The 57,671-nt window shown below is 43.8% G+C and carries 61 protein-coding genes and 7 pseudogenes (2 of these 68 running past the window's edge); 66 read left to right on the plus strand and 2 right to left on the minus strand.

Going from position 1 to position 57,671, the window contains the following annotated elements:
* The 45 genes and pseudogenes from FYJ34_RS09855 to FYJ34_RS10090 form a co-directional block, all read left to right on the plus strand.
* Positions 1–192, plus strand: partial view of a DUF4366 domain-containing protein gene (locus tag FYJ34_RS09855; RefSeq protein ID WP_154478281.1) — the 3' portion only. It extends 54 nt beyond the left edge of the window; 192 of the gene's 246 nt are visible here — the last part of the coding sequence; its start codon lies off the left edge, out of view; its stop codon occupies positions 190–192.
* A 236-nt stretch (positions 193–428) separates the two neighbouring features.
* On the plus strand, positions 429–1,361 hold the full coding sequence (locus tag FYJ34_RS09860; RefSeq protein WP_154478283.1) for an NYN domain-containing protein: 933 nt from the start codon (positions 429–431) through the stop codon (positions 1,359–1,361).
* 46 nt (positions 1,362–1,407) lie between these two features.
* On the plus strand, positions 1,408–3,048 hold the full coding sequence (gene rlmD / locus FYJ34_RS09865) for a 23S rRNA (uracil(1939)-C(5))-methyltransferase RlmD (RefSeq protein ID WP_154478285.1): 1,641 nt from the start codon (positions 1,408–1,410) through the stop codon (positions 3,046–3,048).
* Between the two features lie 18 nt (positions 3,049–3,066).
* Entirely contained in the window at positions 3,067–3,348 is a 282-nt protein-coding gene (locus FYJ34_RS09870) for a CD1845 family protein (protein ID WP_004804245.1), read from the plus strand.
* Between the two features lie 89 nt (positions 3,349–3,437).
* Positions 3,438–4,217, plus strand: a complete 780-nt coding sequence (locus FYJ34_RS09875) for a replication initiator protein A (protein WP_018365310.1) — start codon at positions 3,438–3,440, stop codon at positions 4,215–4,217.
* Positions 4,214–5,065, plus strand: a complete 852-nt coding sequence (locus FYJ34_RS09880; protein ID WP_018365309.1) for an ATP-binding protein — start codon at positions 4,214–4,216, stop codon at positions 5,063–5,065. The genes FYJ34_RS09875 and FYJ34_RS09880 overlap by 4 nt, the downstream gene beginning before the upstream one ends.
* Positions 5,062–5,547: a PcfB family protein gene (locus FYJ34_RS09885; RefSeq protein ID WP_012678216.1), complete on the plus strand. Its 486-nt coding sequence runs from the start codon at positions 5,062–5,064 to the stop codon at positions 5,545–5,547. Before FYJ34_RS09880 ends, FYJ34_RS09885 begins: the two co-directional genes overlap by 4 nt.
* Positions 5,544–5,873 (plus strand): annotated as a pseudogene (locus FYJ34_RS09890) (VirD4-like conjugal transfer protein, CD1115 family); the annotation flags it as partial. The gene FYJ34_RS09885 and the pseudogene FYJ34_RS09890, both read left to right, overlap by 4 nt.
* 59 nt (positions 5,874–5,932) lie before the next feature.
* The gene (locus FYJ34_RS09895; protein ID WP_154478287.1) at positions 5,933–7,771 is read left to right on the plus strand and encodes a recombinase family protein; all 1,839 of its coding nucleotides are present in this window, start codon (positions 5,933–5,935) and stop codon (positions 7,769–7,771) included.
* A 79-nt stretch (positions 7,772–7,850) separates the two neighbouring features.
* On the plus strand, positions 7,851–8,048 hold the full coding sequence (locus FYJ34_RS13215; protein WP_008800881.1) for a transposon-encoded TnpW family protein: 198 nt from the start codon (positions 7,851–7,853) through the stop codon (positions 8,046–8,048).
* 77 nt (positions 8,049–8,125) lie between these two features.
* Positions 8,126–8,446, plus strand: coding sequence for a DUF3847 domain-containing protein (locus FYJ34_RS09905; protein WP_154478289.1), 321 nt, complete (start codon positions 8,126–8,128; stop codon positions 8,444–8,446).
* A gap of 239 nt (positions 8,447–8,685) precedes the next feature.
* A complete protein-coding gene (gene mobQ, locus FYJ34_RS09910; protein ID WP_154478291.1) occupies positions 8,686–10,146 on the plus strand; it encodes a MobQ family relaxase in 1,461 nt (486 codons plus the stop codon).
* A gap of 72 nt (positions 10,147–10,218) precedes the next feature.
* Positions 10,219–10,815: a class I SAM-dependent methyltransferase gene (locus tag FYJ34_RS09915; protein ID WP_154478293.1), complete on the plus strand. Its 597-nt coding sequence runs from the start codon at positions 10,219–10,221 to the stop codon at positions 10,813–10,815.
* 32 nt (positions 10,816–10,847) lie between these two features.
* Positions 10,848–11,372, plus strand: a complete 525-nt coding sequence (locus tag FYJ34_RS09920) for a DUF4256 domain-containing protein (RefSeq protein ID WP_330582581.1) — start codon at positions 10,848–10,850, stop codon at positions 11,370–11,372.
* Positions 11,373–11,549: 177 nt separating this feature from the next.
* Positions 11,550–11,789, plus strand: a pseudogene (locus FYJ34_RS09925) (type IV secretory system conjugative DNA transfer family protein); the annotation flags it as partial.
* Between the two features lie 54 nt (positions 11,790–11,843).
* Complete coding sequence (locus FYJ34_RS09930) at positions 11,844–13,514, plus strand: recombinase family protein (RefSeq protein WP_154478295.1); 1,671 nt, start codon at positions 11,844–11,846, stop codon at positions 13,512–13,514.
* A gap of 60 nt (positions 13,515–13,574) precedes the next feature.
* A complete protein-coding gene (locus tag FYJ34_RS09935) occupies positions 13,575–14,264 on the plus strand; it encodes a flavodoxin family protein (RefSeq protein WP_154478297.1) in 690 nt (229 codons plus the stop codon).
* Positions 14,265–14,390: 126 nt separating this feature from the next.
* The gene (locus FYJ34_RS09940) at positions 14,391–14,711 is read left to right on the plus strand and encodes a DUF3847 domain-containing protein (protein WP_154478299.1); all 321 of its coding nucleotides are present in this window, start codon (positions 14,391–14,393) and stop codon (positions 14,709–14,711) included.
* Positions 14,712–14,951: 240 nt separating this feature from the next.
* Entirely contained in the window at positions 14,952–16,436 is a 1,485-nt protein-coding gene (gene mobQ / locus FYJ34_RS09945) for a MobQ family relaxase (RefSeq protein WP_154478301.1), read from the plus strand.
* A gap of 69 nt (positions 16,437–16,505) precedes the next feature.
* Positions 16,506–17,030: a flavodoxin domain-containing protein gene (locus tag FYJ34_RS09950; protein ID WP_154478303.1), complete on the plus strand. Its 525-nt coding sequence runs from the start codon at positions 16,506–16,508 to the stop codon at positions 17,028–17,030.
* A gap of 116 nt (positions 17,031–17,146) precedes the next feature.
* A complete protein-coding gene (locus tag FYJ34_RS09955; RefSeq protein ID WP_154478304.1) occupies positions 17,147–17,311 on the plus strand; it encodes a transposon-encoded TnpW family protein in 165 nt (54 codons plus the stop codon).
* Between the two features lie 41 nt (positions 17,312–17,352).
* Positions 17,353–19,764, plus strand: a pseudogene (locus FYJ34_RS09960) (DUF4368 domain-containing protein); the annotation flags it as partial.
* Positions 19,761–20,105, plus strand: a complete 345-nt coding sequence (locus FYJ34_RS09965) for a TnpV protein (RefSeq protein ID WP_002779680.1) — start codon at positions 19,761–19,763, stop codon at positions 20,103–20,105. The pseudogene FYJ34_RS09960 and the gene FYJ34_RS09965, both read left to right, overlap by 4 nt.
* A gap of 171 nt (positions 20,106–20,276) precedes the next feature.
* Positions 20,277–20,492 (plus strand): annotated as a pseudogene (locus FYJ34_RS12870) (aminoglycoside 6-adenylyltransferase); the annotation flags it as partial.
* A 29-nt stretch (positions 20,493–20,521) separates the two neighbouring features.
* Complete coding sequence (locus FYJ34_RS09975; protein ID WP_067423393.1) at positions 20,522–20,917, plus strand: pyridoxamine 5'-phosphate oxidase family protein; 396 nt, start codon at positions 20,522–20,524, stop codon at positions 20,915–20,917.
* A gap of 81 nt (positions 20,918–20,998) precedes the next feature.
* Positions 20,999–21,421: a phosphotransferase-like protein gene (locus tag FYJ34_RS09980; RefSeq protein ID WP_154478305.1), complete on the plus strand. Its 423-nt coding sequence runs from the start codon at positions 20,999–21,001 to the stop codon at positions 21,419–21,421.
* 352 nt (positions 21,422–21,773) lie between these two features.
* Positions 21,774–22,133, plus strand: coding sequence for a DUF3847 domain-containing protein (locus FYJ34_RS09985; protein WP_057039622.1), 360 nt, complete (start codon positions 21,774–21,776; stop codon positions 22,131–22,133).
* A complete protein-coding gene (mobQ, locus tag FYJ34_RS09990; protein WP_154478307.1) occupies positions 22,099–23,595 on the plus strand; it encodes a MobQ family relaxase in 1,497 nt (498 codons plus the stop codon). Before FYJ34_RS09985 ends, mobQ (FYJ34_RS09990) begins: the two co-directional genes overlap by 35 nt.
* Positions 23,592–23,894, plus strand: coding sequence for a hypothetical protein (locus FYJ34_RS09995; protein ID WP_079263842.1), 303 nt, complete (start codon positions 23,592–23,594; stop codon positions 23,892–23,894). Before mobQ (FYJ34_RS09990) ends, FYJ34_RS09995 begins: the two co-directional genes overlap by 4 nt.
* Positions 23,895–23,905: 11 nt before the next feature.
* Positions 23,906–25,777, plus strand: coding sequence for an AAA family ATPase (locus FYJ34_RS10000; RefSeq protein ID WP_002779583.1), 1,872 nt, complete (start codon positions 23,906–23,908; stop codon positions 25,775–25,777).
* 142 nt (positions 25,778–25,919) lie between these two features.
* The gene (locus tag FYJ34_RS10005) at positions 25,920–26,078 is read left to right on the plus strand and encodes a transposon-encoded TnpW family protein (RefSeq protein WP_009243220.1); all 159 of its coding nucleotides are present in this window, start codon (positions 25,920–25,922) and stop codon (positions 26,076–26,078) included.
* A gap of 41 nt (positions 26,079–26,119) precedes the next feature.
* Positions 26,120–26,920: pseudogene (locus tag FYJ34_RS10010) on the plus strand (VirD4-like conjugal transfer protein, CD1115 family); the annotation flags it as partial.
* 81 nt (positions 26,921–27,001) lie between these two features.
* Entirely contained in the window at positions 27,002–28,480 is a 1,479-nt protein-coding gene (locus tag FYJ34_RS10015; RefSeq protein WP_231147161.1) for an Lsa family ABC-F type ribosomal protection protein, read from the plus strand.
* Positions 28,481–28,827: 347 nt separating this feature from the next.
* Positions 28,828–29,139: a single-stranded DNA-binding protein gene (locus FYJ34_RS10025; RefSeq protein WP_047926369.1), complete on the plus strand. Its 312-nt coding sequence runs from the start codon at positions 28,828–28,830 to the stop codon at positions 29,137–29,139.
* Positions 29,140–29,142: 3 nt separating this feature from the next.
* A complete protein-coding gene (locus tag FYJ34_RS10030) occupies positions 29,143–29,283 on the plus strand; it encodes a Maff2 family mobile element protein (protein ID WP_151380237.1) in 141 nt (46 codons plus the stop codon).
* Positions 29,284–29,923: 640 nt separating this feature from the next.
* Complete coding sequence (tet(W), locus tag FYJ34_RS10040) at positions 29,924–31,843, plus strand: tetracycline resistance ribosomal protection protein Tet(W) (RefSeq protein WP_002586627.1); 1,920 nt, start codon at positions 29,924–29,926, stop codon at positions 31,841–31,843.
* Positions 31,844–31,893: 50 nt separating this feature from the next.
* Positions 31,894–32,661, plus strand: coding sequence for a class I SAM-dependent methyltransferase (locus FYJ34_RS10045; RefSeq protein ID WP_002586626.1), 768 nt, complete (start codon positions 31,894–31,896; stop codon positions 32,659–32,661).
* 171 nt (positions 32,662–32,832) lie between these two features.
* Positions 32,833–33,255, plus strand: coding sequence for a sigma-70 RNA polymerase sigma factor region 4 domain-containing protein (locus tag FYJ34_RS10050; RefSeq protein ID WP_002586616.1), 423 nt, complete (start codon positions 32,833–32,835; stop codon positions 33,253–33,255).
* The gene (locus tag FYJ34_RS10055; RefSeq protein WP_002586615.1) at positions 33,248–33,460 is read left to right on the plus strand and encodes a helix-turn-helix domain-containing protein; all 213 of its coding nucleotides are present in this window, start codon (positions 33,248–33,250) and stop codon (positions 33,458–33,460) included. Before FYJ34_RS10050 ends, FYJ34_RS10055 begins: the two co-directional genes overlap by 8 nt.
* Positions 33,461–33,957: 497 nt before the next feature.
* The gene (locus FYJ34_RS10065; protein WP_002596229.1) at positions 33,958–34,356 is read left to right on the plus strand and encodes a plasmid mobilization protein; all 399 of its coding nucleotides are present in this window, start codon (positions 33,958–33,960) and stop codon (positions 34,354–34,356) included.
* Complete coding sequence (locus FYJ34_RS10070) at positions 34,328–35,953, plus strand: relaxase/mobilization nuclease domain-containing protein (protein WP_002596230.1); 1,626 nt, start codon at positions 34,328–34,330, stop codon at positions 35,951–35,953. Before FYJ34_RS10065 ends, FYJ34_RS10070 begins: the two co-directional genes overlap by 29 nt.
* Positions 35,943–36,329, plus strand: a complete 387-nt coding sequence (locus tag FYJ34_RS10075; protein ID WP_002596231.1) for a cysteine-rich VLP domain-containing protein — start codon at positions 35,943–35,945, stop codon at positions 36,327–36,329. Before FYJ34_RS10070 ends, FYJ34_RS10075 begins: the two co-directional genes overlap by 11 nt.
* Before the next feature lie 132 nt (positions 36,330–36,461).
* Positions 36,462–37,196 (plus strand): replication initiator protein A, encoded by a 735-nt coding sequence (locus FYJ34_RS10080; protein WP_087325174.1) that lies wholly within the window; start codon positions 36,462–36,464, stop codon positions 37,194–37,196.
* Positions 37,193–38,035: an ATP-binding protein gene (locus tag FYJ34_RS10085; protein WP_002596233.1), complete on the plus strand. Its 843-nt coding sequence runs from the start codon at positions 37,193–37,195 to the stop codon at positions 38,033–38,035. The genes FYJ34_RS10080 and FYJ34_RS10085 overlap by 4 nt, the downstream gene beginning before the upstream one ends.
* Positions 38,036–38,049: 14 nt before the next feature.
* Positions 38,050–38,244, plus strand: a complete 195-nt coding sequence (locus tag FYJ34_RS10090) for a transposon-encoded TnpW family protein (protein ID WP_002596234.1) — start codon at positions 38,050–38,052, stop codon at positions 38,242–38,244.
* Between the two features lie 64 nt (positions 38,245–38,308).
* Here FYJ34_RS10090 and FYJ34_RS10095 read toward each other — a convergent pair whose 3' ends face one another.
* The gene (locus FYJ34_RS10095; protein WP_002596235.1) at positions 38,309–38,509 is read right to left on the minus strand and encodes a hypothetical protein; all 201 of its coding nucleotides are present in this window, start codon (positions 38,507–38,509) and stop codon (positions 38,309–38,311) included.
* A gap of 225 nt (positions 38,510–38,734) precedes the next feature.
* Between FYJ34_RS10095 and FYJ34_RS10100 the strand changes: the two genes are divergently transcribed.
* The 5 genes and pseudogenes from FYJ34_RS10100 (at position 38,735) to FYJ34_RS10115 (ending at position 41,784) form a co-directional block, all read left to right on the plus strand.
* The gene (locus FYJ34_RS10100; protein ID WP_002596236.1) at positions 38,735–40,351 is read left to right on the plus strand and encodes a recombinase family protein; all 1,617 of its coding nucleotides are present in this window, start codon (positions 38,735–38,737) and stop codon (positions 40,349–40,351) included.
* Positions 40,352–40,372: 21 nt separating this feature from the next.
* A pseudogene (locus FYJ34_RS15705) lies at positions 40,373–40,435 on the plus strand (Maff2 family mobile element protein); the annotation flags it as partial.
* Positions 40,436–40,631: 196 nt separating this feature from the next.
* Entirely contained in the window at positions 40,632–40,904 is a 273-nt protein-coding gene (locus FYJ34_RS10105) for a helix-turn-helix domain-containing protein (protein WP_002584334.1), read from the plus strand.
* Positions 40,864–41,241 (plus strand): TnpV protein, encoded by a 378-nt coding sequence (locus FYJ34_RS10110; RefSeq protein WP_002584333.1) that lies wholly within the window; start codon positions 40,864–40,866, stop codon positions 41,239–41,241. Before FYJ34_RS10105 ends, FYJ34_RS10110 begins: the two co-directional genes overlap by 41 nt.
* A gap of 51 nt (positions 41,242–41,292) precedes the next feature.
* Complete coding sequence (locus FYJ34_RS10115) at positions 41,293–41,784, plus strand: nucleotidyltransferase domain-containing protein (RefSeq protein WP_002584332.1); 492 nt, start codon at positions 41,293–41,295, stop codon at positions 41,782–41,784.
* A gap of 118 nt (positions 41,785–41,902) precedes the next feature.
* Here FYJ34_RS10115 and FYJ34_RS10120 read toward each other — a convergent pair whose 3' ends face one another.
* Positions 41,903–42,709: a helix-turn-helix domain-containing protein gene (locus tag FYJ34_RS10120; RefSeq protein WP_002584331.1), complete on the minus strand. Its 807-nt coding sequence runs from the start codon at positions 42,707–42,709 to the stop codon at positions 41,903–41,905.
* Between the two features lie 483 nt (positions 42,710–43,192).
* Here FYJ34_RS10120 and FYJ34_RS10125 point away from each other — a divergent pair, with 483 nt between their 5' ends.
* From FYJ34_RS10125 to FYJ34_RS10205, 16 genes and pseudogenes are all read left to right on the plus strand, one after another.
* Positions 43,193–43,381, plus strand: coding sequence for a hypothetical protein (locus tag FYJ34_RS10125; RefSeq protein ID WP_002584330.1), 189 nt, complete (start codon positions 43,193–43,195; stop codon positions 43,379–43,381).
* Complete coding sequence (locus FYJ34_RS10130; protein ID WP_002584329.1) at positions 43,378–43,719, plus strand: DeoR family transcriptional regulator; 342 nt, start codon at positions 43,378–43,380, stop codon at positions 43,717–43,719. Before FYJ34_RS10125 ends, FYJ34_RS10130 begins: the two co-directional genes overlap by 4 nt.
* Complete coding sequence (locus FYJ34_RS10135) at positions 43,712–44,008, plus strand: DUF3847 domain-containing protein (protein ID WP_002584328.1); 297 nt, start codon at positions 43,712–43,714, stop codon at positions 44,006–44,008. Before FYJ34_RS10130 ends, FYJ34_RS10135 begins: the two co-directional genes overlap by 8 nt.
* A 746-nt stretch (positions 44,009–44,754) precedes the next feature.
* The gene (locus FYJ34_RS10140) at positions 44,755–46,215 is read left to right on the plus strand and encodes an Lsa family ABC-F type ribosomal protection protein (RefSeq protein ID WP_002584327.1); all 1,461 of its coding nucleotides are present in this window, start codon (positions 44,755–44,757) and stop codon (positions 46,213–46,215) included.
* 214 nt (positions 46,216–46,429) lie between these two features.
* Entirely contained in the window at positions 46,430–46,975 is a 546-nt protein-coding gene (locus FYJ34_RS10145; protein WP_002584326.1) for a P-loop nucleotide/nucleoside kinase family protein, read from the plus strand.
* Positions 46,976–47,171: 196 nt separating this feature from the next.
* A complete protein-coding gene (gene mobQ / locus FYJ34_RS10150) occupies positions 47,172–48,752 on the plus strand; it encodes a MobQ family relaxase (protein ID WP_002584325.1) in 1,581 nt (526 codons plus the stop codon).
* A gap of 65 nt (positions 48,753–48,817) precedes the next feature.
* Positions 48,818–49,462 (plus strand): CHC2 zinc finger domain-containing protein, encoded by a 645-nt coding sequence (locus FYJ34_RS10155; protein WP_002584324.1) that lies wholly within the window; start codon positions 48,818–48,820, stop codon positions 49,460–49,462.
* Positions 49,431–50,768, plus strand: coding sequence for a virulence-associated E family protein (locus FYJ34_RS10160; protein WP_002584323.1), 1,338 nt, complete (start codon positions 49,431–49,433; stop codon positions 50,766–50,768). Before FYJ34_RS10155 ends, FYJ34_RS10160 begins: the two co-directional genes overlap by 32 nt.
* A gap of 241 nt (positions 50,769–51,009) precedes the next feature.
* On the plus strand, positions 51,010–51,207 hold the full coding sequence (locus tag FYJ34_RS10170; RefSeq protein WP_002592708.1) for a hypothetical protein: 198 nt from the start codon (positions 51,010–51,012) through the stop codon (positions 51,205–51,207).
* Positions 51,208–52,878 (plus strand): recombinase family protein, encoded by a 1,671-nt coding sequence (locus tag FYJ34_RS10175; RefSeq protein ID WP_002584321.1) that lies wholly within the window; start codon positions 51,208–51,210, stop codon positions 52,876–52,878.
* Positions 52,879–52,969: 91 nt separating this feature from the next.
* Positions 52,970–53,053 (plus strand): annotated as a pseudogene (locus FYJ34_RS10180) (Maff2 family mobile element protein); the annotation flags it as partial.
* Positions 53,054–53,072: 19 nt separating this feature from the next.
* Positions 53,073–53,936, plus strand: a complete 864-nt coding sequence (locus tag FYJ34_RS10185) for a VirB6/TrbL-like conjugal transfer protein, CD1112 family (RefSeq protein WP_154478309.1) — start codon at positions 53,073–53,075, stop codon at positions 53,934–53,936.
* A 17-nt stretch (positions 53,937–53,953) separates the two neighbouring features.
* The gene (locus FYJ34_RS10190) at positions 53,954–54,217 is read left to right on the plus strand and encodes a conjugal transfer protein (protein ID WP_154478311.1); all 264 of its coding nucleotides are present in this window, start codon (positions 53,954–53,956) and stop codon (positions 54,215–54,217) included.
* Positions 54,218–54,220: 3 nt separating this feature from the next.
* Entirely contained in the window at positions 54,221–54,610 is a 390-nt protein-coding gene (locus tag FYJ34_RS10195; RefSeq protein WP_154478313.1) for a PrgI family protein, read from the plus strand.
* On the plus strand, positions 54,522–56,951 hold the full coding sequence (locus tag FYJ34_RS10200; RefSeq protein WP_154478314.1) for a VirB4-like conjugal transfer ATPase, CD1110 family: 2,430 nt from the start codon (positions 54,522–54,524) through the stop codon (positions 56,949–56,951). The genes FYJ34_RS10195 and FYJ34_RS10200 overlap by 89 nt, the downstream gene beginning before the upstream one ends.
* A gap of 3 nt (positions 56,952–56,954) precedes the next feature.
* A protein-coding gene (locus tag FYJ34_RS10205) for a CD1108 family mobile element protein (protein ID WP_154478316.1) crosses the window boundary here: on the plus strand, positions 56,955–57,671 show its beginning. It continues 1,416 nt past the right edge of the window; 717 of the gene's 2,133 nt are visible here — the first part of the coding sequence; it begins with the start codon at positions 56,955–56,957; its stop codon lies off the right edge, out of view.

The raw sequence follows: 57,671 nt of genomic DNA on the forward strand, positions 1-57,671 counted from the left end.
AAAAAAGAGGATGAGGGAAGACATGGCAGGACGATTCTTTGGGTGCTGGCTATCGTGGGAGCCGTAGCGGCTGTAGCTGCGATCGCTTACGCAGTGTACCGTTTCTTCCTGCCGGATTATCTGGAAGATTTCGATGAAGAGTTTGAAGATGATTTTGATGACGACTTCTTCAACGAGGAGACGCCGGAATAGACAGTCGGATGTGAGGATCTGTTGTATGGCAGATTCCAAGGAGGCAGAGATATGTTTTCCGGCAGTGAACGGGGCGTATCGGCAGGCTGTATGTTCCTGCAGAAGGATGATAAGGAATACTAGGTTTCGCTCATAGGACGAAATGTGAATGGAGACAAAAACAGGTGGAGGCCGTTTGGGTAGGGCATTCTGCCTGTTTTTTTCAGGTGGCATACCGGAAAGAAAGAGGAGAATTTATGAAAGAAGAACAGTGCTATGCACTTTTGATCGATGCAGATAATGTTTCTGCAAAATACATCAAGCATATTTTGACGGAGCTGTCAAAATATGGAATTATCACTTACAAAAGAATTTATGGAGACTGGACGAATACACAGCATTCCAGCTGGAAGGAGGAGCTTTTGACAAACTCCATTACGCCGATCCAGCAGTTCAGCTATACGCAGGGAAAGAATGCGACAGACTCTGCCATGATCATTGATGCAATGGACATTTTATACACTAATGACGTGGACGGCTTCTGCATCGTATCCAGCGACAGTGATTTTACCAGACTGGTGAGCAGGATCCGTGAAAGCGGGAAAAAAGTGATCGGAATGGGAGAAAACAAGACGCCGGAGCCTTTCCGGAAAGCCTGTGACAAGTTTACCATCCTGGAAAACCTGCTGAGTGAGGCAGATCCGGGGCAGGCCAAATCAGAGAAGACGCCCAGCATCCTGAGCAAGGAGCAGATAGAAGATGCGATTATCAAGATGATCATTGAAAATCAGGACAGTAACAGAGCGACCAGTCTGGGAGAGATCGGAAACCGTCTGGTAAGCCTGTATCCGGATTTCGACGTCCGAAGCTATGGCTATAATATGCTGTCCAAGTTTCTGGAAGAGTTTACCAGAGTGCAACTGATCAAGGACAGAAATGTTGTGTCGGTGGCGCTGAAGGAAAATCTGTACCTGAAGGAAAATATTGACGCTTATGTGACCTACCTGGTGAAAAAAACGGGGAAAAACGGTCTGGAGCTGAGTACGCTGGGAAATAAGATCTATGAGAAGTACAGAGAGTTTAAGATCAATGACTATGGTTATGCACAGCTGAATCAATATGTGAAAAGCGTAGAAGGGATAGAAGTCCGTCAGGATGGAACAATTCTCAAGGCATTTTGTGAAAAATAGCGGGAAGGCCGGGAAGAATAAGGAAATGTATTTGAAGGAGCAATAGATGAAGAAGGGAACAGTCGTAGAAGGAATCGTGGAAACCGTTGAATTTCCAAACAAAGGGAAACTGATCATAGATGGAAAGCAGGTAGAAGTGAAAGGGGGAATTGCCGGACAGAAGGTACGGGTTGCCCTGAATAAAGTAAAGAAGGACAGCGCCAAAGGACGGATCCTGGAGGTGCTGGAGCCTGCGCCGGAGGAGATCAGCCCAAGGTGTCCCCACTTTGGACAGTGTGGAGGATGCGCCTATCAAAACCTTCCTTATCAGGAGCAGCTACACTTGAAAGAGAGACAGCTCAGGAAAATGATGGATCAGGCGGTAAACAGGGAGTACGTGTGGGAAGGCATTTCTCCCAGCCCCAAAGAGGACGGCTACCGAAACAAGATGGAATTTTCTTTCGGGGATGCGTACAAGGACGGACCTTTGACGTTGGGAATGCACAAAAAAGGCAGTTTTCACGACATTGTCTGTGTGGAGGATTGCAGGATCGTTGATGAGGATTTCCGCAGGATCTTAAAAGAAACGCTGTCTTTTGCAGAAGAAACGGGACTTCCTTATTATCACAGAATGCGGCATGAAGGAATCTGGCGTCATCTTCTGATCCGGAGGGGAGAAAAGACGAAAGAGATCCTGGTGGACCTGGTAACAGCCTCTTCGCCTCTTTTGACGGAGCCTCTTTTAAAAAAGTGGGTGGACAGGTTGCTTGAACTGGAACTGTCAGGAACCATTGTTGGGATCCTGCACACAAAAAATGACAGTCTGGCAGACGCTGTCATAGATGAAGGCACAGACACTCTGTACGGAAGAGCCTATTTTTATGAAGAACTTTTGGGATTGAAGTTTCAGATCACCCCCTTTTCCTTTTTTCAGACGAACTCTCTGGGAGCAGAGGTGCTCTATGAAAAGGTGAGGGAATATATTGGAGAAACGAAGGATAAGGTGATCTTTGATCTGTACAGTGGAACGGGAACCATAGCCCAGATGCTAGCAGAGGTGGCAAAACAGGTGGTGGGCGTGGAGATCGTGGAGGAGGCTGTAGCTGCTGCCGGCGAAAACGCCCGGTCAAACGGACTGAAGAACTGTACCTTCTGGGCAGGAGATGTACTGAAGGTGATAGAAGACCTGCCGGAGCTGCCGGATCTGATCGTACTGGACCCGCCCAGGGACGGGGTACACCCCAAGGCTTTGGAAAAGATCATCAGTTTTGGTGTGGAAAAGATTGTCTACATTGCCTGCAAACCGACCAGCCTGGCCAGAGACCTGGAGATGCTGCAAGGCAGAGGATATCAGGTGGAGAAGATGGCCGGGGTGGATTTATTTCCCGGAACGGTGCATGTCGAGACGGTGGCATTATTGTCCAAACTTAATGTCGATAAGCATATAAGTGTTGAAGTAGAGCTGGATGAACTTGATTTGACAAGTGCTGAAAGTAAAGCGACTTATGCACAAATCAAGAAATATATATTGGAAAAGTTTGATTTAAAGGTTTCGACACTCTATATTGCACAGATTAAAAAGAAATGTGGAATTGCACTGAGGGAGCATTATAATAAATCAAAAAAAGAGAAACAGGTTATTCCACAATGCACACCGGAAAAAGAGGAAGCTATCATGGATGCGTTAAGGCATTTTAAGATGATTTAATAGAAATGGAGGGTATTTATGAGATGGATATTAAAAATAATCTTATTTCCAATTAGATTGCTGTTAAGTATCCTCACTGCATTTCTGACATTCCTGCTCGGCATAGGAACAACTATTCTATATTTCTTGATGCTGATGTGTATCGTTGCTGCAATAGGATCATTTATACAAAAAGATATATCACTTGGAATTGAGGCGTTGGTATTAGGATTTTTGTTAAGTCCATATGGAATACCCATGGTCGGAGCAACCGTTATAGCCTTTCTTAAAGGTATAAACGAAGTAATAAAATCAATTTGAAAAATTTCATAAAAATGGTTACCAAAGACGATAGAGAAAAAAACTATCGTCTTTTTCTTTGCAAAATTTTAAGGAAAGGAGGTGAAGCGATGGACTTTGACTATTTCTATAACAGAGAAGCGGAAAGATTTAACTTTCTAAAAGTACCGGAGATATTGGTAGACGGAGAAGAATTTAAGGGATTATCCGCTGAAGCGATTATCCTTTATTCAATGCTTCTTAAACGGACAGGAATGTCTTTTAAGAATAACTGGATAGACAAAGATGGCAGGGTATTTATCTATTTTACTGTTGAAGAAATTATGAGAAGAAGAAATATCTCAAAGCCGACAGCTATAAAAACATTAGATGAACTCGATATGAAGAAAGGAATCGGACTGATTGAAAGAGTAAGGCTTGGGCTTGGTAAGCCGAATGTCATATATGTTAAAGACTTTATGAGCATATTAGCGGTAAAAGAAAATGACTTTCAGAAGTCAAAAAACTTAACTTCAGAAGTAAAAGATTTTAACCTCAGAAGTAAAGAAAATGAACTTCAGGAAGTTCAAAATCTTGACTCTAACTATATAGAGAATAATAAGAGTAAGTATAGTAAGAGAGAATATAGTTTTGGTGAAAACGGGCTTGGAACATTTCAAAATGTATTTTTAACGGCAGAAGATATATCCGATTTACAAATCATAATGAACTCACAGCTTGATAATTACATTGAGAGATTATCTGCATATATCAAAAGCACCGGAAAGACCTATAAAGACCATAAAGCGACAATCCTTTCTTGGTTTTATAAAGATCAGGGGAGAGGAAAAGAAGTGAAAACATCAAATATCCCGACATGGGAAGAATATGATAAAGGAGAACACCTATGATGAAAGAATTAGAAAAAGTAATGATAGAAGATGTAGAGTATTCTTACGATCCTGAAAAAGAATATATCAAGGATGGACACGCATTTTGTAAAGTTTGCCATGAAAGAAAAGACGGAAAAGTGATGGAGTTCTTTGATAACAAGATGATATTTAAGATTTCTTGCAAATGCGATAGAGATAGAGAGGAAAGAGAAAAAGAAAGACAAAAGCAGATGGAGATTGAACGATTAAAGAGTAGCTGCTTTAACTCGATTATTCAGTGGTCATACACATTTGAAAATTATCAGGGAGAAGAAAATCAAAGCCTTATCATTGCAAAGAACTTTGTAAAAGACTATGAGGAAATGAAAAAAGAAAATATCGGACTTCTTTTTTATGGCTCAGTAGGTAGCGGAAAGACCTATCTTGCCTGCTCCATTGCAAATAGCCTTATTGAACAGTATCAAATAGGCGTTAAAATAAGAAATTTTGCACAGATTATCAATGAACTGCAAAAGGGAGGATTTGATTTTGACAAGAACGCATATATTGAATCCCTTGTAAATACTTCCGTTCTTATCTTGGATGACTTAGGAATAGAAAGAGATACAAGCTATGCTAAAGAGCAAGTATATAACATCGTGAATAACAGGTACTTAAAACAGAAACCGACTATCTTCACTACTAACCTTTCCTACGACACAATCCAAAATTGTAAGGATAGCGTAGAGTATCAAAGAATCTACTCAAGAATCATAGAGATGTGTATTCCTGTTATGGTTGTAGGAGAAGATTTTAGAAAGGTTATTCAAAAGGACAAACTGAATCGGAATAAGGACAGACTGCTGAATGGAGGTGAGAGAAGTTGATCAATGAAGAAATAGCAAGAAAAACACTGAATATGGAAGTTAGAGCTGCTAAAGTAACAGGAAAGCTAATTCTGAACTTGTTAAAGAAATTGATGAAAGAAGCAGAAAAACTTGGAGGACTTGAAAAGCTGGTTAATACTAACGGAAATGAAGTAAAGCTAAAAGATATGGTTAAAAAGGGGCAGCTTGAAGAAATTCCAGTTGAAGAAGCAGAACTTAAGGAACTCAAAAAGGAACTTAATCGGTATGGGGTAAAGTTTTCAGTCATGAAAGATAAGGAAAGAGGGAAATACTCAGTATTCTTTCAAGCTAAAGATATGAAGGTTATGGACAAAGCATTTAAGCATGCCCTTTCAGAATCAGAAAAGAAAACGGAAAGGAAGGAGTCCATTCATAAGAATATTGAGAAGTTTAAGGAGATGGCTAAAAACTCTGTTTCCAAAGATAAAATCAAGAATAAACAAAAGGAGCAGAGCCTATGATAGATAAAATATTAAAGGACATCAAAGGCTTATTTAAGGTGCAAGATAAGGTAAAGTTTCTAAAGCAAAACATTCCCTATCTTGCATTTTTCTATATAGGTAATATCTTTTCACATCATGTAAGAGCCTATATAGGTGGCGATATTATTGACAAAATTTTTCAAGGGATATTAGAGATTAATACGATGAGCTTTCTTCCAAGCCTTCATCCTACGGATATTATAATGGGCGTGGTAGTAGCTGTTTTAATCAAAATTATCGTATATACCAAAGGGAAAAATGTTAAAAAGTTTAGACAGGGGAAAGAGTATGGCTCAGCAAGATGGGTTGCATAATATTAACTGAACAGGAGTGCTATATAGACACAAAAAAGGAGGATAACGCCATGATGGAATATGCAACCAAAATCACTGCGCTATACTCCCGCCTTTCAGTTGGTGATGAGGACAGGGACGGTGGCGAAAGCAACAGTATCGTAAACCAAAAGGCATTTTTAGAGCGATATGCAAGACAGCACAAGCTGATGAATATTCGACACTATATCGATGATGATGAAAGCGGTAGGTTCTTTGATAGAAGTGCCTATACACAGATGATAAACGATGTAGAAAGCGATAAAATCGGCATTGTCATTATGAAAGATATGACAAGATGGGGACGAGATTATCTTCAAGTAGGAAACGCTATGGAGATATTTAGAAGAAACAATGTACGCTTTATTGCCATCAACAACGGTATCGACAGCAAAGACCAAAATACATTGGAATTTGCCCCCTTTATCAATATTATGTCCGAATGGTATGCAAGGGACATCAGCAAGAAAGTAACAACAGGCATTAAGACCAAAGGAGCAAGCGGAAAGCCTGTTGCAACAGAAGCCCCATACGGCTATATCAAAGACCCGAACAACAAAGATTATTGGATCGTCGATAAAGAAGCTGCCGAAGTTGTAAAACTCATTTTTACACTCTTTATGGAGGGGAAAAACCGCAATCAGATAGCCGTTTACTTGAAAGAAAAAGAAATACTAACCCCAACCTTTTATATGAAACAGCAAGACAGAGGAACAGTGAAAAACAAAAAGCTGAATGAAGAAAACCGCTATAACTGGAACAAGGCAACCCTAACACACATACTGAAAAGGCAGGAGTATTGTGGCGATGTAGTCAACTTCAAGACCGAAAAGCATTACAGGGATAAAAGAAACCACTATGTAGATAAAGATAAGTGGCAGATAATAGAAAATGTGCATGAGCCAATTATAGATAGAAGTACCTATGAAAATGTACAGAGGATATTAAAAAATGCACCTGTAAAAAGACCGAACGGAGATGGAGAAATCCACCCATTATCGGGACTGATGTACTGTAAAGATTGTGGTACAAAAATGCACATACGCACCATACACAAGAACAATAAAGTACAGCATGTAACCTATTGCAGTGAATATGCCAAAGGAAAAGCTAAGCACCCTAAATGCCATTCTCCACATCGCATTGATGTTGATGATGTGATGGAAAATCTCACAGAGGTTTTGCGAAAGATAGCACATTATTCATTGGCAAATAAAGAAGAATTTGAAGCACTGGTAAAAAGTAGTCTTGCTAAAGAGCAGACAGAAGAAATCAAGAAACAGCAAAAGCGTATCCCTCAAATCACAGACAGAATGGAACAGATAGAAAGAGTGATGAATAAGCTGTATGAGGACAATGCACTGGGAAATATTGAGCCTAAACGCTATGAATTACTATCAAGGAAGTATGCAGAAGAATATTACACTTTGAAAGCGGAACAGGAAGAAATAGAGGAACGCTTATCTGAATTTGAAAATGCCAACCAAAGAGCAAAGAACTTTATAAAACTGGCAGAAAGCTATTCAGACTTTGAAGAGCTTACCCCTACCGCTATCAACGAGTTTATTAGTAAAATCGTTGTGCATGAACGAGATGCCAAAAGAGCAAAATATGCCGTTCAGCGAATCGAAGTGTATTTCAACTATATCGGAAAATTTGAAAATGAACTCACAAAAGAAATAGAGCCGACAGAACAGGAAATGATACAGATGAGAGAAGAAATCGAAGAAGCCAAGAAAGAAAAATCAAGAGCATATCACAGGGCATATTCCAAAGAATACCGAGCTAAAAATCTTGAAAAGTTTAGAGAGTACGAACGGATAAAAGCACGAGAATACAGAGCAAGAAAGAAGCTGCAAGCAACAACCTAAAATCAAATATCAATCAATACGAAAAGAGGTTTCCTAAATCACAGGAAATCTTTTTTTGTGCAAGTAAAAGGAGGATTGAATGACTGAAAAACAAGAAGTACAGAACGATGAAATACAGACAGTAAAAGAACAGACCATACCCCAAAAACCTAACAATATCATGATAAAAAAGATTAGAGGAAAAACTTTTGTAACAGAGATATATTTTGACCCAAACAGTAAGGATACATTTCAAGATAAGCTGTTAAAGGTAGTGAAATCGGAACGGAAAGAATAGACAAAATGAGAGCAGTAAATCAAAAGCGGTTTACTGTTTTTTCTTTGTTCAAAATTAGAAAGAGAGGAAAACAGAAAATGAAAAACATAGAAGAAAAAATTTTAATGGCAGAAGAAGAAATCAAGCAGTTACAAAACAAAAGAAAAAAACTCATCAGTCAGCAGAAAGAGGAAGCACGAAAAAAGAGAGATAGACGGCTTTATGAAAAAGGAGCAGTTTTTGAAAGTATATTTACCGAAAGCAAGGACTTTACTAAAGATGAATTTTATCAGCTAATTACATTTCCGAATATTAAAGAAGCAGTCAATCAAAAAATCTTAAAAATCATAGAAAGGCGAGAAGAAAGAGAAAATCCAAAGACAGAAAATCAAGAGGAAGAAATGGAAACAGAGGAATAGTCCCTTGTTTACAAGGGCGCACTTATACACCCTAAAGGGTGTGTGCGTTCTCCGAAGGCTCTTGCAGAGGGCATATCAGCTAACGCTGATACAGGGGAGCTACACTCCCCTACGGAAATAAATTTCCTACCCCTTGTGTACTTCCCAAAAGAAATCGGATAAAAGCTATCCGATTTTTTTAGTAAGTCTTTATCATCGCCACCATATCCATATCAGAAAAAGAGAGGAGGTTTTTACTTATGGCGATATATCATCTTAGTATAAAGATTATTTCAAGAGGAAAAGGCAAAAGTGCAGTAGCAGCTTCCGCCTATCGTAGTGGCGAAATGATAAAAAATGAGTATGACGGAATAGTCCACGACTTTACAAGAAAAGGCGGAGTAGCCCATACAGAAATTCTATTGCCACAAAATGCACCACAGGAATTTTCAGACAGAAGAGCATTATGGAATAGTGTAGAGAAAATCGAAAAAAGTAAAAACTCACAGCTTGCAAGAGAAATAGAAATCGCCTTACCAAAAGAATTAAATAGAGAAAAACAGATAAGTATTGTAAGAGAGTATGTAAAAGAAAATTTTGTAAAAGTCGGTATGTGTGCCGATATTGCATTACACGATAAAAATGACGGAAACCCGCACGCACATATCCTACTTACCATGCGACCGTTAAATGAAGATAAAACATGGGGAGCGAAATCAAAAAAAGAATATATCCTTGATGAAAACGGAGAAAAAGTAAAACTTAAAAATGGCAATTACAAAACAAGGAAAATAAATACAGTGGATTGGAACGAACAAGACAAAGCAGAACATTGGCGAAAAGCATGGGCAGATATTACAAACAAATATCTTGAAAAAAATAGTATACAGGAAAAAGTAGATCACCGTTCTTATCAAAGACAAGGCATAGAACAAATACCGACTATTCATTTAGGCGTATCGGCAAGTCAAATGGAAAAGAAAGGCATAACCACCGACAGAGGAAACATCAACCGAGAAATCAGACACCAAAACATGATTTTAAGAGAAATCTCAAGACGAATAAAAGCCTTACTAAATTGGATAAGAGGAATTGGAAAAGAAGAAAAAGCAGAAACTGATAATATCAAATCCCCTCTCCCATCCAAAGAAAATTTGCTATCCGTTTTTGAAAATCTTATCCGTAAAAATGCAAATAACCATAATACAGATTTAGAACAATACATTGAAAGCTATCAATTCTTAAAAGAGAAAAATATCATTTCCTTATCTGAACTGAAAGAAAACATAGTTACTTTAAGAGATAGGAACTACAAGACTACAAGAGCTATAAAAGATACCGAAAAGAAAATAGATGATAGAGTACAACTTATCGACCATGCCGAAAAATATTTGAAACATAAAGATACCTATACAGCCTATACCAAGCTAAAGAAAAACAAACAAGATACTTTCTACAATGAACATACAGCAGAGATTATTTTATTTGAGAGTGCGAAAAAATATCTGAAAGAACATTTAGGAGAAAGCAAGAACTTAGCTATCAGCAAATGGAAATCAGAAGTTGCCACTTTGAAGAAAGAAAAAGATACCCTATATTCTCAAATCTTAGATATGCGAAAAGAAGTTGAACAAGCTGAAAATGTTAGAAGCTGTATAGATAAATTACTGCAAGAAAAGAGAGGATTAACACAGGTCAAGAAGCAAGAGTTAGGGCTGTAAAACTTAGTAAAAATATGATATAATATTTAAGATATTAAGTGAAACAAATTTGAATCTGGAAAGGAAATGAAAATGTTTTGGGACAAGGTGTCGTTCATCTACGATTTCGTAGAAACTGTTTATAACAAAGACGTATATAACAATACAGGAAAGATGGTGGCGTCTTATATCGAATGTACAGATGTGGTTCTCGAATGTGCATGTGGAACCGGTGCGATAAGTAAGCATATCGCCACAAAATGCAACCGGCTTACAGCAACGGATTACGCCAATGGAATGCTGCGTCAGGCCAGAAAGAACTTAAAAGGCTTTCATAACATATCTATAGAACAGGCGAATCTAATGAGCCTGGAGTACGAGGATGAATCTTTTGACAAAGTGGTCGCCGGAAACGTGATTCATTTATTGCAGGAACCCGATAAGGCTCTGAAGGAGCTTGAAAGAGTTGTTAAAAGCGGCGGGAAAATCATTATTCCCACATATATCAATCGGGAGAAAAAGAACAGCCTAGTTGCAGCAAAGGTATTTGAATTATTCGGTGCAGATTTCAAACGTCAATTTGATATGAACTCGTATAGAAAATTCTTTGAACGAAATGGTTACTTAGATGTTGATTATACCGTTGTCGAAGGCAAGATGCCTTGCTGTATAGCCGTAATAACTAAATAGATGTCGGCAAATCGGGATTTATAGAGGTGAGCATGATGTTGGAAATACTGAAAACGAGGTTTTTAGAACACAGGAATCTTCATCCGGGTCTGGAATGGTCCGAGGTGGAGCATAGGCTGCGTGAGGCTCCCGCTGCCATCGCGGTTTTGCAAAAGATGGAGGAAAGCGGCGGTGAGCCGGACACCATGGGTTATGACGTAAAGACGGGAAAACTCATTTTCTGCGACTGCGCAAAGGAATCGCCCGTCGGGCGCAGAAGCCTGTGCTATGACGAAAAGGCATTGCATGGGCGCACTAAAAACCCACCGCCAGGCAGCGCCGAACGGAAAGCGAAAGAGATTGGCGTTTCGATGATGACGGAGGAACTCTATCGTCGACTGCAAAGTCTCGACTCATTTGATCTGAAAACGTCAAGTTGGATCGCTACACCAGATGATATCCGCAGTAAGGGCGGCGCGCTGTTCTGCGAACGCCGCTATGATACCGTGTTCACTTTTCACAACGGCGCGGATTCCTACTATTCTGTGCGCGGATTCAGAGGGTATATTCTTGTCTGAGTACCGGACTCAATGATAAAAAACACTGCGATTTCTTGGACTGGAAAAGCGACAGATTCCAGTTTGTCTAATTGAATAGAACAATTTTAGAAACAGTAAATCACAAAGGTTTGCTGTTTTTTCTTATTTATTTTTTCAAAATAAAAGCGTCAATAAATCAAAAAAGGTACTTGACAAAACGCTCTCTGGGGAACGAAAAAAGATATAGAGCCATATATGGATGGAAAGTTTCAAAATAATATCCTGCTTACGCAAACAGAACGATTAACTATGAATGGCAGACCGGCTAATCCTAAGTATGCAAGAAATAAGAATGTTCTTGTCATCGGTGGATCAGGAAGTGGGAAAACGAGATTTTATGTAAAACCGAATCTTATGCAGATGCACTCGTCATATTGTGTAACCGATCCTAAAGGATTAACCTTATAAGGACAGAGAAAATAATAAAAACTTGGAAAGGAGGTAATTCTCATGTCAAATACGAAAAGAACAGGACAAACAGCCCTTTATGAGCGTTTAAGCAGAGATGATGAAATGCAAGGAGAAAGTAATTCCATCACCAATCAAAAACAGCTACTTGAAAGCTATGCGAAAAGAAACGGTTTTGTAAATATCTATCACTATACTGATGATGGAGTAAGCGGAACAACCTTTGATAGAGAGGGATTTCAAAAGATGATAAAAGCAGTAGAAGAAAACAAAGTATCTACTGTGATAGTAAAAGATATGAGTAGGTTTGGCAGAGATTACCTCAAAGTAGGCTTTTACACCGAAATACTTTTCAAAGAAAAGGGAGTAAGATTTATCGCCATCAATAACGGAATAGATAGCGAGAAACAAGCAGAAAGCGACTTTACCCCATTTCTAAATATCATGAACGAATGGTATGCAAGAGATACATCAAGAAAAATACAGTCTATCTTCAGAGCAAGAATGGAAGAGGGCAAAAGAGTATCACCAAGCGTTCCATACGGCTATTACAGAAACCCTAAGAACAAACAGGAACTACTTGTCGATAAAGAGAGTTCAAAGGTCGTAAAACGCATTTATAGGCTTGTAATAGAGGGATATGGAGTAACACAGATAGCAGATATACTAACCAAAGATAAAATCCTTATCCCATCAGCCTATGCAGAAATACACTATCCTGAAAATAACCACAGTTCCAAGAAAAGAGGAATAGAAGACCCGTATTTTTGGACACCAACCACAGTAAGCTATATCTTAGAAAAGCAAGAATATATGGGACATACTGTACTTGGTAAAACAATATGCCTTGATTATAAGACCAAGAAACGAAGAAAGGCGAAAGAAGATGAACTCATTATATTCAAAAATACCCATGAAGCTATCATAGATGAAGAAACATGGAATAACGCCCAAAGGTTAAGAAAGACAGTAAGAAGAAGTCCGAAGTACGGGACAACATCCCACCCATTTACAGGACTTTTAATCTGTTCAGATTGTGGAGGAAAGTTAAGTTACAGAGAGCCGGCAGAACATAAAGAAAAGAAATATGATTGTGATTATTGCTTTGTATGCCAACATTACAGACACAGAAAAGGCTCTTGCAGTATGCACTACATCAAGGTAAAAACAGTGAATGAAATTCTCCTAAAATCAATCAAAGAAATCACAGATTTTGCAAAAGAAGAAAAGCAAGAATTTCTAAAAGTGATGAACAAGTTATCCGATGAAAAACGAGAAGAAAAATATCAAGGATATAAAGAGAAATTAGAAAAACTGTCCTCAAGGAATGAAGAACTAACAACCCTAATTACAAAACTATATGAAAACCATGCACTTGGAAAAATTCCCGCAAAACACTTTGATAGATTATTTAATATCTATGACACGGAGCAACAAGATTTAGAAAAGCAAATACAGTATTTTGAAGATGAAATAGAAAGCTATCATCAGAGAAAAGTTGACAGCGATAAATTCCTAAAAATGATAGAGAAATATACCGACATTGAAGAACTGACAGTAGCAATGATAAATGAGTATATAGAAAAAGTAGTAATCCATGAAGCAACAGGAGGAAGAAAAGGCAAAGATAGAAAACAACAAGTTGATGTTTACTTTAACTTTATAGGCAACTGTCAAGTGCCACAGAAAGTTGATATGGAAAAAATGGCTTGAAAATGGTAAAATGTTGTTAATTATTCAGAGAGAAAAATTAGAAGTTGTAAGGGTGATTATATGAAAATTATTATTATACATGGTCAAAGTCATAAAGGTTCAACATATAATGTTTCAAGAATACTTGCAGATAAATTGGGAGGAGAAGTATCGGAATTTTTTTTACCGAAGGATTTCAATTGTTTTTGTATTGGGTGTGGGAATTGCTTTACCAAAGGAGAGGTCATGTGTCCACATTTCGAACAGTTGCAACCTTTAACAAATGCCATAGACGAGTCGGATATAATTATTCTTGCAAGCCCTGTATATGTATATCATGTTACAGGTTCAATGAAAGCATTTCTTGACCATTATGGTTATAGATGGATGGTTCACCGACCAAGTGAAAGTATGTTTTCAAAACAAGCTGTCTGTGTTTCAACAGCTGCTGGGGCAGGAACGAAAAAAGCTAATAAAGATATGGCAGATAGCACATTCTTTTGGGGATGTGCTAAAACTTATAAATTAGGTATTGCAGTTTGGGAAACAGATTGGAAGAGAGTTGACGAGAAGATAAAATCAAAAGTTGACCGCCAAACAACAACTCTTTCGAATAAAATAAAAAATAACTATACAAAGGTAAGACCTTCAATAAAAACAAGGATTTTATTCAATATTATGAGAATTATTCAAAAAAAGGGATTGAATGAGAGAGATAAGACATATTGGCAAGAGAAAGGATGGCTTGGTAAAAATCGTCCATGGAAATGACAAATCTCCGTTTGTCGAAGTAAAACAATTAAATAAAAACAATAATATAGCAACTTACAAAACAGTAAATCAAATTGGTTTACTGTTTTTTTGTTGCTCAAAATTAGAAAGAGAGGAAAAGAGAAAATGAAAAATATAGATGAAAAAATTTTAATGGCAGAAGAAGAAATAAAGAAGTTACAAAACAAAAGAAAAAAACTCATCAGTCAGCAGAAACAGGAAGAACGAAAAAAGAGAGATAGACGGCTTTATGAAAAAGGAGCAGTCTTTGAAAGTATCTTTACCGAAAGCAAAGACTTTACCAAAGATGAATTTTATCAGCTCATCACATTTCCAAATATCAAAGAAGCAATCAATCAAAAAATCCTAAAAATCATAGAAAAGCGAGAAGAAAGAGCATATAAAAATACAGAAAACCAAAAGGAAGAAATGGACATAGAGGAATAGTCCCTTGTTTACAAGGGCGCACATATACACCTTAACAGGTGCGTGCGTTCTCCGAAGGCTCTTAGCAGAGGGCATATCAGCTAACGCTGATACAGGGGAGCTACACTCCCCTACGGAAATAAATTTCCTACCCCTTGTGTACTTCCCAAAAGAAATCGGATAAAAGCTATCCGATTTCTTTTGGAAGTCTTATCTATCGCCACCATATCCATATAAGAAAAAGAGAGGAGGTTTTTAGCTATGGCGATATACCATCTTTGCATAAAGATTATCTCAAGAGGAAAAGGCAAAAGTGCGGTAGCAGCTTCCGCCTATCGAAGTGGCGAAAAGATAAAAAATGAATATGACGGCATAGTCCATGACTTTACAAGAAAAGGCGGAATAGCCCATACAGAAATCCTATTACCACAAAACGCACCACAGGAGTTTTCGGACAGGGGAACATTATGGAATAGCGTGGAGAAAATAGAAAATAGTAAAAACTCACAGCTTGCAAGAGAAATAGAGATTGCCCTACCCCAAGAATTAGACCGAGAAAAACAAATAGAACTTGTACGAGAATATGTAAAAGAAAATTTTGTAAATGTCGGTATGTGTGCCGACATTGCCCTACACGATAAAGATGACGGAAACCCACACGCACATATCCTATTAACTATGCGACCGCTAAACGAAGATAAAACATGGGGAGCAAAATCAAAAAAGGAATATATCCTTGATGAAAATGGCGAGAAAATAAAACTCAAAAACGGGAACTATAAAACAAAAAAAATCAATACAGTTGATTGGAACGATCAAGATAAAGCGGAAGAGTGGCGAAAAGCATGGGCAGACATTACAAACAAGTATCTTGAAGAAAACAGCATACAAGAAAAAGTAGACCATCGCTCCTATGAAAGACAAGGCATAGAACAAATACCGACCATTCATTTAGGCGTATCAGCTACCCAAATGGAAAAGAAAGGCATAGCCACCGACAGAGGAAATATCAACCGAGAAATCAAACATCAGAATAAGATATTAAAAGAAATCGCAATCCGAATAAAAGCCTTAATGAGATGGATAAGAAGTTTAACAACAAACAAGAACAAAGATACTCTAACAGAGAACCAAGAGGATATATCTTTAGAATCCACCACCCTATCAAAACAAAATGATTTAACAGATATACTCTATCATCTCGTAAAAGAAAATGCGGATAACAGTAACATAGATTTAGAAAAATATATTGAAAGCTATCAATTTCTTAAAGAGAAAAATATTACATCAATATCCGAACTGAAAGAAAGTATATCAGTATTAAGAGATAAGAACTACAAGACTACAAGAGCTATCAAAGATACCGAAAAGAAAACCAATGACAAAGTAGAGCTTATAGACCAAGCCGAGAAATATTTGAAACATAAAGACATCTACAAAGTTTATACCAAGTTAAAGAAAAGCAAACAGGAAGATTTTTATAACGAACATACAGCAGAAATTATTTTATTTAAGAGTGCAAAGAAATATTTGAAAGAACATTTAGGAGAAAGTAAGACCGTGAATATATCTAAATGGAAATCAGAAGTAACAGCATTGAAGAAAGAGAAAAAGAGCCTTTACAATCAAATATTAAAGATACGAGAAGAAGTAGGACAAGCAGAAAAAGTTAAAACCTGTATAGAGCAGTTACAGAAACAAGAAAAGCGACTATCACAGGTAAAGAGAAACGAGTTAGGTCTGTAAAACTGGGCTGAAAAATGGTATAATAACATAAATATTGAGTAAAGAAAATTTGAAGTTGTGGAGGAATTTATGAATGGAATAATCTTATATCAATCAAAATATGGATCTACAAAGAAATATGCAGATTGGATTTCAGAAGAAACAGGTTTTCCTTGTGTTGAAACAAAAAAAGCAGTTATTAGCGATGTACTAAAATATGACACAATTGTTTTAGGTGGCGGATTATATGCTTCTGGAATTGCTGGTTTGTCATTTCTGAAAAAGAATATAAAGCAGCTATCAAATAAGAAGCTAATTGTATTTTGTTGTTGTGCTTCTCCGTATGATGAAAATGGATTTCAACAAATTAGATTGCATAACATGAAAGAAACATTATCTAATATTCCTGTTTTTTACTGTCGAGGGGCGTGGGATATGGAGGCAATGTCACTGAGGGATAGATTATTGTGTAATTTGCTTAGGAAGTCTGTTGCAAAGAAAGATCCTGCTGATTATGAAATATGGGAAAAGGCATTAATGGCAGCTGGAGATAAAAAATGTGACTGGACTGATAAAAAATATATCGAACCAATAATAGAGTGTATTAATCAATAACTCCCAGTTTGTCTAACTAAAACAACTAAATAAGAGCTATAACATATCAACATGAAACAGTAAATCGAAATAGGTTTACTGTTTTTTCTTTGCCTAAAAAATGGAAAGGAGAACTTATGGAAGAAGAAAAAAGGAAAATACAAGCACCACCACATAAACAGTTAATTATGGATATTGGAAAGACAAAATATATTGTAAACCTACATTTTAAGCAGGGGACAGGCGAAACATACAAGGACAAAATACTAAAGCTAATAAAGAGAGAAACAGAGAAGATATAAATTTGTCAAAGAAATTTTGTTTATGTCCTTGACAAATCTTCCCAAAAGGAACTATAGTCCTTGAGTGCGGTAAGATGCTTGAAGATAACGGATATGAGATAAAAATCCTAAATACCATTAACTTCAAAAAGTCTATGAAATACAATCCCTTTGCTTATCTTAGAAGTGAAAAAGACATACTAAAATTAGTACAGACAATCATCGCAAACACCAAGGGAGAGGGAGAAAAATCAGGTGAGGATTTTTGGGTAAAAGCCGAAAAACTCTACTACACAGCACTTATCGGCTACATCTTCTATGAAGCTCCAAGAGAAGAAAAGAACTTTGCGACTCTACTCGATATGATAGATGCTTCTGAAGTCAGAGAAGATGATGAAACCTATATGAATCCCATAGATAGACTCTTTGAAGCACTTGAAAAAAGAGAGCCGACACACTTTGCAGTGAAGCAATATAAAAAGTACAAATTGGCTGCCGGTGTTGTATGCTCTAAAAGACTTCTTAATCAAGCGGTTGAGAAGTCTCTTAGAACACACAACCTAAAACCGAAGAAAGGAGCGCAAGTTATGAGAAAAAACGAGAAAATAACAGCTCTGTACGAACGACTGAGCCGTGATGACTTTGGCAAAGATGATGACCAACAGCGTGAGAGCAATTCCATTTCCAATCAAAAGGCTATGTTGGAGGAGTTCGCCGCACGGCAGGGGTTTACGAATATTGTCCATTTCACGGACGATGGCATTAGTGGTACTTGCTTTGACCGTCCCGGATTTTTGGCAATGATGAAAGAGGTTGAAGCCGGAAATGTGGAGTACCTGTGTATCAAGGACATGAGCCGCATGGGTCGTGACTATCTGAAAGTCGGTCAGATTATGGAAATCCTGCGTCAGCGTGGCGTGCGACTAATCGCCATCAATGACGGCGTGGATAGTGCCAGAGGGGACGATGATTTTACCCCTTTCCGCAACATTATGAACGAGTATTACGCCAGAGACACCAGCCGTAAAATCCGTTCCACTTTCCAGTCCAAAGGCAAGTCCGGCAAGCACCTCACAGGCACGGTCATTTACGGCTATCTCTGGAACGAAGCAAGAGACCAATGGTTGGTTGACCCCGAAGCCGCCGAAGTGGTAAAGCGTATCTTTTCCATGACGATTGACGGCTACGGTCCGTATCAGATCGCCAGCAAACTGAAATCGGAAAAGGTGCTTATTCCGTCCGCTTACCTTGCCCAGCACGGCGAGGGCGTGAACAAAAACAAGACTTTCAAAGATGTGTACGGCTGGGGTTCTTCCACCATCTGCAACATTCTTGAAAAGCGTGAATATCTGGGACACACCATCAATTTCAAGACCCGAAAGCACTTCAAGGACAAGAAAAGCCATTATGTCCCGGAGGACGAATGGACAATTTTCGAGAATACCCATGAGCCTATCATTGACCAGCAGACCTTTGACCTTGTGCAGAAAATCCGTGGGAATGTCAGACGCTACCCGGACGGCTGGGGCGAAGCAGCTCCCCTCACAGGCTTGCTTTATTGTGCCGATTGCGGCGGCAAGATGTATGTCCACCGTACCAATAACGGCAAGCGCATTTCTCAATACACCTGCTCACAGTACACCAAAGTTCCTTGCGGAACGCTCTGCAAGACCCAGCACCGTATCAATGAAGATGTGGTACTGTCCCTTGTCTCTGAAATGCTGAAAGCCATTGCCGAGTATGCCAAGCATGACCGAGCCGAGTTTGTCCGTGTGGTGCAGGAAGCGCAGTCCAGCCAGCAGACCACAGAGGTCAGGAAACAGCGCACACGCCTTGCCACCGCAAAGCAGAGAGTTTCCGAGCTGGAAGTTCTGCTCTGCAAAATCTATGAGGACAACATTTTAGGAAAGCTGTCCGACAGCAGATACGCCACTCTGGACGCTCAATACGAAAAGGAACAGTCCGAGCTTACCGCTGAAATCTCTGTTCTGGAAAAGGCTGTCAAGAGCTATGAGAAGCACGAAAAGGACGCTGACCGTTTTATCGCTCTGATTGACAAGTACGAGAACTTCGACAAGCTGACCATTGCCATGCTCAACGAGTTTATCGAGAAAATTCTTGTGCATGAGCGTGACCGCAAGGGCAGTATTCAGACCACACAGGAGGTCGAGATTTACTTCAATTTTGTCGGGCGTTTCGTTCCCCCAGCGTTTGGAGAAGTGGAGCTTACTCCGGAGGAATTAGAGGAAATCCGCAAACGTGAGGAACGCAAGGACAGGCTTCATCAGAACTACTTGAAGCGGAAAGCCAGCGGAGCGCAGAAGCGATACGAGGACAAAATCAAGAAGCGGAAAAAGGCGGAAATCGAAGCCAAGAAAGCCGCCATTCGTGCGGAGGACATTGCAAAGGGAGTGTTCGTCCCGGTCAGCAGTTTACCGCAGAGAGAGCCGATGAAAGGAGTACAAACAGCATGAATATCACTTACACACAGAACGGCGATTATCTTATCCCGAACATCATTATCCGCAAGACCAAGCCCCTCGGGCACTACGGCAGACTCCGCAAAGCGTATCTGGAAATGCACCGTCCGATACTGTTCAATGAGCTGGTACTATCCGACAAGCTCTTTGAGCATTGCGCCGAGATTGACGAAGCGGCACGAAATCGCATGGAGCTGATCGTGCCGGAGCTGGTGAAGCGCAACGGCGTGACCGAACAGCTGAAAGCCGAAAACCAAATGGAATGGGTGCGGCAGATGAACGCTTGCAAGGCACAGGCAGAGGAAGTTGTGAAAGCGGAATTGATTTATGATTGAGTGAGAAAGTCCGGGCAGAAAACTGTTCGGACTTTTCTCATATAGTCCAAAGTTGCGGTAGAATTGTTCACAAGTTTTATGGTATAAGCGGTTGAATTGTTCACAAGTTTTATGGTATAATTTGAATACGAAATTGAGCAACAAATCGAAAGTTGTGGAGGTAAAATATAGATGAATCAAGGTAGAATTATTGTAATCACAGGTGCGCCGGGGACAGGAAAAACTACAACGGCATCTGCTGTTGCAAAAGAATCAGATTTGGAAAAGTCTGTGCATATGCACACAGATGACTTTTATCATTATCATGTAAGAAAGCCAAGCGCAAGGGAGTATGATGATTGCTGCAATGAATTTTGGAATGTAACACCTTATGTTATCCTGTGCAAATGAAATCAATCAGAAAGGAAATGATTATTATGAAAGAAGTATATGAATTTTTAAAGAATTGTGGTACGTTTTATCTTGCAACGGAGGAGAATGGCCAGCCTCATGTCCGCCCGTTTGGCACAGTATGTGAGTTTGAAGGGAAATTATACATTGTAACAACCAATCAGAAAAAGGTATATCAGCAAATGTTGAAGAATGGAAAAGTGGAAATTTGCGGTATGAACAAGGGAAAATGGATACGTGTAGAGGGAACTGTAAAAGAGGACTTGCGTCGTGAGGCAAGAGTTGCAATGATGGAGGAAAATACCGCTGCGCTTAGCAGTATGTTTTCTGTGGATGATAATTTGATGACCGTATTGTACTTTGAGAATGGAACGGCAACGATTTATTCATCTACAGAGGATCCAAAAGTTATTACATTGTAGTTCCAAAGCTATTTGACAAGGATAAAAGAATGGATTTCACAAAATTTCATTGGACAAGAGAGCCGGATTTAATTGACTTGAATGTCGATTTCAAGTAAAGGGGCAATACCACCGCATTTACCAGAATCAAATGAGCAAAATTTGATTGTCATTGAAGCGTTTTTAGAAGCTGCGAAGCGATATGCTCGTGGTGGATATGATGTAATTGTTGACGGTATTATCGGACCGTGGTTTTTAAAGCCGTGGCAAAGTCTTGTTCGGGAACATTATGAGGTGCATTATATTATTTTAAGGGCAAGTAAGGAAGAAACCTTGAAGCGAGCTGTTGAACGCTCAAAGTTAGACCGAAAGACAAATATCGAATTGGTAGAAACCATGTGGGAGCAATTTTCCAATTTGGGAATCTATGAATTAAATGTTATAGATACAACTACGCATTCAATCAAAGATACTGTTTCAGCAGTAAAAGAAAAAATAGTAAGCGGTACGGCTTTACTATTTTAGACAATTCAAGTTTGTCGCACTGATAAAAACCCTTTAGGAACTAAAGGGCGCACTTCTATACTCTCTGTCGAGAGTAGTGCGTCCTGCGGAGCTTCATTCCCGGTCAGCAGAAGAAAACTGCTCGACCGTGAATGTTTCGTCACTTCGTTCCGTCAAGGTGGCTACACCCCCTTGCGCCGCTAATGCGGCTATCCCCTGTGGACTTGCCGTCCGCAAACAACATAACTGTTGTTCGCCGCCAGCAAGTTTGAAAAAACCGAATACCGAAAATTAGACCGTTGACTGGTCGCAATCTGCGAAAAGTTGACGGTCTTTTTTTATCCCCATTTTTCAAAAAAGGAGGTCAAACAGAATGGAAAAAGCGAAAACCCTTGAACAACTCCGAGCTGAAAAAGAACGAGCTGAGACGCAGCTTGCACAGGAACAGCACAAGCTCAACCGTCTTGAGAACAGAAAGAAGTATCTGGAGAAAGGTGAAAGGCAGAAACGCACCCATCGTCTTTGCAATCTGGGCGGCACGATTGAGAGCCTTGCCCCGGAGGTCAAAGATCTCACACGCACCGAAATGACAGAGCTGATGGAACACATCTTTTCCCTGTCCGAAGTCCAGCGAGCCGTCCGTCACATGGCGATTACCCATATCAGCCAAGCAAACAGAGAAAAGGAGTTGAAAGCCGATGGCACTATTTCATCTAAGCGTCACGCAGACTAAGCGAAGCGCAGGACAGTCCGCTATTGCTTCTGCCGCCTACCGTGCCGGGGAGCGATTGTATAGCGAGTATTACGGCGAATACAGCGACTACACCCGCAAGGGCGGCGTGATCTGCTCTGACATTCTCCTGCCGTCCCATGCACCGCCCGAATACGCAGACCGCCAGACCCTATGGAACGCCGTGGAAAAAGCCGAGCGTGGAAAGAACGCCCAGCTTGCATACAGCTTTGACATTGCCTTGCAGAATGAATTTTCCCTTGAGGAAAACATCGCTCTTGCAAGGCAATTTTTATTGGAGAACTTTGTGAGCCGGGGCATGGTGGTTGACTTCGCCGTACACCAGCCAGACCGGGAGGACGGCGGCATACCAAACCCACACTTCCATGTGCTTTGTCCTATCCGTCCCATCGAACAGGACGGCAAATGGGGGCTAAAGCAACGCCGAGTGTATGAGCTGGACGAGGACGGCAACCGTATCCGGGGAGCAGATGGAAATTTTGTGTTCAATGCCGTTCCCACTACTGACTGGGGCAGTCCCGAAACGCTGGAATACTGGCGGCAGACATGGGCGGAGCTATGCAATGGCAAGTTTGCGGAAAAGGGGCTTGACGTTCGTATCGACCACCGAAGCTATGAGCGTCAGGGCGTGGAGCTTCTTCCCACCGTCCACGAGGGCGCAACCGTCCGGGCAATGGAGAAGAAAGGCATACGCACCGAGAAGGGCGAGTTCAACCGCTGGATCAAGGCAACCAATGCCGTTATCCGGGACATCAAGAAGAAAATCGCTCTCCTGTTCGATTGGATTGCCGAAGCAAAAGCAGAGCTTGCCAAGCCGCAGGCACCCGACCTTGTTTCTCTGCTGAACGCCTATTACACCCAGCGCAGAGCCGGGGCGTATTCGCAAAAAGGCAAGGTCAGCAACCTAAAGGAGATGAACGAGACTTTCAATTATCTCCGGGCAAACGGCATTTACTCCCTTGAAGATTTGGAAAGCCGTGTCAGCGAACACAGTGCTGCCACAGAGAGCTTGAAGAAAACGCTGGACGAACAGACCGCCCGAATGAAAGCAATTAAGCAGCTCTATGACAGCTCCGCTGCTTTCCAGAGCTTGAAGCCTGTCTATGACGGCTTGCAGAAAATCAAGTTTGAGAAGCCCAGAGCCAAGTACAAGGCAGAGCGTGAAGCGGAACTCAAACAGTTCTACGCCGCCAGACGAAAGCTGACCGGGGAGTTCCCGGACGGCAAGGTGGATATGAAAAAGCTGACCGAAGAGTATGACGAGCTGGAACAGGCGCACAACACCACCTACGGCGAGTTTAAGACCGTCAGAGACGATTTACACCGCCTTTGGAAAGTCAAGTCATGCGTAGATACTGCCGCCCGTTTTAACGAGCGTACAGAGGAAGAAATGCTCCAAAATCGACCCCAAACACGACACAAAAAGGAGGATATGACACGATGAAAAAATACGACTGGAAGAACGAGTACAACCCCATCCGCAGAACGGCAAAACGCCTTTTGAGCGGAGAAGCTTTGACCGATGGCAGACCGCTTTCCGACCTGATCGAGCTGGACGAACACACCCGGAAATGCCTTGCCTTTGAAGCCACCCTCACCGACCGCCAGATTGATATGTTGCAGGAGCTGGGCTATCTGCCTGTTATCATGAGACAGTACGGCGAGGAATGTGCGAACTGCCCCTACACGCTGGACGAGCGTAAGCATGGCATTTGCAGACGATGCGCTGTTTTCAAGAAGTAAGGAGGACGCCCATGCAGTACACCCAAGCACAGATCGACCGGGCAAACGCTGTCAGTCTGGAAGATTTTCTCCGCACACAGGGAGAGACGCTTATCAAAAGCGGACGGGAATACCGCTGGAAAGAACATGACAGCCTAACCGTCCGGGGAAACAAGTGGTTTCGCCACAGCCAGAGCAAGGGCGGCTATCCCATTGATTTTGTCATGGAGTTTTACGGCAAGTCCTTTCCCGAAGCTGTCCAGCTCTTAACCGGCGAAAGCGGTGAGGGACAGAGCGAAGCCAGCACAGCACCGCCCACAGCGTTTCACTTGCCCTTGCACAACAGGACAGCCGACAGAGCAATCCAATATCTCACAGAAAGCCGAGGTCTCAACAAAACGCTTGTTGAGGCTTTTCTTCTTTCCGGGGATATTTACGAGGACGCAAAGCGGCACAATGTTGTGTTTGTCGGCAGAGACCGAAGCGGTACGCCGAGATACGCCCATGTGCGAGGAACGGCAGACCCATTCAGACAGGACATTGCCGGGTCTGACAAATCCTATCCGTTCCGACACGAGGGTAATGGCAATCAGCTCTTTGTCTTTGAAGCGCCGATTGACCTGTTATCGTTTATCTGCCTTTATCCGCAGGATTGGCAGACAAGAAATTATCTTGCCCTGGGCGGCGTTTCGGGCAAAGCCCTTGACCGTTTCCTTTCTGAACGCAAGGACACCCGAAAAGTGTTCCTCTGCCTTGACAGCGACACCGCAGGAAGCGAAGCCTGTACCCGACTGGCACAGTCCATTCCCGGCAAGATCGCCGTCATGCGCCTTGTCCCGGCAAGGAAAGACTGGAACGATGTTCTCCGTCAGCAAAAGGACATTCCGAGCCACAAATTCATAGCCGAAACAATCACGCTGCGAGAGCTGCCCACCGCCCAGCCTGTTCCCATGCTCCGCATGGCAGATGTGGAGCTGACGAGCGTGGAATGGCTATGGTTTCCCTATATCCCCTTTGGAAAGCTGACGATCATACAGGGCAACCCCGGCGAGGGCAAGACCTACTTTGCCATGCGTCTTGCGGCGGCTTGCACCAACCGAAAGCCCTTGCCCGGTATGGAAACCCTTGAACCGTTCAATATCATTTACCAGACTGCCGAGGACGGTCTGGGTGATACGGTCAAGCCCCGACTGATGGAAGCAGACGCAGACCTTGAAAAAGTGCTTGTCATTGACGATAGAGACACACCACTGACCCTTGCCGATGAACGCATCGCAAGGGCAATCCGGGAAAACAACGCAAGGCTGGTTATCATTGACCCGGTACAGGCGTTTCTGGGCGCAGATGTGGACATGAACCGGGCAAACGAGGTGCGCCCGATATTCCGCAGTCTGGGAGACATTGCACAGGCTACCGGGTGCGCTATCGTGCTGATCGGACACCTCAACAAAGCCGCAGGAACGCAAAGCACCTACCGGGGATTAGGGTCTATCGACATTACGGCGGCAGTCCGCAGTCTGCTCTTTATCGGCAAGCTGAAGGACAGCCCCACAACAAGGGTACTTATCCATGAGAAAAGCTCCCTTGCGCCGCCCGGACAGTCCCTTGCCTTTTCTCTGGGAGACGAGAAAGGTTTTGAATGGATAGGAGCTTATGACATTACCGCCGATGAACTGCTTGCCGGAACGGACACAGCCAAGACGGAAAGCAAGACCGCACAAGCGCAAATGCTCATTCTGGAACTGCTGGCAGATGGAAAGCGTATGCCAAGTGCAGAGCTGGAAAAGACGGTCAATGAGCGTGGGATTTCCTCACGCACCATGAGAACGGCAAAGAGCCGTATCGGGGACAGGCTTGTGACCGAGAAAGACGGCACAGCATGGGTCTGCTATCTCCGAGACTGACAACAGGAACACGGCAAGCGTGGCAAAGACGGCAAGGTTTTTATAGATACCTTAATGTTGCCGCCTTGCCTTGTTCCCTCATACCGACATCGCCCGATGATGAACAGTCACCGGGCATTTTTCATTTACAGGAGGATTTTGAATGAACAATACCGCAACCAACACCGCCCCTTGCCCGACTGTCAGAAAGCAGATCGGAAAGACAACCTATATCGTCCGTGTGCATTTCAGCCAGACCGCAAAAGAGACGATGGAGGACAAAATCAAGCGTCTGCTCCGTGAGGAAGTCCGCAAAATGTAACTTCTTTTTGAATTTGATGAAAAAGTCCTTGACTTTTCGTCTCTGGAAAAACGGCAAAATCTATTCTTATCTCTTGTGGTGCAAGGCTTGCTCCATTTGATATTAGGGAACTTAGGGACTTGATGAGTGAAGATGAACTTGAGCTTGATACACTCGGAGATAGAAAAACGGCACTCTTTGTTATTATCTCTGATACTGATGATACCTTTAACTTTGTAGTATCCATTATGTACTCACAACTTTTTAATCTCTTATGTGATAAGGCAGATGATGTATATGGCGGACGATTACCTGTCCATGTGAGATGCTTGCTTGATGAATTTGCAAACATCGGCTTAATTCCAAAGTTTGAGAAACTTATAGCAACAATCCGTTCCAGAGAAATATCAGCAAGTATCATACTTCAAGCACAATCTCAGTTAAAGGCAATCTATAAGGATAATGCCGATACAATCGTAGGTAACTGTGATAGTACCTTGTTCCTTGGTGGCAAGGAGAAAACTACACTAAAAGAATTGTCTGAAACACTGGGAAAAGAAACGATAGATTTATATAACACATCGGAAACAAGGTCAAATCAAAAGTCTTTCGGACTTAATTATCAAAAGACAGGTAAGGAACTGATGAGCCAAGATGAGATTACTGTAATGGACGGTGGTAAATGTATTTTTCAGCTTAGAGGTGTAAGACCTTTTCTTTCAGATAAATTCGACATCACAAAGCATAAGAACTATAAGTTCTTAGAAGATTATGACAAGAAGAATGTGTTTGATATTGAAGAATATATAAAGAGAAAAGGCAAGGTTAAGCTTAATAGAAATACGGTAATTACAAGATTGTAAGATTTACTGTTATAACTATATGGTCGAGGGTATATTTGATATAATAGAGCTAGATAAATTTGAATTTGAGGGGGTGTTTTTGTGTCAACAATTAAAATTGAAAACCTCACTTTCTCATATTATGGCTATGTAAAACCTATATTTGAAAATGTATCATTTTCATTTGATACGAACTGGAAAACAGGGCTAATAGGAAGAAACGGAATTGGAAAATCAACACTATTCAAGCTACTTCTAAACCAAGAAGTTTATAAGGGGAAAATCAGCAAAAGTGTTGACTTTATTAAATTTCCGCCAAATATAATTGATACTTCAAAATTAGGGATTGAGTTATATAAAGAACTAATATCAGATGAGGAAGAATGGAAATTATTTAGAGAACTTAATTTGCTAAATGTAGATGAGAATCTTGTTTACAGAGAGTTTGAAACGCTTTCTAAAGGAGAACAAACAAAAATCCTTTTAGCTATTTTGTTTACAAGAGAAGATGGCTTTTTACTTATTGATGAACCAACAAACCATTTAGATATGGACGGAAGAAAAATTGTAAGTGAGTATCTGAAAAGTAAAAAAGGTTTTTTGCTCATATCTCATGATAGAGATTTTTTAGATGGCTGTATCAATCATGTAATTTCTATTAATAGGAATTCTATTGATATTCAATCAGGAAATTTTACATCATGGTATGAAAACAAATTGATGAAAGACCAATTTGAAATAAGTAAAAATGAGAGATTAAGAAAAGATATTAAACGATTAAAAGAGGCTGCAAGACAAAGTAAAATTTGGTCAGATAAAATTGAAAATACTAAAAATGGCGTGAAAGTATCTGGTGTAAAACCGGATAAAGGACATATTGGGCATCAATCTGCCAAGATGATGAAGAAATCCAAGAATTTGGAGAATAGACAAAACAAGGCAATAGAAGAAAAACAGAGTTTGCTAAAAGATATTGAAACAAAGGAAAGTCTATTATTGCATCCATTACATCATCATAAAAGTCCTCTAATATCGGTTAGCAATTTATCATCATGCTATGGAGAAAGACAGATATTAAGCAATGTAAGTTTCGAGATAAAACAAGCCGATATAGTGGCTATATATGGTCAAAATGGTAGTGGAAAATCAACTTTGATTAAAATTTTGTTAGGGTTACATCATGAGTATATTGGTGAAATAAAATCGGCAAGTAATTTAAAAATATCGTATATTCCTCAAGATACATCTAATTTAACAGGTAGCCTAAATGAGTATATTCATAAGCAAGGTGTTGATGAAACATTGTGTAAAACAATTCTTAGGAAATTAGATTTTGCAAGAGAATTATTTGAAATGGATATGAAGAACTATAGCGATGGACAAAAAAAGAAAGTTTTAATCGCTGCAAGTTTGTCAAAACCAGCTCATTTATTTGTTTGGGACGAACCGCTAAATTATATAGATGTAATATCGAGAATACAGATTGAGGAAATTATAAAAGAAGCAAAACCTACACTCATATTTGTGGAGCATGATAAGAGATTTGTAGAAGATATAGCTAATAAAATAATACGATTATAAACTAAATAACAAATTCCAGTTTGTTGAACTGAAAAATTGAATACTAAATGCGTAAGACGATAGAAAAGAAAAAAATCTATCGTCTTTTTTCATGCCTATTTTCAATTTATATTGCGATCAATAAATAGGGGAAACTCGCTAATTAGCGAACTAGTATTTCAAGTACCTTTCACTAATATATACACGACAAAATGCTAATTCCCTTAAATATGTTAAAGACAATAAAGGAGATAAGATGATAAGGATTAGAAGTCCCACTAAGAAAAAACTAAATAGCAAGAGTATCAGCGATTGGAAAAGAAAAACTCCGATCGCTTTTTTATTGAAATGAAAAGGAGAAATTTTTAATGAAGCAAGAAATGATTAACATCAATGCCAACTTAGTGGCAGAGCCTACTTTCTCAAGTTTTGAAAAAGAGGGCGAAGAAGTAGAAGTTGTAAACTTTACGCTTGTAAAGAAGTACGGAAAAGGCAAGGAGTACATTAACTGTGCAGCCTATGGAGAAAAAGCGGATAAAGCAAAGGACTTTGAAAAGGGCGATTTGATTCATGTATTCGGCTACTTTAAGAAGCGTGAAAAAGAGGGAAAGACTTACAAAAACTTTGTAGTGAAGTCATACAACAAGATTGAAAAGAAAGAAGAAAATGAGGAGGAATAAATTATGGAATTTTTCGCACAGGCAGTCAATGTATTAAAAATTTTAGTTATGGCAGTAGGAGCAGGACTTGGAGCATGGGGCGTTATTAACCTGATGGAAGGTTATGGTAACGATAATCCGGGTGCCAATGCTCATGTACGGTAAGGAAGCAAGCAACCGAAAACAAGAGATAGACCGCCAGCACTACACTATTCCGAACCAAAGACCAAAAGATAAGCATTGTGGGAAAATCTAAACTTTTGGATTTTCCTACAATGCCAACTACGGCGGAATCCCTCCCACTCCTTATATCTTTCTGTATACATTGAATTTGTATTTAGTAAAATGCAGACAACACCACGGATCGGCTTTTGGTTGGACAATTCCAACCAAACACCACAGCAGACAGCAGAAAACATTCTGAACGCTAGGAAGCCGGTATGATTGTTACATATAAGGGGAAGAAAAATTTCTTTTAGGTACTTGCTTTCCTAAAACTGATGTGATACAATGATTTAATCCAGAAAAGGAGTAAAAAATATGCGGCAAGGTATTCTTAAATAAAACTATAATCAAATAGTGGGAACAAAGGATTATGATAGCTCCTTTTGTAGGGGATTAGTTTTTTGTACCCAATTTAAGAATACTTTTGCCTTATCAATTTTGACATATCCCCAAAAACAGCAATCACAAACAGGTGTATGCTGTATATGTGTATGTCCGCAACTTATAATCCCCAGTGGTAAAAGTATTTTACTGCTGGGGATTTTTATGCCCTTTGGGGCTGTAAAGGGAGGACAATCACATGAAAATAATCAATATTGGAATTCTTGCCCATGTAGACGCTGGAAAGACGACCTTGACGGAGAGCCTGCTATATGCCAGCGGAGCCATTTCAGAACCGGGGAGCGTCGAAAAAGGGACAACGAGGACGGACACCATGTTTTTGGAGCGGCAGCGTGGGATTACCATTCAAGCGGCAGTCACTTCCTTCCAGTGGCACAGATGTAAAGTTAACATTGTGGATACGCCCGGCCACATGGATTTTTTGGCGGAGGTGTACCGCTCTTTGGCTGTTTTAGATGGGGCCATCTTGGTGATCTCCGCTAAAGATGGCGTGCAGGCCCAGACCCGTATTCTGTTCCATGCCCTGCGGAAAATGAACATTCCCACCGTTATCTTTATCAACAAGATCGACCAGGCTGGCGTTGATTTGCAGAGCGTGGTTCAGTCTGTTCGGGATAAGCTCTCCGCCGATATTATCATCAAGCAGACGGTGTCGCTGTCCCCGGAAATAGTCCTGGAGGAAAATACCGACATAGAAGCATGGGATGCGGTCATCGAAAATAACGATGAATTATTGGAAAAGTATATCGCAGGAGAACCAATCAGCCGGGAAAAACTTGCGCGGGAGGAACAGCAGCGGGTTCAAGACGCCTCCCTGTTCCCAGTCTATCATGGCAGCGCCAAAAATGGCCTTGGCATTCAACCGTTGATGGATGCGGTGACAGGGCTGTTCCAACCGATTGGGGAACAGGGGGGCGCCGCCCTATGCGGCAGCGTTTTCAAGGTTGAGTACACCGATTGCGGCCAGCGGCGTGTCTATCTACGGTTATACAGCGGAACGCTGCGCCTGCGGGATACGGTGGCCCTGGCCGGGAGAGAAAAGCTGAAAATCACAGAGATGCGTATTCCATCCAAAGGGGAAATTGTTCGGACAGACACCGCTTATCAGGGTGAAATTGTTATCCTTCCCAGCGACAGCGTGAGGTTAAACGATGTATTAGGGGACCAAACCCGGCTCCCTCGTAAAAGGTGGCGCGAGGACCCCCTCCCCATGCTGCGGACGACGATTGCGCCGAAAACGGCAGCGCAAAGAGAACGGCTGCTGGACGCTCTTACGCAACTTGCGGATACTGACCCGCTTTTGCGTTGCGAAGTGGATTCCATCACCCATGAGATCATTCTTTCTTTTTTGGGCCGGGTGCAGTTGGAGGTTGTTTCCGCTTTGCTGTCGGAAAAATACAAGCTTGAAACAGTGGTAAAGGAACCCTCCGTCATTTATATGGAGCGGCCGCTCAAAGCAGCCAGCCACACCATCCATATCGAGGTGCCGCCCAACCCGTTTTGGGCATCCATAGGACTGTCTGTTACACCACTCTCGCTTGGCTCCGGTGTACAATACGAGAGCCGGGTTTCGCTGGGATACTTGAACCAGAGTTTTCAAAACGCTGTCAGGGATGGTATCCGTTACGGGCTGGAGCAGGGCTTGTTCGGCTGGAACGTAACGGACTGTAAGATTTGCTTTGAATACGGGCTTTATTACAGTCCGGTCAGCACGCCGGCGGACTTCCGCTCATTGGCCCCGATTGTATTGGAACAGGCATTGAAGGAATCGGGGACGCAGCTGCTGGAACCTTATCTCTCCTTCATCCTCTATGCGCCCCAGGAATACCTTTCCAGGGCTTATCATGATGCACCGAAATACTGTGCCACCATCGAAACGGCCCAGGTAAAAAAGGATGAAGTTGTCTTTACTGGCGAGATTCCCGCCCGCTGTATACAGGCATACCGTACTGATCTGGCCTTTTACACCAACGGGCGGAGCGTATGCCTTACAGAGCTGAAAGGATATCAGGCCGCTGTCGGTCAGCCGGTCATCCAGCCCCGCCGTCCAAACAGCCGCCTGGACAAGGTGCGCCATATGTTTCAGAAGGTAATGTAAAGATACATAATCGTCAAGACGGCAACAATCAGAAGTTATGGAGGGTAACAATGGAATATAGTAAGGAAGATTTAATGGAAGCAAAAAAGCAAATTTGGGGAGTGGGAGAGAACATGGGAACAGAGGAAAGTAAAAAAATCTGGGAGGAGAACGCACAATTTTGGGATAATGCAATGGGTGACGAATCTAATGAATTTCACAGAGAGGTAGTGCGTCCCAAAGTAACGGAACTTCTATCTCCTAATCCTGCGGATTACATTTTGGATATTGCGTGTGGCAATGGAAATTATTCTTCGTATCTTGCACAAAGAGGCGCTTCGGTTGTCGCTTTTGATTACAGCAAAAAAATGATAGAATTGGCTAAAAGACGGCAATCACAATATGCAAAACAAATTGAATTTTGTGTGGCGGATGCGACCGATAGAAAAAGTATATTAGAATTAAAAAGAAATCGAGCCTTTACGAAAGCAGTTTCTAATATGGCAATTATGGATATTACGGATATTGAACCACTTCTTATGGCTGTTTATGAACTGTTGCAGGAAAGCGGAATTTTTGTCTTTGCAACGCAACACCCTTGTTTTGTCACGTTGACTGAAAAATATATGACACCGCACAGTTACTATGATATAGCGATTGAAGGGCAACCGAAAGAGCAGATTTATTATCATCGTTCCATACAAGATATTTTTAACCTTTGTTTTAGAGCTGGATTTGTCATTGATGGATTTTATGAAGAATGTTTTAAAACCAACAAAGAAATTCCTATGGTAATGATAGTAAGGCTTAAGAAGGTAAAACGTGATAGCTTAAAATAAATTCAAGTTTGTCGGGTAAATAGCAAACCCAGCCGAGCCAGTCAACGGTCAAGATGAACGGCGCATATGCGCAGCCGTTGACAGCCCCGCCCGCCTTTGCTGGTAGGCAATCAAGGGGCGACAGCAAGAAGTGCCACCGCCCCGCACTATTATTCAGAAAGGGGAATTTCCATGACCGACCAGATAGCCTATCAAGAATATATCCAGCGCAGGTACAACGCCTTTTGCAAGACTGTTATCCGCTGTGCCGCCTTGGACAAGATTTTGAAGCTTAAACGGCAATGGGAACGGCAAGTTTCCCTTGACTATCTGATGAACGAGAAGTTTGTCCAGTTTGCCGCGTCGGAGCCGGACGAGGAATACCCATTTACCGTCTGCGGTCAGACCGTCCTGCTCTGCAACGCCGCCCTTGCCGACGCGATCTCTGTTTTGCCGGAGCAGACGCGGGAAGAAATCCTGCGCTATTACTTTCTGCGCCAGCCGCAGCGCGTGATCGGCGCGTGTATTGGCCGGTCACGCAGCACAGCGGGGCGGCATATCCAGCTTGCCTTGCAGCGGCTACGCGAAGAAATGGGGGTGAGCCGGTATGAGTAGACTTCTCCCCTATGAAACAATCCTCAAAGCCCGTGAGGGCGACCCAGAAGCCGTGAACGCTGTCCTGCTCCACTACGCCGGATATATCCGCTATTTCTCAAAAGTGAACGGGCAGGTCAACGCCGAGGTGGAGGACTATGTAAAGCAGCGGTTAATTGACTGTCAATTCAAGTTCCGGCTTGACGAACCACCGGACAAGTCATAAAAACTGAATACCAGCCGCCACCGACGCGGCCAGCGAAAGCAGTAAGTCTTGAAAAAGATTTACTGCTTTTTTTGTTGTCCGGCTCCGCTCCCGGCCATTTTGCCCCCTGCCGGTTGTAGTAGTAAGCGAGGAGGGAATTTTTCTGCCCTGGTGTTTGGCATTTGGAGCATTTACCCGTAGTAGAGGGCAAAGAGAAAGGATTTCTCCAACACCGGGTAGAAACCACTGCGTCCGGTGTCATTTTAGCGAAAGCGGGCAGGAATGCCCTTTACAGGATTAGTAGTAGCAGAAAAAGAGAAACAAACTTTTGTGGTTGCAGTTTTCCAAAAAAGTGGCGGACGGAAGTGAGAGAAAGTTTGCAGTCACGGAGAGCAAGTTTCTACCACGGTGCCAAAATCCGCAATTCTGCAGTTTTGCCCCTCGCGGGAAACTTGTTGGGGAGTGCCTTCCCCAAACCCTGCTCATGCGCCCTTACGGGCGAGAAAGGAGGTCACACCATGCGAAAGAAATACAACACGCCCCACCGCAGCCGCGTTGTGAAAACCCGGCTGTCCGAAGATGAGTATGCCGACTTCACAGCGCGGCTTGCGCCCTATGGTATCAGCCAGTCCGAATTTCTCCGGCAGGCGATACGGCGGGCGACCATACGCCCGGTTGTCCATGTGTCGTCGGTCAATGACGAGTTGCTTTCCGCTGTCGGGAAGCTGACAGCCGAGTACGGCAGGATCGGCGGCAACCTCAATCAGATTGCCCGGTATCTGAACGAATACGGCGTACCCTACAACACCCTTTCCGGCGAGGTACGCGCCGCCATATCCGACCTTGCCGTCCTCAAGTATGAAGTCCTCAAGAAAGTAGGTGACGCGGTTGGCAACACTCAAGCATATCAACTCTAAAAACGCCGACTACGGAGCCGCCGAGCAATATCTTCTCTTTGAGCATGACGAGTTTACCATGAAGCCCGTCCTTGATGAAACCGGCAGGCTTATCCCCCGCGAGGACTACCGGCTGTCCACGCTGAACTGCGACGGGGAGGATTTTGCCGTTGCGTGTATGCGGGCCAATCTCCGCTATCAGAAAAACCAGCGGCGGGAAGATGTGAAAAGCCACCACTACATCATCAGCTTTGACCCGCGGGACGGGCCGGACAACGGCCTGACCGTAGACCGGGCGCAGGCGTTGGGGGAACAATTCTGTAAAGAGCATTTTCCCGGCCACCAGGCCCTTGTCTGCACCCACCCGGACGGGCATAACCACAGCGGCAACATTCATGTGCATATCGTCATAAACAGCCTGCGGATTGAGGAAGTGCCGTTCCTGCCCTACATGGACAGGCCGGCCGATACGAAAGTCGGCTGCAAGCACCGATGTACCGACGCTGCCCTGCGCTACTTCAAATCCGAAGTCATGGAGATGTGCCACCGGGAGGGGCTTTATCAAATCGACCTCTTGAACGGCAGCAAGAACCGCGTCACCGACCGGGAGTATTGGGCGCAGAAAAAGGGACAGGCCGCGCTGGACAAGCAGAACGCCCCCATGATTGCCGATAGTATCACGCCCCGGCAGACCAAGTTTGAAACGAACAAGGAGAAGCTGCGGCAGACCCTACGGAAAGCCCTTGCCACCGCCGCCAGCTTTGACGAGTTTTCCTCTCTGTTGCTGCAGGAGGGTGTGACCGTCAAGGAGAGCCGGGGGCGGCTTTCCTACCTCACGCCGGACAGGACAAAGCCAATTACCGCCCGGAAGCTGGGCGACGATTTTGACCGCGCCGCTGTCTTTGCCGTTTTAGAGCAAAACGCCGCCAGAGCAGCCGAAGCGCCAGCCAGATCCCCCGATCCCCCACGCACCATAAAAGACCGCTTGCAGGTTGCCAGAGCCGAGATAGCCGCCCCGAAACAGGACGGAGTGCAGCGGCTTGTGGACATTGAGCAGAAAATGGCCGAGGGCAAAGGCCGGGGCTATGAACGCTGGGCGAAGATACACAATCTGAAGCAGGCCGCCAAAACGCTGTCCGTCTACCAGCAATACGGCTTTACTTCCCCGGAGCAGTTAGAAGCCGCCGTTGACACCGCCTATCAGAAAATGCGCCAGACCAGCGGCGAACTGAAAGCACTGGAAACGAAGCTGCAAGGGAAAAAGAAGTTGCAGCGGCAGGTGTTGGCCTACGCCCAGACCAAGGCCGCCCGCGACGGGCTGCGGGCACAGAAATCCGAGAAAGCCCGCGCCGCATACCGGCAGGCCCATGAGAGCGATTTTATCATAGCCGACGCAGCAGCCCGGTATTTCAAGGCGCATGGCATTACCAAGCTGCCCGCCCGGAAAGCGTTGCAGGCCGAGATCGAGCAGCTTATCTCCGAGAAAGACGGCCTGTATAACACCTATCACGAACAGAAACAGCGGTTCAAGGAGTTGCAGACCGTCAAGCGGAACATCGACCAGATTTTGCGCCGGGACGAGCCGCACCGCAGAAAGGAGCAGAGCCATGAGCGATAACCTGCCCCACATGGACTACCGCCAGCACCGGCGGGCGCGGCGGCTGGTACATGAGTGCTGTAACTACGATGAGGGGAACTGCCTGCTATTGGACGACGGGGAGCCTTGCGTGTGCGTCCAGAGCATTTCCTTTTCCCTCATGTGCCACTGGTTCCGTGTGGCTGTCCTGCCCCTTGACGGGGAGCTGGCCGCAGCCCTCTTGTGCCGGGGAAGCCGGAAACGGTGTGCCGTCTGCGGGGCGGCCTTTGTCCCCAAATCCAACCGGGGAAAATACTGCCCCGACTGCGCCGGGCGCATGAAGAAAATCAAAGCCGCCGAGAGAAAGCGGAAACAAAGGCAGAGATGTCACGCTTTAGAGCCTTTCAAACCCGCATAAATCAAGGCTTTTTTCGTGGGTGTCAAAGGGTACGCGATACATTTATCCTTTTCCCCCGGAAACGGCGTTTTAATGCGTGACAATACGCCAAAATCAACCCGAACACAGGGAGGTGATCCTATCGCTGATTATATCAGGGCAGACACGCGGCTGCCCGCCTATCTGCCGTATCCCCGTTTCCTGCTGAAAATGGAGATTTCACAGACCGCCAAGCTGCTGTATTCGCTGCTGTTAGACCGTTCCACCCTCTCCCAGAAAAACAAGTGGCTGGACGACGAGGGCAGGATTTATATTATCTATCCCATCGCGGAGATAGCAGAAATACTGGATAAAGGCAGCACCACCATCAAGGGGGCGCTTAATGAACTGGACACGGCGGGGCTGTTGGAACGGGAACGGGGCGGCTTCTCCGCACCGAACCGGCTTTATGTCAAAGTACCGCCAGTGCCACAGGTACAGTTTTCAGACCAACTGATGGCCGGAAGTCCGCCCCTCATAGAGCCGGAAAACCGTCCTACTGATGGTCAGAAAACCGACCTTATGATGGTCGGAAAACCGTCCCCTAACCAAACTACTATAAACAACCTTACAGAGAGCCAAACAAAGGGAGTGAGTGGGGGGCCGTCCGCGCCCTATGGCCGATATGGAAATATTTTTCTGTCACAGACCGAATACGACGAGTTGCAGGCAGAGTACCCTGACAGGCTGGAACGGTTCATCGAGGAAATGAGCCGCTACCTTGCCGCCAACGGGAAAAGCTACCAGAACTATGCCGCCGCCCTGCGGATATGGGCGGGGAACGACAAAAAGGAAGCCCCTAAAAAGGGCATACCAGACTACTCATGCAAGGAGGGCGAGAGTTTATGAAGAATGAAATCAACGCGGTTTTGGAGAATATGACGACCACCATCCCGGAGCCGGAGGACTACACCGGCGAGGACGGTTTACTGTACTGCGGCAAGTGCCGCAAGCCGAAAGAAGCCTATTTTGCGCCGGATAAGGCCGCTATCTTCGGGCGCGACCGCCACCCGGCAGAGTGCGACTGCCAGAGAACCGCCCGCGAGGAACGGGAAGCCGCCGAAAAGCGGCGCAGACACCTTGACACCGTGGAAGAACTGAAACGCCGGGGCTTTACCGACCCCACCATGCGGGACTGGACTTTCGAGAACGACAACGGCAGGAACCCGCAGACCGGGCTTGCCCGCCGGTATGTGGAGCATTGGGAAGATATGCGGACAGACAATATCGGCTGCCTGTTCTGGGGCGGCGTAGGCACCGGCAAAAGCTACCTTGCAGGCTGTATCGCAAACGCCCTCATGGAGAAAGAAATCCCCGTCCGCATGACGAACTTTGCTCTTATCCTCAATGACCTTGCCGCCAGCTTTGAGGGGCGCAACGAGTACATTTCCCGCCTTTGTCGTTATCCGCTGCTGATCCTTGACGACTTCGGCATGGAACGCGGGACGGAATACGGGCTGGAACAGGTGTTCAATGTGATTGACAGCCGTTACCGCAGCGGCAAGCCGCTGATCGTCACGACCAACCTTACGCTGGACGACCTGCACAACCCGGAGGACACCGCCCATTCCCGGATTTATGACCGCCTGCTTTCCATGTGCGTCCCGGTACGCTTTACCGGCGACAACTTCCGGCAGGAAACCGCCAAGCGGAAAATGGAGAGCATGAAGAAACTGATTACCGACTGAAAGGAGTATTGCCTATGGCAGATAACAAGCAGCACGACACCCGCACCACCCGCCGCCCTGACTGTGTGACGGAAATCCGCATGGGCAATTCCGTCCTTGTCGTGTCCGGCTATTTCAAGAAAGACACCACAACCACAGCCGCCGACAAAATGGCGCGGGTACTGGAAGCGGAAGCCGCTGCTACACAGGAGCCGACTTATCCGGCGTGAACCGGGGCATGGAAAAGCGGCCATGCCAGGGAGCATGACCGCTGGAACGAAAATCGGAAGTGCTTTAGCAATTCTTAATCTCATTCTCTATAAAATAATTTGCAATTTCAAAGGCTTTTATTCTTCTCTTTGCCAATGTGATTTGTGATTTATAACGCTCGGAATTATCCTTTGATTCAAATGTTTTTACTGTTTCTCTTAGCTTGTGCAGAGTTGAATCAATTTGCCTTTTGGCCGCGGTTAATTCATCTATTGTATACTTCATGTTTTCTCCTTTAACTTCTGATTTTTTTGTTAAATCAGAGTATACCACGGAGTTATGAACTTTTCTACTGCAAATATGGGACGACAACCCATACCATAAAAATCGGAAAATTGAAAAGCTGTAAAGAAGCAAATTTAACGCTTTTGCCGCTGTACAGCCCCCGCCGTTCCGTGGTACAATGAAACCACGGAATAGTGGGGCTGGCTGTCGGAAACGGAGGATTTTATGTTAAGACAAGCCACCCAAAACCTCATTACCGCCCTTTATCCGAGATTGTCCCACGAGGATGAATTGCAAGGCGAGAGTAATTCCATATCGAACCAAAAAAGGATACTCGAAACCTACGCAAAACAGAACGGCTTTACCAATCTGCGCTGGTACACCGACGACGGTTTTTCCGGCGCGAACTTCCAGCGGCCCGGATTTCAAGCCATGCTTGCGGACATTGAAGCCGGGAAAGTGGGTACGGTCATCGTCAAGGACATGAGCCGGTTAGGGCGAAACTACTTGCAGGTAGGGTTTTACACGGAAATGCTGTTCCCTCAAAAGGGTGTGCGTTTTATCGCTGTCAACGATAATGTGGACAGTGCCAGCGAGGGCATGGACAACGATTTTACCCCGCTGCGAAATCTGTTCAATGAATGGCTGGTGAGAGATACGAGCAAGAAAATCAAGGCAGTGAAAAAGTCAAAAGGCATGAGCGGCAAGCCTGTTACCAGCAAGCCGGTTTACGGCTATGTGATGGACGAGGACGAGAATTTTATTATAGACGAGGAAGCCGCCCCGGTGGTGCAGCAGATTTACCAGCTTTGCCTTGCCGGGAACGGCCCGACCAAGATTGCCCGTATGCTGACGGAGCAGCAAATCCCCACGCCGGGGACGCTGGAATATCAGCGGACAGGCAGCACCCGCCGTTATCACCCAGGCTATGAGTGCAAATGGGCGACCAACACCGTCGTTCATATCCTCGAAAACCGAGAGTACACCGGATGTCTGGTGAACTTCAAAACGGAAAAGCCTTCTTATAAGGTCAAGCACAGCATAGAGAACCCCGTCGAGAAGCAGGCCATTTTCGAGAACCACCATGAGCCGATCATCGACAAGGAAACATGGGAACGGGTGCAGGAGTTACGCAAACAGCGCAAACGCCCGAACCGCTACGATGAAGTGGGGCTGTTCTCCGGGATTTTGTTCTGCGCCGACTGCGGCCATGTGCTGTATCAGCAGCGGTATCAGAACAAAGACCGCAAACAGGACTGCTACATCTGCGGCAGCTACAAGAAGCGCACCCGCAACTGTACGGCGCACTTTATCCGCACCGATCTGTTGACCGCTGGTGTCCTGGCAAATCTCCGGCAAGTGACCGAATACGCAGCCAAGCATGAGAGCCGGTTTGTGAAACTACTTGTCCAGCAGAACGAGATCGGCGGCAAGCGAAAGACCGCCGCAGCCATCAAGCAGCTTGAACAGGCGCAGGAACGCATTTCTGAAATCAGCCGCATTATCAAGCGGCTGTATGAGGACAATGTAAACGGCAAAATCAGCGATGAGCGTTTCATGGAACTGTCGGCTGACTACGAAGCCGAGCAAGCGGAGCTGAAAAAGAGAGCCGCCGCCCTGCAAGCCGAACTGGACAAGTCACAGGCAGCTACCGTCAACGCCGAGAAATTTATGGGCATTGTCCGCAAGCACCTTGCCTTTGAAGAACTGACCCCCACTCTCTTGCGGGAAATGATCGAGAAAATTGTGGTGCATGAGTGCAGCTATGATGAGAACGGCACCCGCAGGCAGGACATTGAGATTTATTACAGCTTTGTCGGCAAGATTGACTTGCCCGAATAACCGCCCGACCTATCCGACACAATGGCCAAGTGTCGGATAGGAACGGCAAAATTTTTTGCACTTCTATTGCTTCTTTATCACACATAAGCAAAGAGTCAGGGCATAAAGCAGTTCATGGCTAATTAAAGGGAACAAAAAGAAAGGAAAAGCCAATCCAGACGGTATCAGCGGCAGGCTACAAGAATAAATTGTGATTTCACAAGATTGGTGCTATAATAAGAGAAAAGTTCCTGCCGGGGCAGCCGCTCCGGTGGTATGGATAGAAAGGCAGGAAAACAATATGCACATCAGCTATAAACCACTCTGGCACACACTGTTAGAGCGTGATATGAGAAAAGAGGATTTAAGGCTTGCCGCTGGTATGACAACAAATATGATTGCCAACATGAGCAAAGAGGGAAAGCACATCAGCATGGATACATTAGCCCGTATCTGCGAAACGCTGAATTGTGAGATTACCGATGTGATTGAGTTAGTACCAGACGAGCCTGCTTCCACAGGAGGTAAGGAACATGAGCGAATTGAAACCAAGAATAAAAGAAAACGGAATTGATTATATCCTTGTTGGAGATTACTACATCCCGGACTTGAAGTTGCCGGAGGAACACCGCCCCATCGGAAAGTACGGACGGATGCACCGGGAATATTTAAGAGAAGTCTGCCCAGCCAGATTACACACATTGACCCTGACCGGGGAATTGTGGACATATCTTGCAGACCTGAACGAACAGGCACAGAAACGGTTAGACACCATCATGGAGCAGATGAAAGCTGCCGAGGGCGTGACCGAGGAATTGAAGCGTACCCGTCAAATGGAATGGGTGCAGCGTTGCAATAACATTCACAACCGGGCAGAAGAAATTGTTTTACATGAGATGATTTATTCATAACGGTATGGTAGAATGATTATTACAAATTAGAAGTTGTAAAGGAGACTTTGTATGGGTAGAAAAGAAATAACAACAAAAGAAGATTTAATGAAAGTAATAGAATTATTCGAAAATACTGGAATTACATACTGGTTGGATGGCGGATGGGGTGTAGATATTTTAGCTGGTAAACAAACAAGAATTCATAGAGATATAGATATAAATTTTGATGCTCAACATACGGAAAAATTGTTAAATGTGCTTTTGAATCTGGGCTATAAAATTGATACAGACTGGAAACCGGTTAGAATAGAGTTATATAGTGATGAACTTGGTTACTTAGACATTCACCCGTTCGTTTTAAGTGAGGACGGAACTTCAAAACAAGCTGATTTAGAGGGTGGCTGGTATGAGTTTGAAAAAGATTACTTTGGTAGTGCTTTTTTTGAAGGAAAAACAATTCCTTGTATATCCTTAAAAGGCCAAAGAGTTTTCCATTCAGGTTATGAATTAAGAGATAAAGATAAGCATGATATTTCAATTCTTGAAAGTTTATCAAAATAACATTGCTGTAATTTCTAAGATAAATTCCACTTTATCGCTTTGAAATTTTAACTGAATAAGTATAGCACCAACCGCTGCTACATGGAAGCAAACACAACCATGCAACAGCGGTTTTTCTTTACCGTTTTTTCCTTTGACTGATAGGAGTTCCTGTTTTCTTTGATTTTTGTAGAATCCGAATGAGCCAGCGAAATTCTTCGTCTGACAGATTTTTATAGTTGATGCCGAGCTGCTTGCAGTAAAGGACAACCAGCTTTTCATCCCGACTGCCCTTGAAATTTTCAACCGCTTCCAAATTTTCTTTCAATTCATCGGCAACGGTGGTCTGGGGCGCACTCTCGCTGTCCTTTTTGTGGGCTTCCCGAATATCCCGGATAATGAGATTGAGGTCATCAAGAACCATGTGGCTGAAATATTCATCATCGCTGATATGGGCGGCTTGCAGCACTTTCAAATGCGGGTCGTCTTCGCCGGGGCGATACCGTTCAATGATTTCATGCCGGACAGTATCGACAAGGGCGTTGAGGTTTTGAATCTGCATGGTGGCAATCCCATCTACATAAATCTCAATGTCCGCAAGAAACTTGATAAAGTCCTTATGAGTGGCAAGCTCACAGAGCAGACGGTTGTTAATCCGACCGCCTTTCAGAAGTGCCACCATCTCATCATTCAAATGCAGCTCTGTTAGTGGCGTGTTGATCTGCTCCCGGTTCTCTGTCCGGCACAGCAGATAATCAACGGAAACCCCATAGAAGTCTGCCAGCGTGATAAGGTTGCCATGATTGATTTCCTTATAATCCTCTTTTTCATAACTGCCAAGAGCTGATTTGGAAATGCCCGTCAGCTCTGATAATTCTTCCAGATTTAAGCCTTTGTCCTTGCGGAGTTCCCAAAGGCGTTCCTGTATGCTTGTCGCTCCTTTCATGGGCGCACGCTCCTTTCCGGCGGTTTCATTACTGCCGCTTAACTGGATTATATCATACTTTCCGCAATCGTGGAAATTTCTGATTTTTACCCTTAATTCCTACTTTGTGGACATACGGCACAGGGCACAAAAATGTTCTATGATACAGGTAGTTCATCGATGGATTATTCCAATCGAATGACCAGCCTGTGTGGGATATGCTTCCCCGGCGATGTAGCGCCATGACTTTTGGCAGGGATATGGAGGAACCCTGACCGAAACGAGCGTACCAAAGGGAGCAATACGCCGCTGTGAGATTCAGGGGAGGAACGACACCGGGGAGAACTGGCGAACTGATACCGAAATGATACCGAAACACGACAATCTGATAGGGGGATAGTCTACCCTATTGCTGATACTTCTGGAGATTTTAGACGGCTCTATGACCGTAATTTTGCCGAAAATCGCCCCGAAACTATACACTAAAACGGGAGGAAACGCAATATGCCGAGAATGAGCAAAAAGAGGAAGCATGAGCTTTCTTTTTACCTCAATGACCGGGGGCGTGTCACTTACAACGAATTATGCCGGAAATGCAAGCATGGGTGCAAGCAGAGCTTCCGGGCGGTTGTGGTTGACTGCCCCCGTTATTTATCCAAAAGAGCAAAGAAAAAGGAGGAACACACCGAATGAATTTTGAATTTATGACGATAGGCACACCGTTGCCGCCCTGTATGCCCTTTCCCAGAGCGTTGACAGGATTTCCAGTCAGCAGCACCGCAAAGGTCATGTACTGCCGGATGTTGGACGCTATGCTATCCAACGGACAGGAGGACGAGAACGGAATCCTGTTTATCTGCTTCCCTGTCACAGCCATTGCCGCAGTCCTGTCCCGCAGCCCCATGACGGTCAAGCGTTCTCTGAATGAACTGGAAACCGCCGGACTGATCATGCGAGTGCGTCAGGGCGTTGGAGAACCAAACAGGATTTATGTGCTGATACCGGGAAAGGAGGACGCTGCCCTTGCCTGATACCTCAAAGCTGGAAAAGCTCAACCGAGAGTTGGAAAAGAGTGAAAAGAAACTGCGGAAAGCCATCAATGATGAAAAGGCATTGCAGCACCAGCTAAAGCAGCTTACCCGAAAAGAACGGACACACCGGCTCTGTACTCGTGGCGGTATGCTGGAAAGTTTTCTGCAAGAGCCGGAACGCCTGACAGATGATGATGTCATGCTGTTGTTGACACTCATTTTTCACAGGCAGGACACGCAGGAACTATTGAAGAAACTGCTGGAACGTGAGAAGCCGGAAACCCCTTAGTTTACTAAGGGCGCAATTATACACCACCCAAAGGTTGGAGCATTGCGTTCTCCGAAGGCTCCTTGCCGGAGGGCTGTGATTTTTCGCAGTCATGGTCTGCTCCAAATCATACAGGGGACGCTACGCTTCCCCTGCGCTGGCTACCGCCAGCTACCCTTTTGTGGACTTGTCATCTGGGGACACCTTGCGTTGCAAGCTGTTCCCAGCCGACAAGTTTCATAAAATATGCTATCTTTTCGATAGGCAATAAAGTATAATAAAGTCAGCAATAAATCGGAATTTTACGGTCAGTAAGGAATGCGTAAAGTTATATGATTGTATTATAAGCGATTTGTTAAATTTTTATAACCACTTGTATTTGCCTGCGATTTATGGTATAATATTTTGAAATTTAGAAAGAGGTGGGAAGATGATTAACTTTTCTTGCAAATAAAATCAAAATATGCGGTAGTGCTATACTTTGGCATTATTGTGTCTATTGCAAGAAAGTTATATGTCTATCTTACTCAATATAGTGCTGTTGCCACTTTTGCTTAGTGGTGTTATTTTATGCTATGACGAGCTGCAAGGATAAACTTTCTTGTGGCTCTTATTTTGTTTTGGAGGTGCTTTATGAATAGTGCAGAACAGATAGTTACACATGATTCACTCCGTATAGTGTCGGTTCCTTTTGGTGAAATCTATACGTAGTAAACATTCACCGAACCGACTTTGTATCGTATGACATGCAAAGGAGGATAATATTTATGTCAATGATTAAAATTGAAAACCTTACGTTTTCATATCCGACAAGTTATGATAATGTTTTTGAAAATGTCAGTTTCCAGGTTGATACCGATTGGAAGCTTGGTTTTGTGGGCAGAAACGGACGAGGTAAAACAACCTTTCTGAATCTTCTGCTTGGGAAATATGAGTATAGTGGAAAAATCCTATCATCCGTACAGTTTGATTATTTTCCTTATCCCGTTTCAGATAAGAATCGTATTACAGAGGATATATTGCAGGAGATTTGCCCACTTGCGGAAGAATGGGAACTTATGCGAGAACTTTCTTATCTTGATGTTGATGTCGATGTGCTTTGGCGACCTTTTGAAACACTTTCCAACGGAGAGCAGACAAAGGTTTTGATTGCCGCTCTTTTTCTTAATGAAGGGCATTTCCTACTGATTGATGAACCTACCAACCATTTGGATGCCAAAGCGAGAAAAAGTGTGGCGGCATATCTGAAAAAGAAAAAGGGATTCATCTTAGTTTCTCACGATCGTCGCTTTCTTGACGATTGTGTTGACTATATTCTATCGATTAACCGAGCGAATATCGAAGTGCAAAGAGGAAACTTTTCATCATGGATGTCAAATTTTGAGCGACAGCAAGAATTTGAACTGGCTCAGAACGAACGTTTGCAAAAGGACATCAGACGATTACAGCAGTCGGCAAAACGCGCTGCAGTATGGTCTGAACGTGTAGAAGCTTCCAAAATTGGGGCAGCAGATAAAGGTTATGTCGGTCATAAAGCCGCCAAAATGATGAAGCGTTCAAAATCTATAGAAGCGAGACAACAACAGACAATCGAACAAAAATCAGCATTGCTGAAAAATATGGAAACCGCAGAAGCCCTCAAGATACAACCGCTTAATTACCATACAGATTTGCTTGCATCATTATCGAATGTAGTAGTTTATTATGATGGCATTTCAGTTTGTGAACCCGTTTCGTTTGAAATAAGACAGGGAGAACGCATTGTGCTTGATGGAAAGAACGGCAGTGGCAAAAGTAGCCTGTTAAAGTTGGTAGTCGGGCAGTCCATAGATTATACGGGTACAGTAACACTTGGCTCTGGGCTTGTAATTTCTTATGTGCCACAGGATACATCGTATTTATGTGGAACCCTTTCCGAGTTTGCAGAAGAAAACAACCTTGATGAAAGTTTGTTCAAGGCAATTCTTAGGAAAATGGACTTTGAGCGTGTACAGTTTGAAAAGGATATTAAAGACTTTTCTGGCGGGCAAAAGAAGAAAGTCCTAATTGCGAAAAGCCTTTGTGAAAAGGCACACTTGTATGTATGGGATGAACCGCTCAACTTTATTGATGTGTACTCACGTATGCAGATTGAACAACTCATAACGGAGTTTGCCCCGACCATGCTCCTGGTAGAACATGACAGTGTTTTTCGAGATACTGTGGCAAGTAAAATTGTGAATATCTAAATTGGTTCTTCCGCAATTTTACGTTTTTCGCTTTAATAAAAATGGAGAATGCTGATTTACACTGGCATTCCAGTATTGAAAAATTACAAAATACGGATAATTGCGTAAGAACCTCTAAATTAAAATAATTGTATGGGTTAATTCCAGCTTTACAGAGACTCAAATTCCAGTTTGTAGAATTAAGAAAATCGTAATTTGTGGAGGTAAAATATAGATGAATCAAGGTAGAATTATTGTAATCACAGGTGCGCCGGGGACAGGAAAAACTACAACGGCATCTGCTGTTGCAAAAGAATCAGATTTGGAAAAGTCTGTGCATATGCACACAGATGACTTTTATCATTATTTGAGTAAAGGGGCAATACCACCGCATTTGCCAGAATCAAATGAGCAAAATTTGATTGTCATTGAAGCGTTTTTAGAAGCTGCGAAGCGATATGCTCGTGGTGGATATGATGTAATTGTTGACGGTATTATCGGACCGTGGTTTTTAAAGCCGTGGCAAAGTCTTGTTCGGGAACATTATGAGGTGCATTATATTATTTTAAGGGCAAGTAAGGAAGAAACCTTGAAGCGAGCTGTTGAACGCTCAAAGTTAGACCGAAAGACAAATATCGAATTGGTAGAAACCATGTGGGAGCAATTTTGCAATCTGGGAATATATGAATCGAATGTTATAGATACGACCACTTATTCCATTCAAGAAACTGTTTCCGCAGTACAAGAAAAAATCGCAAGTAGGGCAGCGTTGTTGTCTTAGATTGTTTTGGTGCAATTCCAGTTTGTTAGCTTTACATCGGGTCAACTTGTCCCGAACTTTTACAACTAAATACCCGCCGCTCACACAGTGGCACACCGAGCAGGAAATCTGAAAAAGGTCTCCTGCTTTTTTTCTGCCCAAAATGAGGTGGTAAAACGCCACCCCATCCACCAATTAGCGAAAGGAGGGACACGAAATGCCTTGTCCACACAACGAAATCACGATTGTTCAGCGCAGCCAGCGGCAGTCTGCGGTTGCCGCCGCTGCTTACCAAAGCGGCGAAAAGCTGTTCTGTGAATACGACCAGCAAGTAAAGCACTACCCGGAAAAGCGTGGTATCGTCCACAATGAAATCCTGCTCCCGGCAAATGCTCCACAGGAATATGCAGACCGCAATACTTTATGGAATGCCGCCGAAGCGGTGGAAAAGCAATGGAACTCCCAGCTTGCAAGGCGGTGGGTGCTTACCATTCCCAGAGAGATACCGCCCGACCAGTACGCTGTCCTTGTACGGGAGTTTTGTGAACAGCAGTTTGTTTCCAAAGGCATGATTGCTGATTTTGCCATCCATGACCCCCATCCGCCGGGACACAATCCCCACGCCCATGTCCTGCTGACCATGCGGGCAATGGATGAACATGGAAAATGGCTTCCCAAGAGCCGCAAGGTTTATGACCTTGACGAGAATGGGGAACGGATAAAGCTGCCGTCCGGCAGGTGGAAAAGCCACAAGGAGGATACGGTGGACTGGAACGACCAGAAGTATTGTGAAATCTGGCGGCATGAATGGGAGGTTATCCAGAACCGCTATCTGGACGCCAATGACCGCCCGGAGCGTGTGGACTTGCGTTCCTATGCCAGACAGGGGCTTGATATAGTCCCCACTGTCCATGAGGGGACTGCTGTCCGGCAGATGGAAAAGCGAGGTATCCAGACGAATATCGGCAACCTGAACCGGGAAATCAGAGCCGCCAACCGCCTGATGAAGTCCATCCGGCAGCTTATCCAAAACCTCAAAGGCTGGATTACCGAGCTGGGAGAAAAACGGAAGGAGCTGCTTGCACAAAAGGCGGCGGAGGAAGCGACACTTCTTCCCAATCTGCTGATGAAGTATATGGAGATACGAAAGGAAGAACGGAAGGACTGGACAAGGGCTGGACAGAACCGGGGAACTTCACAGGACTTAAAGGCAGTCAGCGAAGCCCTGTCCTATCTCCGGCAAAAGGGGCTTTCCACTGTGGAGGACTTAGAAGCGTTTCTGGAATCTTCCGGGAAATCAGCCGCAGATTACCGCAATCAGATGAAGCCAAAGGAAGCCCGGAGCAAAGTGATTGACGGGATTCTTGCCAGCCGGACAGACTGCAAGGAATGTAAGGCTGTCTATGAGAAGTACCAGAAGATATTTTTTAAGAAAATAAAGGGGAAATTCAAACAGGAACACCCGGAGGTTGCCCGGTATGAGAAAGCCGCTGACTACCTTGCCAAGCACCCGGACGATAAGGATAAAACGAAAAATGAGTTGCAACAGGAGCAGGAAACGCTTCTCAGCGAAATCGCAGAGCTGAAAGTACCACTGACCGAGGTACAGGAGGATTTGAAGAAGCTGCGGGACATCCGCTACTGGGTACGGAAAGCCACACCCGGCACAGAGGAAAGCAAAGAGCCGCCCAAGAAGCAGCCCATCAAAGAAGTCTTGCAGGATAAGACTGACGAGAAAAAAGCACAAAGAACCGCCCCGGCACAGGAGAAACACAGACAACAGGATATGGAACTTTAACAGGCACTTGCCATTTTCAATTAGAGAATGTCAGGTGCTTTTCTTATTTTCAAGGAGGGATAGATTTGAATGTATTCGAAGCTGTGAAGCAGTCCGTCACAACAAGACAGGCTGCGGAGTATTATGGAATCCATGTAGGTCGGAACGGGATGGCTTGCTGCCCGTTCCATAACGATAAAACCCCAAGCATGAAGCTGGATCGGCGTTACCATTGCTTCGGCTGCGGTGCGGATGGGGATGTGATTGATTTTGCCGCCGCCCTGTATGGGCTGGGAAAGAAAGAAGCCGCCGTACAGCTGGCACAGGACTTCGGGCTTTCCTATGAGGACTGGAAACCGCCGGGAAAGGTAAAAAAGCCCAAGACCCGGCAGAAATCCCCGGAGGAACAGTTTCAGGAAGCAAAGAATCGCTGCTTCCGTATTCTTGCCGATTATCTCCATCTGCTGATGGCATGGAGAACGGACTACGCCCCGCACTCCCCGGAGGAAGCCTTTCATCCCCGGTTTGTGGAAGCCTTACAGAAGCAAGCCCAAGTGGAATATCTGCTGGATGTGCTGCTGTTCGGGGAAACAGAGGAAAAAGCGGATTTGATTACGGACTACGGAAAGGATGTGATACAGCTTGAACAGCGAATGGCAGAACTTGCAGCCGCAGACGCAGCAAGAACTAAAAAACACTATGAACGCCATGCAGCCGCCCCAGAGCGTTGAGGAAATCAAGGCGGGGCTGGAAACCACCGAGAAAGGCGGTGTCCGTCAGAGCATACGGAACTGCCTGACCGTATTCCAACGTGACCCTCTGCTTTCAGGGGCTATCGCATACAACATCCTGACTGACCGCAAGGACATCATAAAGCCCATCGGTTTTCACAGAGAAAGCACCGCCCTGAACGATACGGACATGAAGTATCTGCTTCTTTATCTGGAAGAAACCTACGGGCTTACCAATGAGAAAAAGATTGATAACGCCATCGGGATTGTGGCGAATGAAAACAAGTACCATCCCATCCGGGACTATCTCAATACCCTTGTGTGGGACGGGACAGAGCGAATCCGCTTCTGCCTGCGGCACTTTCTGGGGGCTGACGCAGACGATTACACCTATGAAGCGTTGAAGCTGTTCCTGCTGGGTGCAATCTCACGAGCCTTTCAGCCGGGGTGCAAGTTTGAAATCATGCTCTGTCTGGTAGGCGGTCAGGGGGCTGGAAAGTCCACCTTCTTCCGGCTGCTGGCAGTCCGGGACGAGTGGTTCTCCGATGATTTGCGGAAGCTGGACGATGACAATGTGTACCGCAAGCTGCAAGGTCACTGGATTATTGAAATGTCGGAAATGATGGCAACCGCCAACGCCAAGAGCATTGAGGAAATCAAGTCATTTTTAAGCCGGCAGAAAGAGGTCTACAAGATACCTTATGAAACCCACCCGGCAGACCGCCCCCGTCAGTGCGTGTTTGGCGGCACTTCCAATGCCCTTGACTTCCTGCCCCTTGACCGTTCCGGCAACCGCCGCTTTATCCCGGTCATGGTGTACCCGGAGCAGGCGGAAGTTCACATTTTGGAGGATGAAGCCGCTTCCAGAGCCTATATCGGGCAGATGTGGGCGGAAGCGATGGAGATTTATAAAAGCGGCAGGTTCAAGCTGGCTTTCAGCCCCGCCATGCAGCGGTATCTCAAAGAACACCAGCGGGATTTTATGCCGGAGGACACCAAAGCCGGGATGATACAGGCGTATCTTGATAAATACACCGGGAGCATGGTCTGCTCCAAGCAGCTCTATAAGGAAGCCTTGAACCATGCTTTTGACGAGCCGAAGCAATGGGAAATCCGGGAAATCAACGAGATTATGAACCAGTGCATTTCCAGCTGGCGGTACTTCCCAAACCCAAGAATGTTTTCCGAATATGGCAGACAAAAGGGCTGGGAGCGTGAAAACCCGGCAACGGACTCCGGCAACCCGTCTGAAAAAACGATGGACGGTTTTGTGGAGGTCACAGAACAGATGGAGCTTCCATTCTGAAAAGGACAGCCCGTTGCACCCCCTGTTGTTATCCCGTTGCCGAGCCGGTTGCCGGGAAAAACCCCTTATTTCCGGGCTTTTCTCCCTTATAACAACCAAAACAACAAAAAAATAAAAGAAAAGTATAAATAGTAACCATCGCCAGATTGAGATTGTTTGCAAGGTCTTTTGAAGTCCGTTGCCGGACTTCGTTGCCGACACCCTCTGTCTGGCTATTTTCATGTATGGAGGATAACTGCCTATGGCAAAAAACAAAACAGAGATTCATGTGACCACTGTATTTGACGGGGAGCTTGACGCCACTGATGTGTTCGTCAGCCTGATTTCCCAGAAATACGGAAAGACAAATGCAAAAGAATATCTTGCTAAAAAGAAAGATATAGGCTATAATGAAGATGAGGTTCAAAAGAGCCAGATACCGTCTGGATTGTGTGGGTAAATGGCTATGATGAACGAAATGGAATACAGAACAATCGGTTCGGCACTTGCCGGGGGTTATCGTGCGGCGGTCTATTGCAGGCTGTCAAAGGACGATGACCTGCAAGGCGAAAGTGCCAGTATCGCAAACCAGCGTGATATGCTGGAAAAATACTGCGAAAAGCAGGGATGGGAGGTTGTGGCAGTCTATCAGGACGATGGCTTCACAGGTCTTAACATGGAGCGTCCTGACCTACAGAGAATGTTGAGAGCCATTGAGCGCAGGCAGATCAACCTTGTCATCACGAAAGACCTCAGCCGACTGGGGCGTAATTATCTGCAAACCGGGCATTTGATTGAGGACTTTTTCCCAAGAAACGGTGTCCGCTATATCGCCATGAATGACGGCATCGACACCCTGCGGGATAACAACGACATTGCCCCGTTCAAGAATATCCTGAACGAGATGTACAGCAAGGATATTTCCAAGAAAGTCCATTCCTCTTATCTTCTGAAAGCGCAGAAAGGACAGTTTACCGGGTGTCTTGCCCCGTTTGGGTATCGGAAAGACCCGGAGGACAAAAACCATCTGCTCATTGACGAGGAAACCGCCCCGATTGTGCGGCTGATTTTCGGATATGCCCTGAACGGTCATGGTCCGAACTATATCCGCAGACGGCTGGAGAAAGAAAAAATCCCCTGCCCTACATGGTGGAACCGGGAACGGGGGCTTCGCAATACCCGCACCAAATGGGAAAAGAAAGACCCAGAAAACGGGCGGTATATGTGGGACTTCTCCGTTATCAAAGACCTTTTGATGAATCCCGTCTACACCGGGGCGATTGCTTCCCAGAAAAAGGACTACCGCTTCAAAATCGGCACGATTGGGGAAAAGAAGCCGGAGGACTGGATTGTGGTGGAGGGACAGCATGAACCGCTGATTGACAGCATGAGCTTTGACATTGTGCAGAACAAGCTGAAATCCCGCCAGCGTCCGGGGCAGACCAATGAAATCAGCCTGTTTGCCGGACTGTTAAAATGCGGCGAGTGTGGGAAGTCGCTGACGGTACGCTACACAAACGCTAAACATCCCCAGCGGATTTACTCCTGCAAGACCTACAATGCCTTTGGAAAGAACCACTGCACCCAGCACCGGATTGATTATGACACCCTTTACAGCCATGTGCTGCGGAAAATCCGGGAATGTGCCAGAGCTGCCCTGATGGACGGGGAAGCGGTTGCCGACCGCCTGACCAATACCTGTGAAGCCGAGCAGCGGGAACAGCGGGAAGCAATGGAACGCTCCCTTACAAGGGACGAGGAACGGATTGAGGTTCTGGACAAAATGGTCATGCGGCTTTATGAGGATATGATTGCAGGGCGTATCAGTGAGCAGAATTTCAACACCATGCTGGAAAAGACACAGACCGAGCAGACGGAGCTTAAAACAAAAGTGTCCGAGGGCAGAAAGCGGCTGTCCGATGAAGTCCAGCTTGCCAATGATGCAAAACAATGGGTGGAAGCCATTCAGGAATACGCCAACATCACAGAGCTGGACGCAGCCACCCTCAACCGCTTAATCAAAGAAATCGTTGTGCATGAGCGCATTGACGAAGATAAAACAAGACACATTTCTATCGAAATTCATTTTAATCTCAAACCCATCCCGGAGGTGGAACAGGTCACTGCCTGACCTGTCCCGCCGGGACGGTTCTCTTAACAACACCATATAGATTTTTTGTACGCCGCCGCCCGCCATCGAGCAGAGTTTTTACACCTAATTGGGGATGAAACAGTTGATGGCGGGAGGAGGTATTGTTCTTATCGGACTTAAGCTGATTCCGCTTCTTGCAAATGTACTCAAGTAAGAAGAAAAGGAGAGCTTAGATGTTTGGAATATTCGACAAGATAGAAGAATTCTTTAAGGAACTTCTACTGGGCGGTATCCAAGCAAACTTAGAGTCCATGTTTCTTGACATCAACGACAAGGTTGGTGCAGTTGCAACAGATGTAGGGAAAACGCCTATGGGGTGGAACGGAGATGTATTTGCCTTTATCAAGAGCATTAACGATTCCGTCATTATTCCCATAGCGGGACTAATTATCACAGCAGTCCTTTGTATCGAGCTTATCAACATGGTAATGCAAAAGAACAATATGCACGATACGGATACCTTTGAATTTTTCAAGTATATCATCAAGATGTGGATTGCTGTATGGTTAGTATCCCATGCCTTTGAGTTTAGTATGGCAGTCTTTGATGTGGCACAGCATATGGTAAATAAGGCGGCAGGGGTGATAAACACCTCTGCCACCGTTTCCGGAGATCAGATAGTGGCGATGATGGATACCCTAAAAGAAAAGGGACTTGGAGAGCTTGTCATGATTCTCTTTGAAACCTCCATCATCAAGGTTGCCATACAGGCAATTTCCATAATAATTATGCTTGTGGTTTACGGAAGAATGTTTGAGATTTATGTTTATTCATCGGTTTCAGCCATTCCTTTTGCCACAATGGGAAACAAAGAATGGGGACAAATTGGCACAAATTACATCAAGGGACTATTTGCACTTGGACTACAAGGACTCTTTTTAATGGTTTGTCTTGGAATTTACGCAGTATTGGTTAAGACGATTGAAATAACAGATATACACACAAGTACCATGACGGTACTTAGCTATGCGGTTTTGCTGGGGTTAATGATGCTAAAGAGCGGAACACTGGCCAAAAGCGTATTAAATGCACACTAAAAGAAAGGAAAGATAGTATGAACAAAAGAAAAACAGTATTTACAGCAGTAGTGATCGGAGCAGGAGTTATGGCGGTAATTGATAGAATCAGACTTCATAACAAGGTAGAAGAATTGGAAGAAAGAACAGAGGAAATCGGTCGCTGCCACAATGATTTTTGTTTAATGCAGCAAAGATATAACAAGAATACAGATGAACAGCTTGCAATTATTCAGGATGAAATCGGCTCTGTATATGAACACTTTGAGGAGCTGTCAAAGGACAAAGAAGATGGGAGGTAAGCTATGGCGTATGTACCAATTCCCAAAGATCTCAAGAAGGTCAAGACAAAGGTAGCATTTAACTTAACGAAAAGGCAGCTTATCGGATTTACCATTGCAGGACTTGTTGGAATACCTATCTATTTATTTATGAGAAAGGTAGTACCAAACGATATAGCTGTCATATTTCTGATTGTGTCCACACTTCCAATCTTTTTCATCACACTTTTTGAAAAGGATGGACTTACCTTTGAGAAATATTTTAAGCATATCTACCTTCATAAGTTTTATCAGCCAAAAAAGAGAGTGAGAAAGGAGGTTTACCTTGAACAAGAAAAGAAAAATTCAGCAAATAAAGTTAGAAGAAAACAAAAAAGCATTAAAAAGGGAGAGAAAGGACTTAAAGCAAAGTAAGGGAAAGGCAAAAAAAGAAAAGAGCGGACTATTTGACCTTATATTTAGGAAAGAGCAAAAACGCTATACGGTAGAAGATACCATTCCCTATCTTAGACTCTTAAAAAGCGGGATATGCCAGCTTGACGAAAAACATTTCAGCAAGAGCATAGCCTTTCAGGACATTAACTATCAGCTTGCCTTAGATGAAGATAGGGACTTGATTTTTAATCAGTTTGCAAACTTTCTAAATTCCTTTGATCCAAGTGTCAGTATTGAGTTTTCCTACATCAATCAGCTTGGACGAAACGAAGAAATGAAATCGGCAATTCAGATACCGGATAAAGGGGATGGTTTTGATGATATACGCCTTGAATTTAGAGAGATGCTAAAAAGCCAGATTGTAAAGGGAAATAACGGACTGAAAAAATCAAAGTATGTAACCTTTACAGTAGAAGCTGATAATTTAGAACAGGCTACATCAAAACTTGAAAGACTGGAGATAGATATATTATCAAACCTTAAAAGTATGGGGGTTCGTGCTGAAAGTCTTACAGGAGAAGAAAGGCTAAAGATACTTCACGATATATTAAACCCGAATAAGACCTTTGATTTTTCCTACAAAGACCTGAAGAAAAAGGAAAGTACCAAAACATATATTGTGCCGGATGAATTTAACTTTATACCAAGCAGGTATTTTAAGTTTGGGAAGTTTATCGGAGCAACGAGTCATTTTCAAATCCTTGCAAGTGAGCTGTCAGACCGTATGCTATCGGAGTTTTTGGATATTGATGATAACATCAATCTCTCTTTTCATATTAAGGCAATCGACCAGTCGGAAGCCATTAAGATGGTAAAACGAAAAAATACCGATATTGACAAGATGAGGATTGAAGAAAATAAAAAAGCTGTAAGGTCAGGCTATGACATGGATATTCTTCCAAGTGATTTAATCACCTATGGAGAAGATGTAAAAAGCCTATTAAAAGATTTACAGACAAGAGATGAGCGTATGTTTGTTGTAAGTATTGTCTTTATGAACTTTGCAAGGACGGTGCAAAAGCTCGATAACACCATTTCTCAGATAAGCTCCATTGCCAATAAGCATAACTGTAAGTTGAAAAGACTTGACCATACGCAGGAACAAGGCTTAGTGAGTGTGTTGCCTCTTGGGATAAATAAGATTGAAATAGATAGAGGACTGACAAGTTCATCAACAGCAGTCTTTATGCCATTTACCACAGAGGAGCTTTTTATCAATTCAAGTAACAGCCTGTACTATGGACTAAACGCTTTGAGTCATAACCTGATTATGGCGGACAGGAAGAAACTCAAAAATCCAAACGGTTTAATTTTAGGAACTCCCGGAAGTGGTAAGTCATTTTCTGCAAAGCGTGAAATGGCAAATGCTATCTTGGTAACTGACGATGATGTTATTATCTGCGATCCGGAGGGAGAGTATGGAAACCTTGTAAGACAGTTTAAGGGAGAAGTGATAAAGGTCAGCAGTAAGTCAAAAGACTACTTAAATCCCCTTGATATAAACATGAACTATGGCGATGGAGATGCACCTCTTAAAGACAAGGCAAATTTCATTATGTCCATGCTTGAACTTGTAGTTGGAGGAAGCGGACTTACAGCAGAAGAAAAGTCGGTTATAGATAGATGCCTTCCTAAAATTTATGAAAAGTATTTTGAAAATCCGACTCCTGACAATATGCCGATTCTTCAAGACCTATACGATATGTTAAAAGGGCAGGAAGAAAAGGTTGGTAAGAAGCTGGCAACGGAGATGGAAATATATGTATCAGGTTCTCTTAATGTCTTTAATCACAGGTCAAATGTGGACTTAAATAAGAAGCTGCTGTGCTTTGATATTAAAGAGCTTGGAAGCCAGCTTAAAAAAATCGGTATGCTTGTCATTCAGGATCAGGTGTGGAATAAGGTATCGCAAAACAGAGGAAACAAGGCTACAAGGTACTATATAGATGAGTTTCACTTGCTGTTAAAAGATGAGCAGACAGCTTCATACTCGGTTGAGATATGGAAGCGTTTCAGAAAATGGGGAGGTATCCCAACAGGTATTACGCAAAATGTCAAAGACCTGCTTATGAGTAAGGAAATTGAAAATATCTTTGATAATACGGACTTTGTCTTAATGCTAAATCAGGCATCGGGAGATAGGGAAATACTTGCAAGGAAACTTAAAATCTCACTTCCGCAGCTTAGATATGTAACCAACTCTAATGAGGGTGAGGGACTACTTTTCTTTGGAAATACCATTGTGCCTTTCCTTGATAAGTTTCCGAAAGATACTATTCTTTATCAGAAGATGACTACCAAGCCTGAAGAAGTGAGGTAGCTTATGGATAGGAAGCTGAAAAAAGATTTTAGGGAAAGGCATAAGGCAAGTCTTGAAAGAGAAATGTTAAAAGATGAAACAAGCTCTATACCTGAAGAAAGTAAGCTAAAGCACAGCGATGATTACAGAGGGAAAATCGTCCATGATAAAGAAAGATTTCAGGATAAGGTATATGAAAAGATAAGTAAGGTAAGCTCTTATAATGAGCAAGTACAGGGGACTTCCAAAAGAAATGCAAGGTATAAAGCTACTGATAAAGGCAGTGTAAATTCTTTAAATGAAACAGGAGCGTCTGACTATGATACTGAAGTTAAGAACGGGAAAATCTATGATCCTTTAGGACAAGACCTTGATAATGATGGAATCATAGACAGGTATGACAATGACTTTAGGGACAGCGACTACTTTGAGTCGACCTATGATGTATATGACAATCTTCATAAAAAAGATGAGTTTATTGGAAGTTCCTCTAAAAATCATAAGGCTCAAAAGAGTAAGTATAAGAGGAAAAACTATTCCGAAAGCCTCTATACAAGGAAAAAAGATGATGTGCCAAAGGAAAATAAATCTGAGGGCAACAAGGCAGGGAAGGATGCTGTAAGTGAAAAAGAAAATATTAGCCTATCGAAAGATCAAAAGAAAAAGCTGAAGAAAGATATGGTAAAAGTATCTGCCCTGTCAGGACTTGCTAAAGGAAGTGAAACCGTAAGAGATTATTTA

It is taken from the genome of Suipraeoptans intestinalis (assembly GCF_009696485.1).
Taxonomy (GTDB): domain Bacteria; phylum Bacillota; class Clostridia; order Lachnospirales; family Lachnospiraceae; genus Suipraeoptans; species Suipraeoptans intestinalis.

Coding starts and splice junctions, on each gene's coding strand:
- FYJ34_RS10090 (WP_002596234.1), top strand. CDS start 38,050: ATGGCAGATAACAAGCAGCACGACACCCGCACCACCCGCCGCCCTGAC.
- FYJ34_RS09955 (WP_154478304.1), top strand. CDS start 17,147: ATGGAAGAAGAAAAAAGGAAAATACAAGCACCACCACATAAACAGTTA.
- FYJ34_RS09905 (WP_154478289.1), top strand. CDS start 8,126: ATGAAAAACATAGAAGAAAAAATTTTAATGGCAGAAGAAGAAATCAAG.
- FYJ34_RS09930 (WP_154478295.1), top strand. CDS start 11,844: ATGTCAAATACGAAAAGAACAGGACAAACAGCCCTTTATGAGCGTTTA.
- FYJ34_RS10055 (WP_002586615.1), top strand. CDS start 33,248: ATGAGTAGACTTCTCCCCTATGAAACAATCCTCAAAGCCCGTGAGGGC.
- FYJ34_RS10145 (WP_002584326.1), top strand. CDS start 46,430: ATGAATCAAGGTAGAATTATTGTAATCACAGGTGCGCCGGGGACAGGA.
- mobQ (WP_154478307.1), top strand. CDS start 22,099: ATGGCACTATTTCATCTAAGCGTCACGCAGACTAAGCGAAGCGCAGGA.
- FYJ34_RS10175 (WP_002584321.1), top strand. CDS start 51,208: ATGGCTATGATGAACGAAATGGAATACAGAACAATCGGTTCGGCACTT.
- FYJ34_RS09980 (WP_154478305.1), top strand. CDS start 20,999: ATGTCGATTTCAAGTAAAGGGGCAATACCACCGCATTTACCAGAATCA.
- FYJ34_RS10170 (WP_002592708.1), top strand. CDS start 51,010: ATGGCAAAAAACAAAACAGAGATTCATGTGACCACTGTATTTGACGGG.
- FYJ34_RS09920 (WP_330582581.1), top strand. CDS start 10,848: ATGATGTTGGAAATACTGAAAACGAGGTTTTTAGAACACAGGAATCTT.
- FYJ34_RS09915 (WP_154478293.1), top strand. CDS start 10,219: ATGTTTTGGGACAAGGTGTCGTTCATCTACGATTTCGTAGAAACTGTT.
- FYJ34_RS10185 (WP_154478309.1), top strand. CDS start 53,073: ATGTTTGGAATATTCGACAAGATAGAAGAATTCTTTAAGGAACTTCTA.
- mobQ (WP_154478301.1), top strand. CDS start 14,952: ATGGCGATATACCATCTTTGCATAAAGATTATCTCAAGAGGAAAAGGC.
- FYJ34_RS10120 (WP_002584331.1), bottom strand. CDS start 42,709: ATGAAAGGAGCGACAAGCATACAGGAACGCCTTTGGGAACTCCGCAAG.
- FYJ34_RS10095 (WP_002596235.1), bottom strand. CDS start 38,509: ATGAAGTATACAATAGATGAATTAACCGCGGCCAAAAGGCAAATTGAT.
- FYJ34_RS09950 (WP_154478303.1), top strand. CDS start 16,506: ATGAATGGAATAATCTTATATCAATCAAAATATGGATCTACAAAGAAA.
- FYJ34_RS09875 (WP_018365310.1), top strand. CDS start 3,438: ATGGACTTTGACTATTTCTATAACAGAGAAGCGGAAAGATTTAACTTT.
- FYJ34_RS13215 (WP_008800881.1), top strand. CDS start 7,851: ATGACTGAAAAACAAGAAGTACAGAACGATGAAATACAGACAGTAAAA.
- FYJ34_RS09895 (WP_154478287.1), top strand. CDS start 5,933: ATGATGGAATATGCAACCAAAATCACTGCGCTATACTCCCGCCTTTCA.
- FYJ34_RS10115 (WP_002584332.1), top strand. CDS start 41,293: ATGGGTAGAAAAGAAATAACAACAAAAGAAGATTTAATGAAAGTAATA.
- FYJ34_RS10125 (WP_002584330.1), top strand. CDS start 43,193: ATGCCGAGAATGAGCAAAAAGAGGAAGCATGAGCTTTCTTTTTACCTC.
- FYJ34_RS09880 (WP_018365309.1), top strand. CDS start 4,214: ATGATGAAAGAATTAGAAAAAGTAATGATAGAAGATGTAGAGTATTCT.
- rlmD (WP_154478285.1), top strand. CDS start 1,408: ATGAAGAAGGGAACAGTCGTAGAAGGAATCGTGGAAACCGTTGAATTT.
- FYJ34_RS10050 (WP_002586616.1), top strand. CDS start 32,833: ATGACCGACCAGATAGCCTATCAAGAATATATCCAGCGCAGGTACAAC.
- FYJ34_RS10110 (WP_002584333.1), top strand. CDS start 40,864: ATGAGCGAATTGAAACCAAGAATAAAAGAAAACGGAATTGATTATATC.
- FYJ34_RS09935 (WP_154478297.1), top strand. CDS start 13,575: ATGAAAATTATTATTATACATGGTCAAAGTCATAAAGGTTCAACATAT.
- FYJ34_RS09870 (WP_004804245.1), top strand. CDS start 3,067: ATGAGATGGATATTAAAAATAATCTTATTTCCAATTAGATTGCTGTTA.
- FYJ34_RS10140 (WP_002584327.1), top strand. CDS start 44,755: ATGTCAATGATTAAAATTGAAAACCTTACGTTTTCATATCCGACAAGT.
- FYJ34_RS10030 (WP_151380237.1), top strand. CDS start 29,143: ATGGAATTTTTCGCACAGGCAGTCAATGTATTAAAAATTTTAGTTATG.
- FYJ34_RS09860 (WP_154478283.1), top strand. CDS start 429: ATGAAAGAAGAACAGTGCTATGCACTTTTGATCGATGCAGATAATGTT.
- FYJ34_RS10025 (WP_047926369.1), top strand. CDS start 28,828: ATGAAGCAAGAAATGATTAACATCAATGCCAACTTAGTGGCAGAGCCT.
- FYJ34_RS09975 (WP_067423393.1), top strand. CDS start 20,522: ATGAAAGAAGTATATGAATTTTTAAAGAATTGTGGTACGTTTTATCTT.
- FYJ34_RS09965 (WP_002779680.1), top strand. CDS start 19,761: ATGAATATCACTTACACACAGAACGGCGATTATCTTATCCCGAACATC.
- FYJ34_RS10000 (WP_002779583.1), top strand. CDS start 23,906: ATGCAGTACACCCAAGCACAGATCGACCGGGCAAACGCTGTCAGTCTG.
- FYJ34_RS09940 (WP_154478299.1), top strand. CDS start 14,391: ATGAAAAATATAGATGAAAAAATTTTAATGGCAGAAGAAGAAATAAAG.
- FYJ34_RS10085 (WP_002596233.1), top strand. CDS start 37,193: ATGAAGAATGAAATCAACGCGGTTTTGGAGAATATGACGACCACCATC.
- FYJ34_RS10045 (WP_002586626.1), top strand. CDS start 31,894: ATGGAATATAGTAAGGAAGATTTAATGGAAGCAAAAAAGCAAATTTGG.
- mobQ (WP_002584325.1), top strand. CDS start 47,172: ATGCCTTGTCCACACAACGAAATCACGATTGTTCAGCGCAGCCAGCGG.
- FYJ34_RS10075 (WP_002596231.1), top strand. CDS start 35,943: ATGAGCGATAACCTGCCCCACATGGACTACCGCCAGCACCGGCGGGCG.
- FYJ34_RS09985 (WP_057039622.1), top strand. CDS start 21,774: ATGGAAAAAGCGAAAACCCTTGAACAACTCCGAGCTGAAAAAGAACGA.
- FYJ34_RS10130 (WP_002584329.1), top strand. CDS start 43,378: ATGAATTTTGAATTTATGACGATAGGCACACCGTTGCCGCCCTGTATG.
- FYJ34_RS10100 (WP_002596236.1), top strand. CDS start 38,735: ATGTTAAGACAAGCCACCCAAAACCTCATTACCGCCCTTTATCCGAGA.
- FYJ34_RS10065 (WP_002596229.1), top strand. CDS start 33,958: ATGCGAAAGAAATACAACACGCCCCACCGCAGCCGCGTTGTGAAAACC.
- mobQ (WP_154478291.1), top strand. CDS start 8,686: ATGGCGATATATCATCTTAGTATAAAGATTATTTCAAGAGGAAAAGGC.
- FYJ34_RS09995 (WP_079263842.1), top strand. CDS start 23,592: ATGAAAAAATACGACTGGAAGAACGAGTACAACCCCATCCGCAGAACG.
- FYJ34_RS10160 (WP_002584323.1), top strand. CDS start 49,431: ATGAACGCCATGCAGCCGCCCCAGAGCGTTGAGGAAATCAAGGCGGGG.
- FYJ34_RS10005 (WP_009243220.1), top strand. CDS start 25,920: ATGAACAATACCGCAACCAACACCGCCCCTTGCCCGACTGTCAGAAAG.
- FYJ34_RS10190 (WP_154478311.1), top strand. CDS start 53,954: ATGAACAAAAGAAAAACAGTATTTACAGCAGTAGTGATCGGAGCAGGA.
- FYJ34_RS10195 (WP_154478313.1), top strand. CDS start 54,221: ATGGCGTATGTACCAATTCCCAAAGATCTCAAGAAGGTCAAGACAAAG.
- FYJ34_RS10105 (WP_002584334.1), top strand. CDS start 40,632: ATGCACATCAGCTATAAACCACTCTGGCACACACTGTTAGAGCGTGAT.